Source organism: Enterobacter sp. 22452 (genome assembly GCF_052045065.1).
GTDB classification, from domain to species: Bacteria; Pseudomonadota; Gammaproteobacteria; order Enterobacterales; family Enterobacteriaceae; genus Enterobacter; species Enterobacter mori.
On sequence record NZ_JBQEOB010000004.1, the window covers coordinates 369055 to 426725 of the forward strand.

The following is a 57671-nucleotide window of genomic DNA, read 5'->3' on the forward strand; positions in this document are numbered from 1 at the left end:
CTGTAACTTCCAACGGCAAAAGCGCTAGCGCAAAAAGCCTGTTCAAACTGCAGACTCTGGGCCTGACTCAGGGCACCGTGGTCACCATCTCTGCGGAAGGTGAAGACGAGCAGAAAGCAGTTGAGCATCTGGTTAAACTGATGGCTGAGCTCGAGTAAGTTTACGGGTTCTTTTCAATATCAGTCACAAGTAAGGTAGGGTTATGATTTCAGGCATTTTAGCATCCCCGGGTATCGCTTTCGGCAAAGCACTGCTGCTGAAAGAAGACGAAATCGTCATTGACCGGAAAAAAATTTCTGCCGACAAGGTTGATCAGGAAGTTGAACGTTTTCTGAGCGGTCGTGCCAAGGCATCTGCGCAACTGGAAGCGATCAAAACTAAAGCTGGCGAAACTTTCGGTGAAGAAAAAGAAGCCATCTTCGAAGGGCACATCATGCTGCTCGAAGATGAGGAGCTGGAGCAGGAAATCATAGCCCTGATTAAAGATAAAGGCATGACGGCCGACGCGGCTGCGCATGAAGTTATCGAAGGTCAGGCAACTGCCCTGGAAGAACTGGATGATGAATACCTGAAAGAGCGTGCGGCTGACGTACGTGACATCGGTAAGCGCCTGCTGCGCAACATCCTGGGTCTGGCCATTATCGATCTGAGCGCGATTCAGGACGAAGTTATCCTGGTTGCCGCCGACCTGACCCCGTCCGAAACCGCACAGCTGAACCTGAACAAGGTGCTGGGTTTCATCACTGATGCAGGTGGCCGTACCTCCCACACCTCTATCATGGCGCGTTCTCTGGAACTGCCTGCCATCGTGGGTACCGGTAGCGTCACTGCTCAGGTGAAAAACGACGACTATCTGATTCTGGATGCCGTAAACAACCAGGTTTACGTCAACCCAACTAACGAAGAGATCGAGCAGCTGCGCGCCGTTCAGGAGCAGGTTGCAACCGAGAAAGCGGAACTCGCTAAACTGAAAGACCTGCCAGCCATTACCCTGGACGGCCATCAGGTAGAAGTGTGCGCGAACATCGGTACCGTACGCGACGTTGAAGGCGCTGAGCGCAACGGTGCGGAAGGTGTAGGTCTGTATCGTACTGAATTCCTGTTCATGGACCGTGACGCGCTGCCAACCGAAGAAGAACAGTTCGCTGCGTACAAAGCCGTGGCTGAAGCCTGTGGCTCTCAGGCGGTTATCGTCCGTACTATGGACATCGGTGGCGACAAAGAGCTGCCGTACATGAACTTCCCGAAAGAAGAGAACCCGTTCCTGGGCTGGCGCGCAGTGCGTATCGCCATGGATCGCAAAGAGATCCTGCGTGACCAGGTTCGCGCGATTCTGCGTGCCTCCGCTTTCGGTAAACTGCGCATCATGTTCCCGATGATCATCTCTGTTGAAGAAGTGCGTGCACTGAAGAAAGAGATCGAAATCTACAAACAGGAACTGCGTGACGAAGGTAAAGCGTTTGACGAATCAATCGAAGTGGGTGTGATGGTGGAAACACCAGCAGCCGCGACTATTGCGCGTCATTTAGCCAAAGAAGTTGATTTCTTTAGTATCGGTACCAATGATTTAACGCAGTACACCCTGGCAGTTGACCGTGGTAATGATATGATTTCACATCTCTACCAGCCAATGTCACCGTCCGTACTGACGCTTATTAAGCAAGTAATTGATGCTTCTCATGCAGAAGGTAAATGGACTGGCATGTGTGGTGAGCTTGCAGGCGACGAACGTGCTACACTTCTGTTGCTGGGTATGGGTCTGGACGAATTCTCTATGAGCGCCATTTCCATCCCGCGCATTAAGAAGATTATCCGTAACACGAACTTCGAAGATGCGAAGGTGTTAGCAGAGCAGGCTCTTGCTCAACCGACAACGGACGAGTTAATGACGCTGGTTAACAAGTTCATTGAAGAAAAAACAATCTGCTAATCCACGAGATGCGGCCCAATTTACTGCTTAGGAGAAGATCATGGGTTTGTTCGATAAACTGAAATCTCTGGTTTCTGATGATAAGAAAGACTCCGGAACTATTGAGATTGTTGCTCCGCTCTCCGGCGAGATCGTCAACATCGAAGACGTGCCGGATGTAGTGTTTGCTGAGAAAATCGTTGGTGATGGCATTGCTATCAAACCAACTGGCAACAAAATGGTTGCTCCAGTTGACGGCACCATCGGTAAAATTTTTGAAACCAACCATGCGTTCTCTATCGAATCTGATAGCGGTATCGAACTGTTCGTTCACTTCGGTATCGACACCGTTGAACTGAAAGGCGAAGGCTTCAAGCGTATCGCAGAAGAAGGCCAGCGCGTTAAAGTTGGCGACCCGGTAATTGAATTCGATCTGCCACTGCTGGAAGAAAAAGCGAAGTCTACCCTGACTCCGGTTGTTATCTCCAACATGGACGAAATCAAAGAACTGATCAAACTGTCCGGCAGCGTGACCGTGGGCGAAACCCCGGTTATCCGCATCAAGAAGTAATTCTTGCCGCACAAAGAAATGGCGCCTTCGGGCGCCATTTTTGTTTATGCGGGGAGAATAAGCTCGTCGTAACCTTTCGACTGGGTATAAACCATCACGTCCGTCACCCGATCCCCTGCTTTGCGAATCGCCTCAGCAATGGTTTTGCCTTCGACAATTCCGCTGACCAGCTCCGAACAGAACAGATCGCCCGTCCCTTTCAGATCGGTTTCGACACGAGGGTGCGCGCTCACGGTCACGCTTTCTTTACTCACCAGCACCACGTGGATATTTTCCGGGTCATCGGCCACCGGCGCACTGGTGATCGCAACCCATTTCAACGTATCTGAGAGCAACCCCTGCGCGGCGACAATCGCGCTTTCAGGAGTACGGCACGGTTTGCCGCTTAACACTTCCAGCTCAAAGACGTTCGGCGTAATCCCCTGCGCCAGCGGCAGCAGATGCTCGCGATACGCTTCAGGGATATCCGGTTTCACGTACATCCCGCTGTCGATATCGCCGATAACCGGGTCGACCAGCACCAGCAGATCGGGATGCTGCACTTTGATGGTCTTGAGCCACTGGGCCAACAGTTTTATCTGGCTGGCACTGCCCATATAGCCGGTGGTGACCGCCTTAAGCTCGCGCAGGATCTCGCGCTCGTTCAGGGCCTTAAGATAGCCGCTAAACCACTCGTCGGGGATCACCCCACCGTAGAAGGTGTCGTAGTGCGGCGTGTTGCTGAACAGCACCGTCGGCACGGCAGTCACGTTCAGCCGATGGGTCCGAATATTTGGCACAGCGATACTGTTGCCCACGCTGCCGTAAACCACCTGCGACTGCACCGCAACAATATCGGTTTGCTGCGCCCGGGTTTTATCCCGGAATAAAATCATCTCCATGACGCTTAAATCCCCGCCCCCTGCGAATAACTCTCTTCACCAAAGACGCCGGTAGAGAGGTAACGATCGCCGCGATCGCAAATAATTGCCACCACTACGGCACCCGGGTTTGCCTTTGCCACCCGAATCGCACCCGCTACCGCGCCGCCCGAGCTGACGCCGCAGAAGATACCTTCGCGCACGGCCAGCTCACGCATGGTATTTTCCGCCTCGCGCTGGTGAAGATCCAGCACCTGATCCACAAGCTGCGCATTAAAGATGCCCGGCATGTATTCCGCCGGCCAGCGGCGAATGCCCGGAATGCTGCTCCCCTCTTCCGGCTGCAGGCCAACAATGGTGACGGCTTTTTCCTGCTCGCGCAGAAAACGCGATACGCCGGTAATGGTGCCGGTGGTTCCCATGCTGGAGACAAAGTGGGTGATGCGCCCGTCCGTTTGTTGCCAGATTTCCGGGCCAGTAGTGGTGTAGTGCGCGTACGGGTTGTCCGGATTGTTGAACTGATCGAGCAGTTTACCTTCGCCGCGCTCGGCCATTTCTAACGCTAAGTCGCGTGCGCCTTCCATACCCTGCTCTTTGGTCACCAGAATCAGCTCGGCCCCGTAGGCACGCATCGCGGCGCGGCGCTCCTGGCTCATGTTGTCCGGCATCAGCAGCTTCATGCGGTAGCCTTTCAGCGCGGCGATCATCGCCAGCGCGATACCGGTGTTGCCGCTGGTGGCCTCAATAAGCACGTCGCCCGGCTTGATTTCACCGCGTTTTTCGGCCTGAACAATCATCGACAGTGCGGCACGGTCTTTCACCGACCCCGCCGGGTTATTGCCTTCGAGTTTGACCCAGATTTCGCTGCCGTTGTCTGGCCCCATGCGCTGAAGTTTGACCAGAGGGGTGTTGCCGATGGTGTGTTCGAGTGTATTCACGTTTTTTACTCAATAAAAAAGCCGGGCGCGCGCAGCGATCCCGGCCTACAAGACGCAGTGATAACTGTAGGCCCGGTAAGCGCAGCGCCACCGGGCGATAAACATCCTAATAACCTATCAGGCTGTCTCTGCCAGAGCAATATCCTCGCGCGTCTCGATGCGCTCCTTCCCGTGATAAATACGCGCATGCTGCAGCCCGACAAACAGGCGCTCACCCCGGTGCGGCGGCTCTTCGTCGCGCATCACCACGGTCAGCGGCTCGGTATACCAGCCCAGCGGCTGTACCACCAATTGGGTGTAGTGACCTTTAGGGCTAGCTTCCAGCACCTGTACCGGCAGCGGTGAATCCAGGCTGGTGCGACGGCTGACGTCCACTTCCCACGGACGCAGGAACAGATCGACCGGCCCCTGATGCGCGGAGGTATAGCCCAGCGGCCAGCGGTGTGCGCCCACGTGGAACTGTCCGCCGCGAATGGTGCCCTGCAGACGGTTCACCTCGCCCATAAACTCCAGGACAAAACGGGTCGCCGGTTCACGCCAGAGCTGCTCCGGCTCGTCAACCTGCTCAATATTGCCCTGGCTCATGACCACGACACGGTCCGCGACTTCCATCGCTTCTTCCTGATCGTGGGTCACAAAGACACTGGTAAACTTCAGCTCTTCATGGAGCTGACGCAGCCAGCGGCGCAGTTCTTTACGCACCTGTGCGTCCAGCGCGCCGAAGGGTTCATCCAGCAGCAGGATTTGCGGCTCAACGGCTAACGCGCGCGCCAGCGCCACGCGCTGTTTCTGCCCGCCGGACAGCTGGGCAGGGAAACGGTCTGCCAGATGCGCAAGCTGCACCATCTCCAGCAGCTTGGTCACTTTCGCTTTGATAGCTGCCGCATTTGGACGCTCGCGACGCGGCAGCACCGTCAGGCCAAACGCGATGTTGTCGAACACCGTCATATGGCGGAACAGCGCGTAATGCTGGAACACAAAGCCTACTTTACGATCGCGGGCATGCAGGCGGCTCACGTCGGTGCCGTGAAAGCGAATATGTCCGCTGGTCTGATGCTCAAGCCCGGCAATAATACGCAGCAGCGTGGTTTTACCGGAACCTGACGGCCCCAGCAGCGCGACCATTTGTCCGGAAGGGATATCCAGCGAGATATCATTCAGCACCTGGGTGCGACCAAAAGACTTCTTAATATTGGCAATCTCAATGCTCATGATTTCCCTCCTGATGCAGACGTTTTTCCTGATTCTCTAAACGCCACTGCACCACACTCTTCAAAAACAGGGTCAAAATCGCCATCAGCGTTAGCAACGCTGCGGCAGTAAAGGAGCCGATGGTGTTGTAGTCCTGCTGCAGCAGTTCAATCTGTAACGGCAACGACAGCGTTTCACCGCGGATGGAACCGGATACAACAGAAACAGCCCCGAACTCCCCAATCGCGCGTGCGTTGGTCAGCACCACGCCGTAGAGCAGCGCCCAGCGGATGTTCGGCAGCGTCACGCGGCGGAACATCTGCCAGCCGGAAGCGCCCAGCAGTACCGCGGCTTCGTCTTCATTGCTCCCCTGGCTTAGCATCACCGGCACCAGTTCACGCACCACAAACGGACAGGTCACAAAGATAGTCACCAGCACCATGCCCGGCCAGGCGAACATAATCTGCAGGTTATGCTCATCCAGCCAGCCGCCCAGCGGGCCGTTAGAGCCGTAAAAGAGCAGGTAAACCAGACCGGCAACAACTGGCGACACGGCAAACGGAATATCCAACAGGGTCAACAGCATCTGTCGTCCCGGGAAGTTGAAGCGCGTTACCAGCCAGGCCAGCAGCGTACCGAACACCAGGTTGACCGGTACTGTGATCAGCGCAATCAACACGGTCAGCCAGATGGCGTGCAGCATATCCGGGTCCGCCAGATTTTCCAGCGCGGGCATAATCCCTTTACTGAATGCCTGGACAAAGATATAGACCGTTGGCACAACGAGAATAAGTGCGGATACCAGCACGCCCGTCCCAATCAGAAACCATTTTGCCCAGTTGATGCGGGGCGCATCGTAACGCTTCAATTGAGTAACTTCCGCCATCAGTGACCTACCACACGTCGACCAAAGCGACTTTGCAGAGTGTTAATCGAGTACAGCAGCAGCAGCGATGCGGCGAGGATCACCGAAGCAATCGCGCTCGCAGCCGGATAATCAAACTCCTGCAAACGCACAAAAATCATCAGCGAGGTCACTTCCGTTTTCCACGCGATGTTCCCGGCGATGAAGATCACCGCACCAAACTCGCCGAGGCTGCGGGTGAAGGAGAGCGCCACGCCCGCCAGCAGCGCCGGAGAAAGCTCTGGCAGCACAACCTTGCGGAAACTCTGCCAGCGCGTCGCCCCCAGCGTTTCCGCCGCTTCTTCATATTCCGGGCCTAAATCTTCCAGCACCGGCTGTACGGTTCGCACCACAAACGGAATGCTGGTGAAGGCCATCGCTACCGCGATACCGAGCCAGGTATAGGTCACTTTGATATCAAACTTCGCCAGCCACTCGCCGTAAAAACCGTTCACCGAGAACAGCGACGCCAGCGTTAAGCCCGCCACCGCCGTCGGCAGTGCAAACGGCAGATCCATCAACGCATCAAGCAGCGTGCGGCCCGGAAAACGGTAGCGGGTTAAGATCCACGCCATCAGCAGGCCGAACACGCCGTTAAAAATCGACGCCACAAACGCCGACAGCAGCGTCACCTTATAGGCTGCCACCACCTGCGGGTTGGTGATCACGTCCCAGTACTGTGCCCAGCTCATATCAGAGAGCTGCACCACCAGCGCGCTGAGCGGTAACAACAAAATCAGGCAGACGTACAGCAGGCTGGTTCCGAGACTTAAGGTAAAGCCCGGCAGCACGCGTTTTGTCGATACTGCAAACATTACTTACGCCCCGCCGCCAGCAATTTATCTAACTCACCGCCGCTGACAAAATGCGTTTTCATCACTTCAGGCCATGAGCCGAAATGGTCTTCCACGCGGAACAAATCGGTCTGCGGGAATTTATCTTTCAGCTTGTTCATCACGTCCGGGTTATTCACGCGGTAGTAGTAATCGGTAATGATGGTCTGCGCCTGCGGGCTGTACAGGTAATTGAGATAGGCTTTTGCCGCTTTCTCGGTACCGTTTGCCTGCACGTTTTTATCCACCCAGGCCACCGGGAACTCGGCCAGAATGTTAGTTTTCGGGATAACCACTTCGAAGCCCTGCGCTTCGTACTGTTTACGGATATTGTTTACTTCGGACTCGAAGCTGATCAGGACATCGCCAAGACCACGCTCTGCGAAGGTTGTGGTCGCGCCGCGGCCGCCGGTATCAAACACTTCGACGTTTTTCAGGAACTGGGTCATGAACTGCTCGGTCTTCGCTTTATCGTTACCGTCAGCTTTATCCGCCGCGCCCCATGCCGCCAGATAGGTATAACGCGCGTTGCCGGAGGTTTTTGGGTTCGGGAAAATCAGTTTTACGTCGGAACGCACCAGGTCGTTCCAGTCGTGGATGTTCTTCGGGTTGCCCTTGCGCACCAGGAAGCCCATGGTGGAATAGAACGGCGAGCTGTTGTTTGGCAGACGGCTCTGCCAGTCCGCCGGGAGCAGCTTGCCTTTGTCGTGCAGGATCTGCACGTCAGTCACCTGGTTATAGGTCACCACATCGGCCTTCAGTCCCTGCAGGATGGCCAGCGCCTGTTTGGATGAACCGGCATGGGACTGCTTGATGGTCAGCTTATCGCCGTTATTGTCTTTTGCCCACTGCTGTTCAAACGGTGGGTTAAGGGCGGCAAACAGCTCGCGGGAGACATCATACGAACTGTTAAGCAGCTCGGTTGCCTGCGCCTGCGCCACCAGCAGTAAACCTGCCAGTGCCAGCGATCCTTTTTTTAGTACAGTAACGGCCATTGCGCACCCTTATAAATGTGATGACTATCTTATAGTCATAATATTTATAACGAGGTCGAAAGGAGTAACGGTTTTATATACCGTTTGGTGATTTAGAAGCAGAAAAGGGAATAAGGGGTGCGGCCTGATGCCCTCACCCCAGCCCTCTCCCACAGGGAGAGGGAGAAAGGTCATTACAGCGCCAGCAGGCGCTCAACGGACGGCGCAAAGTAGTAGCCGCCGGTCACCGGTTTGGTGAAGCGCAGCATGGCGTCGCGCTTGCCGTCGGTATCGCCAAACATGCTCAGCAGCTGCTGTTCAATGTTATACAGGCGCGCGCAGTAGGCGCAGAAGTAAAGGCCGTGCGTGCCGCTGGCCGTACCGTACGGCAGGCTCTGGCGGACAATCTTCAGCCCTTTTCCGTTTTCTTTGAGGTCAACGCGGGTCAGGTGAGAGGTAACGGGACGGTCATCGCCGTCGATCTCTTCGTTGGCTTCTTTGGTTCGGCCAATCATCATCTCCTGATCGTGCACGCTCATGCGGTTAAGCTGCTTGAGGTTGTGCTCCCAGCGCTGCACGAACACGTAGCTGCCGCCTGCGTCCACACCGTCTTTGATCACCGCCACGTCGCGACGCGTCTCTTCGCCTGCCGGGTTTTCGGTGCCGTCAACGAAGCCGCTCAGATCGCGCTCCTCCACCCAGCGGAAGCCGTGAACCTCTTCCTGCACCTCGATGCTGTCGCCAAAGGCCTCAACAGCAGCCTGGGCTACGGAGAAGTTCACGTCGTGACGCAGGGAAAGAATGTGGATCAGCACGTCGTACTGCGTGGCGGGTGCAAGGCCTTTGCCGTAAGGGATAAAGTCTTTTAACTCTTCCGCCCCTTCGCCACCGCTCAGCTGACGCCAGACGTTATTGCCAAAGGCGACAACGGCACCGAGGTGGGCTTCCGGGAATTTAGCCTGGAAGGTCGCCAGTTTATCAACGAACACTTTACTGGCCGCACGCAGGGCATCCACGTCCCCTTTAACATTGGCTTCAATCCAAATCGCCGCGCGGCAATGTTCTGGCAAAATGCCACTCTGAACCTGAGACATCGCTCCTCCTGAAATAAAGATGCCACGTCAGCGTGGCATTGATGGCGGCTATTATACCCGGATTTCAGCAAGACGGTTTGTTCAGGCGCAAATTACTGCTTCCAGAGTATTTTGCTCACTTTCCAGTTTTTCAGCGTGTCGTCAGATGGCATTAACCCCTCCGGGCCGCTCCACTCTCCGGTGAACAGGTAGCTGATGTGCTGGCTGCCTTCAGCCTTACATTCCACCGCAACCTTGTCGTCAGACGGCACGCTGGTGCAATTGCCGTACGCCTGTTTATAGAGATCGCTAAACGGGGTCCCCACTTTCACACCGGTTGCGGTTGGAATGTCTTCATCCATCACCGCGATACGGTTTACCGTGCCTTTATCACCATTAATCACCAGCGCCAGCGTGTCACCCTTCAGCGCTTCGAAGTAACGCACGATATTGCCATTTTCGGTTTTCATGCCGCTGCGCAGGCGATAATCACTGCTCAGGGCATCCTGAATGGCATCCTGATCCAGCGCCGTTGACGCGGTAATTTTTCCTACGCCCTGCTCGGTCACTTCGGTGGAAGAACCAAACCAGTTCCACGGATACGCAGAAGACCAGTTAATAGAGGAGAGCGTCGAACAGCCGGTCAACGCCAGCGGAAGAGCGCATAAAAGTAAACGCAGCGATTTCATTGAAACGTCCTTTCTAATTAAATCAACGCTTGTTGGAGTGCGACTTCGGCAAAAAGTGCCGAATTAATCATCCTGATGCCTAAAACAGGCGCGAAGGCGTGGATTGGTCAGCAGCCACAGCAGCGCCACGATATCGGCAACGACCAGCGCAATACCGATGCCCGTGAGCGGCTCACCGTACCACCAGAGTACCGGCTGCCAGAAGAGCAGCGCAATTTGGGCAAGGATCAGCAGCCAGCGAAGCGCGCCCCAAAAGCGAGGGATCAGATGCCGCCGTCCGCTGACCAAAAACGCCAGTACGGCCGGAATGCCCGGCAGTAATCCGATCCAGAATGCATCGTGATCGGGATAGAAGAGATTCAGCAGCGTGTCGCCCTGCCCGCGCGACGCTCCGGCCATTACAAACAGCACCCAGGTGCGGGCCTGTAGCAGCAGAACGCACCAGAACAGAAAAGGCAGCCTGACGCGGCCCTGCGCGTCATAGTCAGCCGGATGGATCTCAGTACTCTTCATCTTCTATCAAACGCTTGCCCAGAGTCAGCACGTCAGCGTGCTCGTAGCCCAGACGCTCATACATGCCCAGGACCACGTCGTTATCTTCTCGCACCATAATCTGAATTTTCGGACAGCCGCGGGCGATGAGTTTCTTTTCCAGGCGATTGAGCAGCGCATTGGCAATGCCGCGCGCCCGGTATTCCGGATGCACGCCCAGATAATAGGCCGAACCGCGGTGGCCGTCGTAACCGCCCATCACCGTACCGACAACCTCACCGTTCACTTCCGCGACCAGAAACAAACTGACGTCGTGATTCACCTTACGTTCGATGTCCATTTCCGGGTCGTTCCACGGACGCAGCAGATCGCAGCGCTCCCAAAGGGTAATCACCTCTTCGAAATCTTCCTGGCGAAAAACGCGTATCTCCATGGTATTAACCGCCTTTTTGGGTTTAAAAACAGTGATTATGGCGTGAACCCTGCGTTTAGCCAATAACCGGGGAAAATCTCGCCAAAATTTGGCATAATGTCACTTTGTCACGTATTGAAATGAAAAGTAAAACAATTATCAATAAGGACTGTCGTAACGGTAATCACGATACGATATAACACCAGGATCGCAATTTTTACTATTCAGGCCGCATGAGCACATTCAAACCATTAAAAGCACTCACATCGCGTCGTCAGGTTCTCAAAGCGGGGCTGGCGGCCTTAACGTTAACGGGCATCGCTAAGCAGGCTCAGGCAAAAGACGAGAGCACGCTTAAAACCACCAACGGGCACAGTAAACCCAAAACCAAAAAGCCGGGCGCGAAGCGTCTGGTGATGCTCGATCCGGGCCACGGCGGCATCGATACCGGCGCCATCGGCAAAAACGGGTCGAAAGAAAAACACGTCGTGCTGGCGATTGCAAAAAATGTGCGATCGATTTTACGCAGCAACGGCATTGACGCCCGCCTGACGCGCTCCGGGGACACCTTCATTCCGCTGTACGACCGCGTGGAGATCGCCCACCAGCACGGCGCGGACCTGTTTATGTCGATCCACGCAGACGGCTTTACCAACCCTTCGGCAGCAGGTGCATCGGTGTTTGCGCTTTCCAACCGTGGCGCCAGTAGCGCCATGGCAAAATACCTCTCCGACCGCGAAAACCGGGCGGATGAGGTCGCCGGAAAGAAAGCCACCGATAAAGACCATCTGTTGCAGCAGGTGCTGTTCGACCTCGTGCAGACGGACACCATCAAAAACAGCCTGACGCTCGGCTCGCATATCCTGAAGAAGATTAAGCCGGTGCATCGTCTGCACAGTAAAGGCACCGAGCAGGCAGCTTTTGTGGTGCTGAAATCGCCGTCGATTCCGTCGGTGCTAGTGGAGACTTCCTTTATTACCAACCCGGAAGAAGAGCGACTGCTTGGCACCACGGCGTTTCGCCAGAAGATCGCCAACGCCATCGCCTCCGGCATTATCAGCTACTTCAACTGGTTCGATAACCAAAAAGCGCACTCCAGGAAACGTTGATGAAACCCAATGCACAGCTGGTCAAAAAATTCCTGCTGCAGCTGCAGGATGATATTTGCCGGAAACTGGCCGCCGCAGACGGCGGTGAATTTCAGGAAGATAGCTGGCAGCGCGAAGCGGGCGGCGGCGGGCGCAGCCGGGTGCTGCGTAACGGCGGCATCTTCGAACAGGCGGGCGTCAATTTTTCCCACGTTCACGGCGACGCGATGCCCGCGTCTGCGACGGCGCATCGCCCTGAGCTGGCGGGCCGCAGCTTCGAAGCGATGGGCGTCTCGCTGGTGGTGCACCCGCACAACCCGTTTGTGCCGACCAGCCACGCTAACGTGCGCTTTTTCATTGCGGAAAAACCGGGGGCCGACCCGGTCTGGTGGTTTGGCGGCGGTTTCGACCTCACGCCCTATTACGGCTTCGAAGAGGATGCCGTGCACTGGCACACCACCGCGCGCGATCTCTGTCTGCCGTTTGGCGAAGACATCTACCCGAAATTTAAAAAGTGGTGTGATGACTACTTTTATCTGAAACACCGCGACGAGCAGCGCGGCATCGGCGGGCTGTTCTTTGACGATCTCAACACGCCGGATTTTGATACCGCGTTCAGCTTTATGCGCGCGGTAGGAGAAGGGTATACCGACGCCTATCTGCCCATCGTCGAACGCCGTAAAAACACCGACTACGGCGTGCGCGAGCGTGAGTTCCAGCTTTACCGCCGCGGGCGCTACGTGGAGTTCAACCTGGTGTGGGATCGCGGGACGCTGTTCGGCCTGCAGACCGGCGGGCGCACGGAGTCGATTCTGATGTCGATGCCGCCGCTGGTGCGCTGGGAATACAGCTACGAGCCAAAAGAAGGCAGCCCGGAGGCTGCCTTGCGTGAGTTTATTAAGGTTCGGGATTGGGTTTAACTGCCGGATGGCGCTTCGCTTATCCGGCCTACTCAACCCGTAGGTCGGGTAAGCGAACGCGCCACCCGACAAACATCGCTTACAGCGGCTGCGTCTGCGCCTCAACCACCGCCAGCGCCACCATATTCACGATACGACGCACAGAGGCAATCGGCGTTAACACATGCACCGGTTTCGCCACGCCCATCAGTACCGGTCCTACGGTCACCCCTTCAGAGCTGGAGACGCGCAGCAGGTTATAGCTGATACGCGCCGCTTCCACGTTTGGCATAATCAGTATGTTGGCCGATCCCTTCAGCGGGCTGTCCGGCATGCGTTCGTTACGAATGCTCTCCACCAGCGCGGCATCGCCGTGCATTTCCCCGTCAATCATCAGCTCCGGCGCACGCTCGCGCACCAGCTCCAGCGTCTGACGCATTTTGCAGGCCGCCGCAGATTTAGACGAACCAAAGTTCGAGTGCGACAGCAGCGCCACCTTCGGCTCGATACCAAAGCGGCGCACGGTCTCTGCGGCCATCACGGTGATCTCCGCCAGCTCGTCCGGGGTCGGATCGTCGTTAACGTAGGTGTCAGCAATAAAGGTGTTGCCGCTTGGCAGCAGCAGCGCGTTCATCGCCCCGGCGGTATGGACGCCGTCACGATAGCCGAAGATCTCCTGCACCACGCTAAAGTGCTCGTGGTAATCGCCAATGGTGCCGCAGATCAGCGCATCCGCCTCGCCGCGATGCACCATGATCGCGCCGATCACCGTGGTGTTGCTGATGACCGCTTTCTGCGCCTGCTCCTGGGTGATCCCACGGCGCTTCATGATCGCGTAGTATTCGCTCCAGTACTCTTTGAAGCGCGGATCGGATTCGTTGTTAACGATCTCGAAGTCGACGCCCGGCTTAATCTGCAGGCCGAGCTTTTGAATGCGCATCTCGATGACGCTCGGACGACCAATCAGGATCGGCTTCGCCAGCCCTAAGGTGATCAGCTCCTGCGTCGCGTGCAGCACGCGCGCCTCTTCCCCTTCCGCCAGCACCACGCGCTTCGCGTCGGCACGCGCCTGAGAGAAGATCGGCTTCATAAACAGGTTAGTTTTGTAGACGAACTCGGTGAGCTTATCGACGTAAGCGTCGAAATCCTGAATCGGTCGCGTCGCCACGCCGGAATCCATTGCCGCTTTGGCAACGGCTGGCGCAATTTTGACAATCAGACGCGGATCGAACGGTTTTGGAATGATGTAGTCCGGGCCAAAGCTCAGATCCTGATCGCCGTATGCAGACGCGACCACTTCGCTCTGCTCGGCGTGCGCCAGCTCCGCGATAGCGTGAACGGCGGCAAGCTTCATCTCTTCGTTGATTGCCGTCGCGCCGACGTCCAGCGCACCGCGGAAGATGAACGGGAAGCAGAGCACGTTGTTCACCTGGTTCGGATAGTCCGAGCGACCTGTACAGATAATGGCATCTTCACGCACCGCTTTCGCCAGCGGCGGCAGGATTTCCGGCTCAGGGTTCGCCAGGGCCAGGATCATTGGCGCGCGCGCCATCTTCTTCACCATCTCCTGAGTCAGCACTTTCGGGCCGGAACAGCCGAGGAAGATATCCGCGCCGTCAATGACGTCCTCAAGCGTGCGTTTGCCGTCGTCTTCCACCGCGTACGCCGCCTTGGTTTCCGCCATGTTCGGCTCGCGGTCTTTGTAGATAACGCCCTTAGAGTCACAGACCACAATGTTGTGTTTCTGCATGCCCAGCGCCACCAGCAGGTTCATACAGGCAATCGCCGCCGCGCCCGCGCCGGAGACCACCATGCGCACGTCGGAGAGATTTTTCTCGACCACGCGCAGGCCGTTCAGAATGGCGGCGGTACTGATAATCGCGGTCCCGTGCTGGTCATCATGGAACACGGGAATGTTCATACGCTCGCGCAGCTTCTGCTCGATATAGAAACATTCCGGCGCTTTGATGTCTTCCAGGTTGATCCCGCCGAAGGTCGGCTCCAGCGCGGCCACCACGTTGATGAATTTATCGGGATCGAGTTCGTCCACCTCGATATCGAACACATCGATACCGGCGAATTTCTTGAACAGAACGCCCTTCCCTTCCATCACCGGCTTACCGGCCAGCGCGCCAATGTTGCCTAGCCCCAGCACCGCCGTACCGTTAGAAATAACGGCGACAAGGTTGCCGCGCGCGGTGTATTTGTAGGCTGCCAGCGGGTCTTTTTCGATTTCCAGACACGGCGCAGCGACGCCTGGCGAATAGGCCAGCGCCAGATCGCGCTGGGTCGCCAGCGGCTTGGTAGGGGAAACCTGGATTTTGCCCGGGACAGGAAACTCGTGAAAATCGAGGGCACTCTGTTTTAACTGATCGTCCATCTTGTTATTCCTTTTACGTATCGGTCAGATAGTATCGCCGCAGGACAGCGCATAAACTTTGAAGGCTGCCAAACTCTCACTATCACACATTAAAAATTGTTATCAATTTATAACAGCCATGTTACCCGTCTCAAAAGCAATGCCTCCCCCGTCTGCTATGCTTTTTTGTTAAGTCCATCATGATTTTCTCAGAAGTGTGAACTAACGCACTCATCTAACTCTTTTATTTCCAAGGAGTAATGATTTATGAACCAGCTAGACGGCATCAAACAATTCACCACCGTGGTGGCAGACAGCGGCGATATCGAGTCGATTCGCCACTATCAGCCGGAAGATGCGACCACCAACCCTTCGCTGCTGCTCAAAGCGGCAGGGCTTGCTCATTTTAGTCATCTGATTGATGACGCCATTGCCTACGGTAAGCAGCGCGGGAAGACGCAGGAGCAGCAGGTCGCCGAAGCCAGCGACAAGCTGGCGGTTAATTTTGGTGCAGAAATTCTGAAAAGCATTCCGGGGCGCGTGTCGACCGAAGTGGACGCCCGCCTCTCGTTTGATAAAGAAAAAAGCATTAACAAAGCCCGCCGCCTGGTGGAACTCTACCAGGAGCAGGGGATCGATAAATCACGCATTCTGATTAAGCTCGCGTCGACGTGGGAAGGCATTCGCGCCGCAGAGGTGCTGGAAAAAGAGGGTATCCACTGCAACCTGACGCTGCTGTTCTCCTTTGCCCAGGCGCGCGCCTGCGCCGAAGCGGGCGTGTTCCTCGTTTCGCCGTTTGTCGGGCGCATCTACGACTGGTATCAGGCGAAACAGCCGATGGACCCGTACGTGGTGGATGAGGATCCGGGCGTGAAATCGGTCCGTAATATCTACGACTACTACAAACAGCACCGCTACGAAACCATTGTGATGGGGGCCAGCTTCCGCCGTACCGAGCAGATCCTCGCCCTGGCAGGCTGCGACCGTCTGACCATCTCCCCTAACCTGCTCCAGGAGCTTCAGGACAAAGAAGAGACGGTGATCCGTAAGCTGGTGCCGACCTCCACCGTTTTGCCAAAACCAAAAGCCATGACCGAAGCGGAGTTCCGCTGGGAACACAATCAGGACGCAATGGCCGTCGATAAGCTCGCGGATGGCATCCGCCAGTTCGCCGTCGACCAGCGCAAACTCGAAGATCTTCTTGCCGCCAAACTTTAACCTTGCCACGGAGTGAACTATGTCCCGTAAAGAGCTCGCCAATGCCATTCGCGCCCTCAGCATGGATGCCGTGCAGAAAGCCAATTCCGGCCATCCCGGCGCACCGATGGGCATGGCCGATATTGCCGAAGTGTTGTGGAACGACTTCCTGAAGCACAACCCGAATGACCCCACCTGGTACGATCGCGACCGTTTTATTCTTTCCAACGGTCACGCATCCATGCTGCTCTACAGCCTGCTGCATCTTTCCGGCTACGACCTGCCGCTTGAGGAGCTAAAAAACTTCCGCCAGTTGCACTCCAAAACGCCGGGCCACCCGGAGATCGGCTATACGCCGGGCGTGGAAACGACAACCGGGCCGCTCGGTCAGGGGTTAGCCAATGCGGTCGGGCTGGCGATTGCCGAACGCACGCTGGCGGCGCAGTTTAACCGGCCGGACCACGAGATTGTCGACCACTACACCTACGTGTTTATGGGTGACGGCTGCCTGATGGAGGGGATCTCGCACGAGGTCTGCTCGCTGGCGGGCACGCTGGGACTCGGCAAGCTGATCGGGTTTTACGATCACAACGGCATCTCCATTGACGGGGAAACCGAAGGCTGGTTTACCGACGACACGGCAAAACGCTTCGAAGCCTACCACTGGCACGTGGTGCATGAGATTGACGGTCACGACCCTGAGGCCGTGAAAAAAGCGATTCAGGAAGCGCAGAGCGTGAAGGACAAACCGTCTCTGATTATCTGCCGCACGGTCATCGGCTTCGGCTCGCCGAACAAGGCGGGCAAAGAGGAGGCCCACGGCGCGGCGTTGGGTGACGAAGAAGTGGCGCTGACCCGGCAGAAGCTGGGCTGGAAATACCCACCATTTGAGATCCCGAAAGAGATCTACAGAGCCTGGGATGCCCGCGAAGACGGTGAGAAAGCCCAGCACGCCTGGAACGAAAAATTTGCCGCCTACAAAAAAGCGCATCCGGAGCTGGCGGCCGAGTTTTCTCGCCGCATGAGCGGCGGCCTGCCGGAAGACTGGGACGATAAAACCCAGGCGCTGATTGAAAACCTGCAGTCCAACCCGGCGAAAATTGCCACCCGTAAGGCGTCGCAAAACACCCTGAATGCGATTGGCCCGATCCTGCCTGAACTGCTGGGCGGCTCGGCGGATCTGGCGCCGAGTAACCTGACCATCTGGTCCGGCTCAAAATCGTTGAAAGAGGACATTGCCGGGAACTACATCCACTACGGCGTGCGCGAATTCGGGATGACGGCCATTGCCAATGGCATCGCCCATCACGGCGGCTTTGTGCCCTACACGGCCACCTTCCTGATGTTCGTCGAGTACGCCCGTAACGCGGCGCGCATGGCGGCGCTGATGAAGGCGCGGCAAATCATGGTGTATACCCACGACTCCATCGGGCTGGGGGAAGATGGGCCCACGCACCAGGCGGTTGAACAGCTGGCGAGCCTGCGCCTGACGCCGAACTTCAGCACCTGGCGTCCGTGCGACCAGGTCGAAGCGGCGGTGGGCTGGAAGCTGGCGGTGGAACGCCACAATGGCCCAACGGCATTAATTCTGTCGCGCCAGAACCTGGCGCAGATTGAGCGAACCCCGGAGCAGGTGAAAAACATCGCCCGCGGCGGCTACATCCTGAAAGACAGCGGCGGCAAGCCGGACGTGATTCTGATTGCCACCGGTTCCGAGGTGGAAATTACGGTGAAAGCGGCGGAAAAACTGACCGCCGAAGGACACGCGGTGCGTGTGGTATCTCTGCCTTCCACGGATATTTTTGATGCACAGGATGAGGCGTACCGGGAATCGGTCCTGCCGTCCAGCGTCGCGGCGCGCGTAGCGGTGGAGGCCGGTATTGCCGACTACTGGTACAAGTATGTCGGGCTTAAGGGGGCGATTGTCGGCATGCGGGGTTACGGTGAGTCCGCCCCTGCCGATAAGCTGTTCCCGTACTTCGGCTTTACCGTTGAGAACGTGGTGGAGAAGGCGCTGAGCGTGATCTAGTGCGGCCTGCGTGCCCGGTGGCGCTACGCTTACCGGGCCTACGGTTCGAAGTATCGTCGGCCGGGTAAGGTGCAGCCGCCACCCGGCACATTGTCACATACCGCTGGATTCGTAGGCCGGGTAAGGCGAAGCCGCCACCCGGCACATTGTCACATACCGCAGGATTCGTAGGCCGGGTAAGGCGAAGCCGCCACCCGGCACATTGTCACATACCGCAGGATTCGTAGGCCGGGTAAGGCGCAGCCGCCACCCGGCAAAAAGCTACCGCGTAATCCACAGCGTGGGCCACGCATCTGGCCCGTTCCAGTTATCACAGCTGGGCTCTTCAGCATAGCGGACCAGGCGGAAGCGCTGGCCGTCAAAACGCCAGCGCGTCTGGATCCCGCAATCCCCAATGCCCCGCCCTAACGCCAGCGTGGTCAGCTCACGCGTTTTCTCATCGAAGCTGGCATTCATCAGCTCCATCTCACTGCTGTTGCTTGAAGGGGTAAATGGCAGACGCAACCTGATGCTACGAGCAGAAAACGGCTTTTTGCGCGAAACCTGCCATGCCAAATCGACGGTGTTATACGCCCCGGCTTCACAGCTGACGATCAGCAGCGCTTTGTCATCGGTTAACGCGGTAACGCGGACTTCACGGCGGTTCGGATCAAGCGAGCATTGACTGTTATTCATCCGCCAGGTGCCATAATCCAGCAGGTCGTTCAACTCTTCATGGGTCAGCGGCGTCGGTGTCGGGTTGACGACCGCCACCTCTTTTAATGCGGGTGCGGGCGGCACGCTCAGCGGCGGACTGTTCCCTTTTTTTATCCAGGCTGTTTTGCTGCCGACGCGTTTTTGCTGGGCATCGATAAACAGCAGCGCCGCTTTCAGGCCATCCAGTGAGATAACCTGCTTACCACCCTGCAACGTCAGGGCGTGCCCTTCCTGAATGTTTTTCAAAAAAGCGGTGATGGTGGCGGCATCGTCAGTCTTCAGATGCCAGGGCGTTAATTGCCAGTGCTGAGGCGAAAGCTTAAGCGGTACATCATCCAGCAGCAGTCGCGGCGCGATATCAGGCTCTTTCACGGCGGGGTCAGAAAGCCCACCGAGATCGATCCGCAGCGTGGCGTCCGTTTTCGCGCCCGCGCTGCGGCTGAGCGTCATGACCAGACCGCGATGTTCACCGGTATTTCGCGCAACGCAAAAATTCTGGTTATTGCAGGTGACCTGCCAGTCAGAGAAGGACTGCTGGGCGGGAGCAGCCCACACCAATGGCGCGGGTAGCACGCAAAACAGGAAGAGAATAAAAACGCAGTAGCGCATGGATGGCACAATCCCGGAAACGAAAACGTCAAACTGGGCAGTATCTTCGTGTCCGAACCGGGCTTGCTCAATCGGATTTATCGGATAGATTTATCTGAAATGTAATCTATCACCGTTCGAAAGAGGGGCTCATGATCCCGGTCGTTTGTAGGTACTGCAACAATATTACGGCTTTACCGTCCCTGATCTCTCCGCTTCTCACCATTGCCAGTGCCTGAGAAAACGGCATTTCCAGCACCTCAATATCCTCGTCCTCAACGCCACCGCCCCGGTGAGTGCGCTGCGCATCGTTGTATTCCGCAATGAAGAAGTGGACAATTTCCGTCACGCCGCCTGGTGACATGAACAGTTCAAACACCTTTTTCACCTCACCGACCTCGAAGCCCGTTTCTTCAACGGCCTCTTTGCGGATACAAACCTCAGGCTCATCATCGTCAAGCAGGCCTGCACAGGTTTCAATTAATCGTCCGTCAGGATTGCCATTCACCCATGTTGCCACCCGGAACTGGCGAATCAATACCACGCTCTGTTTTTCACGGTTGTAGAGCAAAATGGTTGCGCCATTGCCACGGTCGTAGACCTCGCGCTTGTGGCGGATCACTTCACCATTCTTACGCGTTAAATCATAGGTGATGTTACGCAGGACAAAGTAATTTTCGGACAGGATTTTGTCTTTAATAACGTCAATTTTGAGGGTCATACGGGCTCCACGACATAATGAGTGCCGTTATACTACGCCGTGGAGCGCGCTTTGTCGCCGGTCGGATTTAGTGCGCCGTTGGCGCTGTTATCTCAAGCCAGTCGAGAATACCCTGCGCAGCATGGCGCCCCTCAGCCATCGCAGTGACCACTAAATCGGCACCGCGCACAGCGTCACCTCCGGCAAAAATTTGCGGGTTGCTGGTCTGGTAACGATAGCGCCCTTCGACAGAGGCAATGATGCGCCCCCAGTCATCCGTTTCCACGCCCTGGGCCTGCAGCCAGGGCATCGCGTGCGGGTTAAAGCCAAACGCCATGATCACCGCATCAGCAGGCAGGACGAACTCACTGCCTGCAACCGGAACGGGACGCCGACGCCCCTGCGCATCCGGTTCGCCTAGTTCGGTGCGCAGCATCCGGATACCGTTGACCTTCCCGTCCGAAGCAAGCGTCAGCTCGACGGGCTGGACGTTAAATTCAAACGCTGCTCCCTCCTCTTTCGCGTTCTTCACCTCTTTTTTCGACCCCGGCATGTTGGCCTCGTCCCGGCGATAGGCACAGGTCACTTTGGCGGCCCCCTGTCGCAGCGCGGTTCGCACGCAATCCATCGCCGTATCCCCTCCGCCGAGTACCACCACATTCAGCCCCTGCGTGTCGATAAACGGCTCAGAGGCGCTCGACTCAAGCCCCATCACATGGCGGGTATTCGCCACCAGGAACGGCAGCGCGTCATAGACACCCGGTGCATCTTCATGAGGAATACCGGCCTTCATGGAGCGGTAGGTTCCTACGCCAATAAACAGGGCATCATAATCACGCTGCAGCTGTGTCAGAGAGACATCGCGTCCCACTTCGCAGTTGAGTTCGAACCGGATCCCCATCGCGGTAAATATCTCTCTGCGCCGCGCGAGCAGGGATTTATCCAGCTTGAAGGCGGGAATGCCAAACGTCAGCAGTCCGCCGATTTCCGGATGGCGGTCATACACCGTCACGCTCACGCCGCTGCGCACCAGCACGTCGGCGCATGCCAGCCCTGCCGGGCCTGCGCCAATAATGGCCACCCGCTTGTCCACCGGGAGGACGTCGCTCATGTCCGGCGTCCAGCCCATCGCCAGCGCCTGGTCTGAGATGTAGCGCTCGATATTACCAATGGTCACGGAACCAGACTCATCGCGCAGCGTGCAGGCACCTTCGCATAAGCGGTCCTGCGGGCAAACGCGGCCAGTAATTTCCGGTAAGCAGTTGGTTTGATGGGAGAGTTCTGCCGCACCAGTGATATCCCCCGCGTTGACGCGCGCAATCCACTGCGGAATGTGGTTGTGCAGCGGGCAGGTCCACTCGCAGATGCTGTGCTCCCCGCAGGTCAGGCAGCGGGACGCCTCACGCCTGGCCTGTTCAGCCCGAAACGGCAGATAGATTTCGTTGAAATGGCAGGCGCGTTCTTGCGCCGGCAGCTTGTCTGGCTCGCCCCGTTTAGCAGTATTGTGCATCTGCTGTAGTTTGGTTTGCGGCTGAACCTGTTGCACCGCCTCGCCGTGCCACGGCTGCGCTTCCAGTCGCGCGGTGCGCGTGCGCCGCGCTTTCGACAGGTTATCCAGCACGGCGGGGGTGGCAAGCGTGAGCACGTCAGCCGGGCAGTTTTCAATACAGGCAGGCCCCTGAGACCGCGCCAGGCAGAGATCGCATTTGTGCGCCGACGCCTTCACGCTCGCGTTATCCAGCGGCGTAACGATGATGTCCATCGTGCCGAACGGGCAGGCTACCACGCAGGCCTTGCAACCAATGCATTTGTGTTGATTCACCTGTACGCTGTCGCTGTGCTTGCTGATAGCCCCGTTCGGGCAGCTGTGCGCGCAGGGGGCATTTTCGCAGTGGTGGCAGGTAACGGGACTGTTCTTCCCCTCTGATTTGAGGACCGTAATGCGGGGATGAAAATGGCGCTCACTCAGAACATGTTGCTCATCGTTGTGCGCCATCACACACGCGACCTCACAGGCACGACACCCTATGCATTGCTGGCTGTTGGCCATAATAAAACGATTCATAACGACACCTGTTTTTGGTTCAATAACCTTATTCTTTCTATATGTACTGTATTTAGCCACGGTGACGTGTTCAGGCAATGTTCAAATGCCCAGAAAGCCGAACTATCTCCAGTGAACCTGTGGCAGATCAATTTATTCAGGAAGCTGATTTGTGACCGTTAAACGCCCTGTTTCCGGAAGCCTGGCTCGGGCTTTCTTTTCGATGATTGTGTTATCCGTTATGACCAGCGCCATCGCGCTGATGACACTCGCCAGCAGCCAGCGAGACGCGGAGGCGATTAACATTGCGGGTTCGCTACGTATGCAGAGCTACCGCCTGGGCTACGAGATGCAGCGCGCCAGCCCGTCACTGATGGAACACCGTGAAGCCTGGCAGCAGACGCTGAGCGCCCCTGCGCTGCAGACGTTGAACCGCTGGTATGTGCCGGACGATGTTAAACAGCGCTACCACCAGCTGCATCTTGCCTGGCAGGAGATGAGCCAGCGCATCGCCAGCGGCGACACCGCATGGTATCAGGCCCACATTGAGGATTTCGTCGGCCGTATTGATGCCTTTGTGCTGGCGCTTCAGCACTACACCGAACATAAAATTCAGCTGGTGATCCTGACGTCGCTGGCGGGTGGACTGAGCATTCTGCTGCTGGCGCTGGCGACGCTGCGGCGGATCCGCCGTCAGGTGGTACTGCCGCTGAACAATCTGGTCGCGGCCAGCGAGCGTATCGAACAGGGACAATTTGATACGCCCGCACCGGATACCGCCCTGCCCAACGAGCTGGGTCAGCTTTCCCGCGCGTTTAACCATATGTCAGCGGAACTGCATTCGCTTTATCGCTCGCTGGAGCAATCCGTGGCGGAAAAGACGCAGCACCTGAATGAGGCGCACCAGCAGCTCGAAATGCTGTTCAAATGTTCTCAGGCGCTAAATACCGGACAGATAGACAGCCATTGTTTCAGGCATATTTTGCAGATCGTGCATGAATACACGCAGATAAATTATCTGGCGCTACGGACCAGTGACGACTGGCAACTGTTCGAAGGGAGTGAAGCCGAAGGCGCGGAACTGCACAGTTTGCCTGTTCTGATGCAGGACACCCTGTATGGCGAACTGCGCTGGCAGAGCGAGACCGGGGGCGTGTCACTCCCGCTGATGAAGAGCGTGGCGACGATGCTGGGGCGCGGGCTTTACTTCAACCAGGCGCAAAAACACTATCAACAGCTGCTGCTGATGGAAGAGCGCGCCACCATCGCCCGCGAACTGCACGATTCGCTGGCGCAGGTGTTGTCCTATCTGCGCATTCAGCTTGCGCTGCTCAAACGCGCCGTCCCGGATGAGAATGCCCAGGCGCAGACCATCATCACGGACTTCTCGCGCGAGCTTAACAACGCCTGGCACCAGCTGCGTGAACTGCTCACCACCTTCCGCCTGACGCTCAACCACGCAAACCTGCCCGCCGCGCTGCAGGAGTCTCTCGAGGGATTGCAAACCCAGACGAAGGCGAAGCTGGTTCTCGATTGTCGACTCTCATCCCTGGCCCTGGATGCGCAAAAACAGGTGCATTTGCTGCAGATTGTGCGTGAAGCGGTGCTGAACGCCATTAAACATGCCGACGCGAGCGAGATCGTCGTCAGCTGCATTACCGCCGCTGACGGTACGCACAGCGTGGCTGTACGCGATAACGGAATTGGCATTGGCGAGGCGAACGAACCGCCGGGCCATTACGGGCTGAACATCATGCGCGAACGTGCGGAACGGCTCGGCGGAACGCTGCGCTTTTCACAGCCGAAAAACGGCGGAACGGAGGTCACCGTCACCTTCCGTACGCCCGCAGCGCTGGCGGGTAAATAACGGTAAAGGGGAACGCGCAGGGAAAAGCGCATGATAATTTACATTATCTCCTTTATTTCTCCACGTTTGACCTGGGCCTAACCGCTAAAGTTATGCGGGCAATAAACAATAATGACGTGCAGCAAAACGAGGTCACACTTTCATGGCGAATTTCTTCATCGATCGCCCCATTTTTGCCTGGGTACTTGCCATTCTGTTATGTCTGACGGGTGTTCTGGCGATTACTTCACTTCCTGTTGAGCAATACCCCGATCTGGCGCCGCCAAATGTGCGCGTCACGGCAAACTATCCTGGCGCATCAGCCCAGACGCTGGAAAATACCGTCACCCAGGTGATCGAGCAGAACATGACGGGTCTCGATAACCTGATGTACATGTCCTCACAGAGCAGCGCCACCGGTCAGGCTACGGTGACACTGAGTTTTACGGCGGGAACCGACCCGGATGAGGCGGTGCAGAAGGTGCAAAACCAGCTGCAGTCGGCCCTGCGTAAGCTACCGCAGGCGGTGCAGAACCAGGGCGTGACCGTACGTAAAACCGGTGACACCAATATTTTAACCATCGCGTTTGTCTCCACCGATGGTTCGATGGATAAGCAGGATATCGCTGACTACGTGGCGAGTAATATCCAGGATCCGCTCAGCCGTATTAACGGCGTGGGGGATATCGACGCCTACGGCTCGCAGTATTCCATGCGCATCTGGCTGGATCCCAACAAGCTGAACAGCGTGCAGATGACGGCCAAAGACGTGACTGACGCCATCGAATCGCAGAACGCTCAGATCGCCGTCGGTCAGTTGGGCGGTACCCCCTCTGTCGATAACCAGGCGCTGAACGCGACCATTAACTCTCAGTCCCTGCTCCAGACGCCCGATCAGTTCCGTAATATCACCCTGCGGGTCAATCAGGACGGCTCTGAAGTGCGACTGGGCGATGTCGCGACCGTGGAAATGGGCGCGGAAAAGTATGACTACCTGAGCCGCTTTAACGGCAACCAGGCATCCGGCTTAGGGGTCAAACTGGCTTCCGGTGCCAACGAAATGGCTACCGCGCAGCTGGTATTAGATCGACTGGACGAACTGTCTCACTATTTCCCGCACGGGCTGGAATACAAAGTCGCCTACGAAACCACTTCCTTCGTTAAAGCCTCCATTGAAGACGTGGTGAAAACCCTGCTGGAAGCGATCGGGCTGGTATTCCTGGTCATGTACCTGTTCCTGCAAAACTTCCGCGCCACGCTGATTCCCACCATCGCCGTTCCGGTGGTGCTGCTCGGCACCTTCGCCGTGCTGTATGCCTTTGGTTACAGTATCAATACCTTAACCATGTTCGCGATGGTGCTGGCGATTGGCCTGCTGGTGGATGACGCCATCGTGGTGGTGGAAAACGTCGAACGCATCATGAGCGAAGAAGGACTCTCGCCGCGCGAAGCCACGCGAAAATCGATGGGGCAAATTCAGGGCGCACTGGTCGGTATTGCGATGGTGCTCTCAGCGGTGTTTATCCCGATGGCGTTCTTTGGCGGCACCACCGGTGCGATTTACCGCCAGTTTTCCATCACGATTGTCTCCGCGATGGTGCTCTCGGTGCTGGTGGCGATGATCCTCACCCCTGCCCTCTGCGCCACCCTCCTCAAGCCGTTACATAAAGGCGAGCATCACGGGCAAAAAGGCTTTTTCGGCTGGTTTAACCGCATGTTCAACCGCAACGCGGCGCGCTATGAGGCGGGCGTGGGTAAGATCCTGCATCGCAGCGTGCGCTGGATGGCGATTTATGTCCTGCTGTTAGGCGCAATGGTGTTCCTGTTCCTGCGTCTGCCAACCTCCTTCCTGCCGCTGGAAGATCGCGGCATGTTTATCACCTCCGTTCAGCTGCCAAGCGGTTCTACGCAGCAACAAACGTTGAAGGTGGTGCAGAAGGTTGAGAACTATTTCCACACCAAAGAGAAAGATAACGTTGTTTCCGTCTTCTCCACCGTCGGCTCGGGCCCGGGCGGGAACGGGCAGAACGTCGCACGCATGTTCGTGCGCCTGAAAGACTGGGATCAGCGCGACAGCGACACAGGCTCCTCGTTCGCCATTATTGAACGCGCGACGAAAGCCTTCAGCCATATCAAAGAAGCGCGCGTATTTGCCAGCAGCCCTCCGGCCATAAGCGGTCTGGGGAGTTCGGCCGGGTTTGATATGGAACTGCAGGATCACGCGGGAGCCGGACATGACGCGTTAATGGCTGCGCGCGATAAATTGCTCGATCTGGCCAGCAAGGATCCACAGCTGACCCGCGTGCGTCACAACGGCCTGGATGACAGCCCGCAGCTCCAGGTCGATATCGACCAGCGTAAAGCTCAGGCGCTCGGCGTATCCATTGATGACATCAACGACACGCTGCAAACGGCCTGGGGCTCAAGCTACGTCAACGACTTTATGGATCGCGGCCGCGTGAAAAAGGTCTACGTTCAGTCTGCCGCCAAATACCGTATGCTGCCGGACGATATTAACCGCTGGTATGTGCGTAATAACGCAGGGGGCATGGTGCCGTTCTCCGCCTTCGCCACGTCGCGTTGGGAAACCGGCTCACCGCGCCTGGAACGCTATAACGGCTACTCGGCGCTGGAGATCGTAGGTGAAGCCGCGCCGGGCGTCAGTACCGGTACCGCGATGGATATTATGGAAAAACTGGTGCAGCAGTTGCCAGCCGGGTTTGGCCTGGAGTGGACGGCGATGTCGTATCAGGAACGGCTCTCCGGTGCACAGGCCCCTGCGCTGTACGCCCTGTCGCTGCTGGTGGTCTTCCTCTGCCTTGCGGCACTGTATGAGAGCTGGTCAGTACCGTTCTCGGTGATGCTGGTGGTGCCGTTAGGCGTCATCGGTGCGCTGCTGGCAACCTGGATGCGCGGCCTCGAGAACGATGTTTACTTCCAGGTGGGGCTGCTGACCGTTATTGGCCTGTCGGCCAAAAACGCCATTCTGATCGTGGAATTTGCCAATGAGATGAATGCGAAAGGCCAGGACCTGCTAGCCGCAACGCTGTACGCTTGCCGCCAGCGTTTACGCCCGATTCTGATGACCTCTCTGGCGTTTGTCTTCGGGGTACTGCCGATGGCGACCAGTTCGGGTGCCGGTTCCAGCAGCCAGCATGCGGTCGGTACCGGGGTGATGGGAGGGATGATTTCAGCCACGATTCTGGCTATTTATTTCGTGCCGCTGTTCTTTGTGCTGGTGCGACGTCGCTTCCCGCTGAAGGAAAAGCCTGAGTAACCAATGAAATAAAAAAGGCGGCTTTCGTAGCCGCCTTTTTATTGTGTGATTCATTCACACTATGGTTATTTTACTTATTTAAGTGCGCTTGCAATTCTTACTGAATGTCATTTACGAAGCATGCCTTCGATAAAATCTTTCCAGTTCCCCAGTTCACGTTCAATCATAACAACCTCTCTTATTATTATGCGCATTCTACGGAAACGTATCATCATTGTGAAGACTATTTAACCAATTGCAGTGATTATACCCCGCTATCCCCGGTGGATTTATGATAAATATGAACGCACACCCTTAAATTTTGTGTGACCGCCAGCAATATTTTGAAATAACCCTACGAGCAGATGAGAAGATATTTACTCACTGACTTTATTAGAGATTTAAACCTGATAGACATCTATGCTTAAATAATGAAAGAATATTCAGCTTACAGGTGTGAGGTGAATTAAGGAGAATTGTAAATCAAGAGAATTCCTGAATGTGTTATATTCCACTTAAGGATATATCTTCGAATTTATTGAACATTCTTTCTGCATAAGAACAAAAGGATTCACTATGGTTGTGATGTACGGCATTAAAAATTGCGACACTATCAAAAAGGCCCGCCGCTGGCTTGAAGCAAACAACGTTGAGTACCGCTTTCACGATTACCGTGGCGACGGTCTGGATGCAGAATTTCTGCATACCGCAATCGGTGAACTGGGCTGGGAAGCGCTGCTCAATACCCGGGGCACCACCTGGCGTAAACTGGATGAATCCGTCCGCGCCGGTATCACCGATGCGGACAGCGCGGCAGAACTGATGCTTGAAATGCCAGCAATCATCAAACGCCCATTGCTCTGCAAGCCAGGTCAGCCTATGCTGCTGGGTTTCAGTGAAACCCTTTATTCTGACTTTTTTCGTTGAGGTGTAGTCTATGTCATGCCCGGTCATTGAGCTGACTCAGCAGCTTATCCGCCGTCCTTCCCTTAGCCCGGACGATGCAGGTTGTCAGGCATTAATGATTGAGCGTCTGCGTGCCATCGGTTTTACCGTTGAGCGCATGGATTTTGGCGATACGCAGAACTTCTGGGCCTGGCGCGGCCAGGGGGAAACGCTGGCGTTTGCCGGGCATACGGATGTGGTTCCTGCGGGTGATGCAGACCGCTGGATCAATCCCCCGTTCGAACCCACTATCCGCGACGGTATGCTGTTTGGCCGCGGTGCGGCAGACATGAAAGGCTCACTGGCGGCCATGGTCGTGGCCGCAGAGCGTTTCGTTGCCCAGCATCCTAATCATAAAAATCGTCTCGCGTTTTTGATCACCTCCGACGAAGAAGCCAGCGCGCATAACGGTACCGTGAAAGTCGTTGACGCGCTGATGGCGCGTAACGAACGTCTGGACTACTGCCTGGTGGGCGAGCCATCCAGCACCGAAGTGGTGGGCGATGTCGTGAAAAACGGTCGTCGCGGGTCCATGACCTGTAATCTGACCATTCACGGTGTGCAGGGGCACGTGGCCTATCCTCACCTGGCCGACAACCCGGTGCACCGTGCCGCGCCGATGCTGAACGAACTGGTGGAGATAGAGTGGGACAAAGGCAACGAATTCTTCCCGCCAACCAGCATGCAGATTGCCAACGTCAAGGCCGGAACCGGCAGCAACAACGTCATCCCTGGCGATTGCTTTGTTCAGTTCAACTTCCGCTTCAGCACGGAACTGACCGACGAGATGATCAAAGCCCGCGTGATCGCACTGCTGGAAAAACACCAGCTTCGCTATACCGTGGAGTGGTGGGTGTCCGGCCAACCGTTCCTGACGCAGCGTGGAAAGCTGGTCGATGCGGTAGTGAACGCCATCGCACACTATAATGAAATTAAGCCACAGCTGCTGACGACTGGCGGCACCTCTGACGGACGCTTTATCGCCCGTATGGGTGCACAGGTTGTCGAACTGGGTCCAGTAAACGCGACCATTCACAAAATCAATGAATGCGTCAACGCGGCTGATTTACAACTGCTGGCCCGTATGTATCAACGTATTATGGAGCAGCTCGTCGCCTGACGACTGCTTAGAGGATTAGCGAATGGACTGGCTTTCAAAGTACTGGTGGATTCTGGTGTTGGTGTTTCTGGTAGGCGTGCTGCTGAACGTGATTAAAGATCTGAAGCGCGTTGACCATAAGAAGTTCCTCGCCAACAAACCGGATCTTCCGCCACATCGTGATTTTAACGACAAGTGGGACGATGAAGACGACTGGCCGAAAAAGGACCAGAAGAAGTAATCGATCTGTTTCCCCCTCTCCCTGGGAGGGGGGAAACCTCACATAAACTCTACAATATCATCATCATTCGGCTTACCGCCGCTGAGCGCTTCGTCGAAGTAGTGCTTCGGCACGGTATAACGCAAACGATCGAGCGCAAACTGCATGCTGCGGTCGTCAATCGCGTGCCCCAGATCGTCAACGATATCCAGCGTGACGTCCCCGCCAGCGCGGATAAGCGATTCCTGCGCGGCAACCGCATGCGAAAGCTCAATCACCCGATCTTCACCACCGTGGATCAAATGAATGGTGGTCTGCGTCGTCACGCTGCCGGGCAGAGTGGCGAAACGACCGTTAAAGGCAATCACGCGGGATACCAGCCCCGGCTGCGCTTTCACGCTCTCCAGCGACATAATTGACCCCTGTGAAAAACCAATCAGCGCCGTTGCGTCAGCGCCCACGCCGCTCTGCTGCTGCCAGTAGCGTACGGTATCGATGAAGGTCGGCATGATGGCATCGATGCGCGCCTGACGGTTCTCTTCCGTCACACCCTGCACCGAAAACCACTGGCGACCTTCAGGGCCGCAAGGCTCTACGCCGCCGATGCTGACAATCAGCGCATCCGGGAAAACCGGCGCAAACCAGCTGCCAATCTGCCCCATATTGACGGCGTTATCGCCAACGCCATGAAACAGCAGCAGTAACTGTTTAGCCGGTTTTTCAGGGCTTTGAACAACAAAATGGTCGTGTTTCATGGCGATCTCCTTAAGTGATGAGAAGGATTCTACGCCTCTGTGGGGTAATGACCATGCCACTTTACTGATGAAGTCATTGAAAAAATTGCCATTGCAAAATGTCGTCTTTCAACTGCTGGCAGCGCGTTTCATCAAGACTTTCAAGCGCTTGTACTGTTTCTTTGCGCAGGTTCGCCAGCAAGCATTTTCGCCCGGCGTTATCCGTTTCCCCCGCCAATTTACCGCGCAAAAGCGGGAGCGGCATGTCCACGTTTAACAGCAAGCGGGTTAACGCGGCAACGGAGGTCGAGAACGCCCGATGCGCAAAGGCAAACCCCGCCAGCTCCTGCCAGTCGTCATTATTAAGGGTAGCTTCCCAGCCGTCTGAAACCGGGATCTTTTCGCCATTCCAGGCCGAGAGCACCCGGGCGTCACGCCGCAGACGCTGATGTGCCTGCGCGCACAGCTGATGCCCCGCCTCGCTGAGCGGCAGCAACGCCATTGCGGTGAAGCAGCCGCTGCTCGCTTCGCGGTGGCTGCCTATCCGCACCAGCACAAAGCCGCACTGCTGCCAGAAGCGCCACAGCTCGTCAGTATAGCCAAAACTCACGGAGAGATAATCCTCCCCGCTGGCGCTACGGATAAGCCGACGACCAATGCCTTCCCGTTGACGATGGGGATGAACGGCAATACGCGTGATCCGTCGGCCCTTAAGCGTCGCAGCCAGAGGCGAGCCGCCGTGGGCAGCCAGAGACTGCGCCACCAGATTCCCTCTAGGCCGGCGAAATCCCGCCCACACCGCGCGACTAAGCTCTGGGGATAAGCCGCCCTCCTCCACCAGCCAGAGAGCACCGGCGAGGGTTGAGTCGGTTTCAGCAACGGTAAAATGCTGTCCCTGCGCGTCCATCATCCGGCGTAAATCAAGCGGAGACGTGCGGTAATGCGCGGCACATAACAGCTCATAAACGCCCGCCACACGCGCCGGATTGCTTTCCCACATCTGCGGCTCCAGCGACGTTAAACGCACGTCACCTTCCGGTTTCTGGTCGATAAGCGCATCGTCAAACAGCAGAATCTCTGACACCACACGCTCGAGGGGGCACCCGGCAGCCCAGCGAACCGGCGTTGATAAGGTGAAAGACTGCAACCCGCTGAACCGGGCGCAAAACTTCAGCAGAAAACCCCGGCCTGTTCCTTCATAACCCTGAACCGTGGTGGTCAACAGAGCGCGGGGAAAACGCTCAACCAGCTTTTCAAGAAGCGGTCCCGGAATGGCGGCCGCCTCATCGACAATCAGCCAGTCGGCCTGCAGCGTCGACGCGAGCAGCGCATCCGGCGCCATAAAGTGAAAATGCTCTCCCGCAAAACGGGCGAGGACATCCGTTGCCCCTTTCGCAGGTGCAGTCACTACCGCAGTGCCCTGAATACGCTTTAGCAACATTCCTGCAAGCGCTGACTTTCCGCGTCCACGAGGTGCCGTGACCGCCACGACGCCAGTATTCATGGCCAGGAGTGTGCACAGGATGTCAGCCTGCTCACGCTGCGGGTCGCCGCTGGCTGGCTGCCAGTCAGGGCTATCAGGAAAGGGAGGAAGCGCTAGCGGTTGGCTTTGACACCACAGGATGGTGTCAGGGTCAGCGGCGATGGTGCGCTGGAAATGGTGCACAAAATGCGGCGTGGCGATAGGCTCGGCGCTGTCGCTCCAGCGAACGGAGTCGCTGTCCGGTGTTTCCGCCCAGACGGAGAAAGGCGGAACCAGCAGCACCAGCAGACTCCCGGCGCGCAGCGTCCCGCTGAGGGCAGCAAAGGCCGAAACGTCGAACCCCGCGCGAGCATCAAAAACCGCGTGCTGAAACTCGCGCCCTAGCAGCCCGCTGATAGCTTTCGACGGGTGTTCATCCAGCCACAGCCAGTCTCCGGGCTGGGCATCGCGCAGGGCCACCGCCTGCGTCAATGTCCAATGCGCATCGCCGCTGAGTACAACCAAACGACGATGACCTTTACGCCTGAGCTGGCTAATCAGATGTTCGAACGGCAACATTACATCGCTTTGCCGAAGGTATTACATTGCGCAGGGTCACCACTGTCGAAGCCGCGTTTAAACCAGCTGTAACGCTGTTCTGATGTACCGTGAGTGAAACTGTCTGGCACCACTCTCCCCTGGCTTTGCTGCTGGAGACGGTCATCGCCGATGGCCTGCGCGGCGTTCAGCGCCTCTTCAAGGTCGCCCGTTTCCAGAACGCCCTGCTGTTTCATGCTATTGCCCCAGACGCCGGCGAAGCAGTCCGCCTGCAGCTCCATTTTGACAGAAAGACGGTTCACTTCAGCCTGAGACGCATTCTGCTGAAGCTGACGCACTTTAGGCTCGATGCCGAGCAATTTTTGCACGTGGTGGCCGACCTCATGCGCGATCACATAGCCCTGGGCAAAATCGCCGTCGGCACCCAGTTTGCTTTTCATGTCATCATAAAATGAGAGATCGATATAGACAGTGCTGTCCGCCGGGCAGTAGAACGGCCCCATCACGGACTGTCCGGTACCGCATCCGGTGCGCGTCGCACCGCGGTACATCACCAGCTTCGGCTGCTGATAGGTACGCCCCATTTTCTCGAACTGCTGCCCCCAGGTTTCTTCTGTGGTCGCGAGAATAACGGAGGTAAATTTGGCCGCTTCATCTTCGTTCGGGCTGATGGAGCGCTGCGAGTACTGCTGTTGCTGGAGCGGCTCCCCGGTCATCAAACCGGTGAGATCCACACCGTAATACCCCGCGACCAGCACCACAATCAGCAGGATGATACCGCCCTTTCCACTGGGCAACCGGAAGCCGGGACCGCCCATTGAAGGGCCGCCACCACCACTGCTGCGCCTGTCTTCTACATTGTCACTTTCACGACGCCCTTGCCAGCGCATAACCACCTCGAACTATTCCATTAATAATAGCTATGATCGTAGGCGGTTAACGGCAAGATTACCATAGTAAACAAGGGTAAGACGCCAAAGGATATGAATATCCTTTGGCAATTGAGGAGATTAGTCGAGCTTAACGCCTAAACGGTGAGCAACCGCTTCGTACGCTTCAATCAGGCCACCCAGGCTCTGACGGAAACGGTCTTTGTCCATTTTATCCAGGGTTTCTTTATCCCACAGGCGGCTGCCGTCCGGGGAGAACTCATCGCCCAGCACCACTTCGCCTTTGAACAGACCGAACTCCAGCTTGAAGTCGACGAGGATCAGCCCTGCGTCATCAAACAGTTTTTTCAGCACGTCGTTCGCTTTGTAGGTCAGCTCCTGCATACGCGCCAGATTCTCTTTGCTCACCCAGCCGAAGGTTTCGCAGTAAGACTCGTTGACCATCGGGTCGTGCATGGCGTCGTTTTTCAGGAACAGGTCAAACAGCGGTGGATTCAGTTCGATACCTTCTTCAATGCCGAGACGCTTCACCAGGGAGCCAGCGGCACGGTTACGAATGACGCACTCAACCGGAACCATGTCCAGTTTTTTCACCAGACATTCCGTATCGGACAATAACGCTTCCATCTGGGTCGGGATACCCGCTTCGGCCAGTTTGCTCATAATGAAGTGGTTGAACTTGTTGTTCACCATGCCTTTACGATCGAACTGTTCAATGCGTGCGCCATCCCCTGCTGACGTATCATTGCGGAACTCGAGCACCAACAGATCCGGGTTTTCCGTGCTGTATACGGTCTTCGCTTTGCCACGATACAACTCAGCTTGCTTCTGCATCTTCATTACTCCTGGTGTGATGATTTGTGTTCAAAACTGGGGATATTATGCCACGCACACGTTTGCGTGGCACGAAAATAAAAAGGGCTGGATTCACCAGCCCTTGTATTTATTTGCTGAATGCCGCCTGGAAGACGGCGACCAGCGCATCATTCTGCGACTGGGTCAGCGTGTGACCTTTCGGATCGATAAACTGCAGGCTACTGCGGTTATCGAGGTCACCTACCTGAATTTTGTAGTCACCGGAGGCAAGCTGAGGATCTTTCGCGCCCAGTTCCTGCCATGCGCTGTCAGACAGCGGCTTGTAGGTTGCAGTCATGCTACCGGTTGAACGCGTGCTGTCGGTCACTTTCATGCCCACTTTTTCCAGCGTCGCTGGCAGACGCTGCCAGGTCTGGTTAAACGGTGCACGAACCACCAGCATTGGCAGACCGGTATCATCCGCCGCGCTCTGCACGTCGAAGGAAGAACCACTGCGGTTCTGCGCTGCGTTAGCGGCGTCAGTCGCGTTCTTATCCAGACCCGCTGCAATGACGTTCAGCATTTCGGTGCTGTAACGCTGCATGGATGCAGCATCAGCAACCGGTTTACCCGCCTGCTCCAGGTTTAACAGCTTAACGGTAACCGCCTGCTGATAACCCTGCGGTTTAACGGAGACTTGATAACGACCACGGTACTGCTGATCTTCATCCAGGCGGTTCCACTCGATCCAGTCCGTTGTTAACGTCTGGCTGGCATCATCGCGTTTATCAATCGTGTAGTTCTTAGACTGAATAACGCTGACAACCTGCGGCCACAGCGTGCTGTTGCGGCTGTTTTCAACCATCAGGGATGCCGTATCACCGGTAAACTGGGTACGCGCACCGCTCACCAGCGCCAGAGGCTGAGCAGGTGGACGAATATCAAGCGCTTTACCGACAAGACCACTGCCGTTAGTGACGGGGATATTATAATCGCCGTTTTGAATCGGCAGGATCATACCAGCCGGTGCATGAAGTTCAGCAAGCGGCGCCGCATCCAGATAGGATTCATCACCGCTCACCTGGCGCTTGTAGCGCGAGTCCGAACTACAGGCAGCGAGCAGCATAACAAGCGAAACACTCGCAACCTTCGCCAGGCGCGACTTCTGTACTGAATAAGCCATCAAATCTCCCTAAACTTTACAGCAAACCGGCATGCTTCAGCGCGCCAGCGACAATTTCACGACCGTGGTCGGTAATCGGTGTCATTGGCAGACGCAGCGTGTCGGATGCTACAAGTCCCAATTCCTTACACGCCCATTTCACTGGGATCGGATTGGGTTCGACAAATAATTTATTGTGCAATGGCATCAGACGCTGATTAATCACGCGAGCTTCATCAAAATGACCGGCCGCAGCCAGTTTGCACATTTCCGCCATATCGCGGGCCGCAACGTTAGCCGTTACGGAGATCACGCCATGACCACCGAGCTGCATAAAGTCCAGCGCGGTCGCATCGTCGCCGCTCAACAGGATAAAGTCATCTGAAACCAGCTCTTTGATCTGATGAACGCGGCTTAAGTTCCCTGTCGCCTCTTTAATCCCGATAATATTTTTTACTTTCGAGAGACGGCCAACGGTTTCCGGCAGCATATCGCAACCGGTACGGGACGGCACATTATACAGAATTTGTGGCAAGTCAGTATGTTCTGCGATGGCTTTGAAATGCTGGAACAAACCTTCCTGAGTTGGACGGTTGTAGTAAGGCGTGACGGTCAGACAGCCAACAATGCCGCTGTCGTTAAAACGTTGAGTCAGGCTGATAGCTTCTGCGGTTGCGTTAGCCCCTGTTCCTGCGATGACCGGGATACGTCCGTCAGCCAGCTCCAGGGTCAGCATAACCACATCGCCGTGCTCGTCGTGGCTCAGCGTGGCAGATTCACCGGTAGTCCCTACCGAAACGATCGCCGAGGTTCCATTGGCGACATGGTAATCAATGAGCTTCTTCATGCTTGACCGGCAGACATTACCTTTTTCATCCATCGGTGTAACAAGCGCGACAATACTTCCCGTGAACATGAGCCATCCTCTGTGCGAACAAGAGCCTCAATGTTACGTTTGGAACTGTAATAAAAGCAAGCGACCTGAGGCGCTCAGGCGGTTGTATGCATGTTTTTTTTATGCTTTCCTTAGGAAGACTTAACCAAGCAAAGGAAGAACAGGTTTGACAACCTCATCACAACATTACCTGGTTATCACTGCGCTGGGTGCTGACAGGCCGGGTATCGTGAACACCATCACCCGCCACGTAAGCAGCTGCGGCTGTAATATCGAAGACAGCCGTCTCGCTATGCTTGGCGATGAGTTCACGTTTATTATGCTGCTTTCCGGCACATGGAACGCCATTACGTTGATTGAATCAACCCTGCCGCTGAAGGGTGCCGAGCTGGATTTGCTGATAGTGATGAAGCGCACCACCGCGCGTCCGCGTCCGGCACTGCCTTCCACCGTCTGGGTGCAGGTTGAAGTGCCTGATTCACCGCATTTGATTGAGCGTTTTACGGCGCTTTTTGACAGTCATCAGATGAACATTGCCGAACTGGTTTCCCGTACGCAGCCAAGCGATGACCATGCTCTTCCGGTGCTGTTTATTCAAATTACCGCGCACAGCCCTGCATCACAGGATGCGTCAAATATCGAGCAAGCGTTCAAAGCCCTCTGTACAGAATTAAACGCGCAGGGCAGTATAAGCGTCGTAAATTATTCGCAGCACGAACAGGATGGAGTTGAGTAATGAATCCACTGAAAGCCGGTGACATCGCACCGAAATTTAGCTTGCCGGATCAAGACGGCGAGCAAGTAAATTTGACCGACTTCCAGGGACAGCGTGTTCTGGTCTATTTCTACCCGAAAGCCATGACGCCGGGCTGTACCGTACAGGCCTGCGGCTTGCGCGACAACATGGATGAGTTGAAAAAAGTCGGTGTAGAAGTGTTGGGCATCAGCACTGACAAGCCAGAAAAGCTGTCACGATTTGCGGAAAAAGAGATCCTGAACTTCACGCTACTTTCCGATGAAGATCACCAGGTTTGCGAGCAGTTTGGCGTCTGGGGTGAGAAAACGTTTATGGGTAAAACCTACGACGGCATCCACCGCATCAGCTTCCTGATTGACGCTGACGGTAAAGTTGAGCATGTGTTTGACGACTTCAAAACCAGCAACCACCACGACGTGGTGTTGAACTGGCTGAAACAAAGTGCCTGAAAGTGAGTGTCGGGTGGCGCCTTCGCCTTACCCGACCTACAAGATAAATGCAAAACGGCAACCTGGTTGCCGTTTTTAGTGTTTTCCCCCTCTCCCCGTGGGAGAGGGCATCAGGCCACACAAAAACTACTTCTCCTCTACCGCCGGCACATCCGGCCACGCGTGCACGACCGCTTTAATCAGCGTCGCCAGCGGAATGGCAAAGAACACGCCCCAGAATCCCCACAGCCCGCCGAAAATCACCACTGACAGAATAATCACCAGTGGATGCAGGTTTACTGCTTCCGAGAACAGCACCGGCACCAGCAGGTTACCGTCCAGTCCCTGAATAATCAGGTACACCGCGAAGCAGCTCCAGAACTCCGTACCCAGACCAAACTGGAACAGCGCGACGCCCACCACCGGGATGGTCACCACGAAGGCACCGATATACGGGATCAGCACTGACAGCCCCACCAGCACCGCCAGCAGCAGCGAGTAGTTCAGGCCGAAAATCAGGAAGCCAATCCAGGTCGCGACACCCACCACAATCATCTCCAGCACCTTGCCGCGAATGTAGTTGGTGATTTGCTGATTCATCTCCTGCCAGACCTGCCCTGCCAGACCACGGTTACGCGGCAGTATGCGCCTGACGGCGTTCAGCATCTGTTCTTTATCTTTTACCAGGAAGAAGACCATTAACGGCACGAGCACAAGGTAAACCGCCAGCGTCAGCAGGCCGACCAGCGAGGCCAAAGAGTATTTCACCACCGAGTCGCCCATCGTCATGATGCGGGCGCGCATGTTTTCGGCCATCGCGTCAATAATCCCGGCATCCATCAGCGCGGGATAACGACGCGGCAGCGTGGCGGCGAAATCAGAGAGCTTATTCAACATGCCGGGCATATCACGGATCAGGTAGATCCCCTGCTGCCAGGCAACCGGCATGACCACAAATGCCATCAGTAACAATATGCCGACAAACAGTACCAGCACGATGCTGGTCGCCCAGCGGCGGGAACAGCCGATATTTTCCAGACGCGCCGTTGGCCACTCCAGCAGATATGCCAGCACAATCGCCACCAGCAGCGGCGCAAGCAGGCCGCTAAAGAAGAACAGAATACCGAACCCGGCAACCAGAATAACCAGCAAAGCAATGGCTTCCGGGTCGCTAAACCGACGCCGATACCACTGCATTAACATTTCGAGCATACAACCCTTCCCTGAATCGAATGGCGGGAGTGAGAGGCTGAATTGTATCTAACTGTCACAAAAAAGACTTTCGCTTTTTGTATCACTGTAACGATTCGCAAAAGCCTGATGAATGGGATTTTCTTCATGTCGCAACACGGCTACACTCGCAGGTCAGTGGAGATGAACGATATGCCGGTTCATCGGTCAAATTGACACATCCAAAATACAGGACAGTGGTTATGTTCAGGCAGTTGAGAAAAACACTGGTTGCGACACTTATCGCCGCACTGACTGTCGGTCAGGCTGCACCCGCCTTCGCTGATTCGGCCGACTCGTTGCCGGACATGGGTACCACAGCAGGAAGCACGCTCTCCATCGGTCAGGAGATGCAGATGGGTGATTACTACGTTCGCCAGCTGCGCGGCAGCGCGCCGCTGATCAATGACCCGCTGTTGGTGCAGTACATCAATGGTCTGGGCATGCGGCTGGTCGCGCACGCCGACTCGGTAAAAACCCCTTTCCACTTCTATTTAATTAATAACGACGAAATCAACGCCTTCGCTTTTTTTGGCGGCAACGTGGTGCTGCATTCGGCGTTGTTCCGCTATTCCGATAACGAAAGCCAGCTGGCATCCGTCATGGCGCACGAAATTTCGCACGTTACCCAGCGTCATCTGGCGCGTGCGATGGAAGACCAGAAACGTAACGCCCCGCTGACCTGGGTTGGTGCGCTGGGCTCTATTCTACTGGCGATGGCCAGCCCGCAGGCCGGGATGGCGGCACTGACCGGGACGCTGGCGGGCACCCGCCAGGGGATGATCAGCTTTACCCAGCAAAACGAACAGGAAGCGGACCGCATCGGGATTCAGGTGCTGCAGCGTTCAGGCTTTGACCCGCAGGCTATGCCGAGCTTCCTTGAAAAACTGCTCGATCAGGCGCGTTACTCCTCACGCCCACCGGAAATCCTGCTGACGCACCCGTTACCTGAAAGCCGACTGTCGGACGCCCGTAACCGAGCTAACCAGATGCGTCCGGTTGTCGTGCAGTCTTCACAAGATTTCTACATGGCAAAGGTGAGAACCCTGGGGATGTACAATTCCGGGCGTAACCAGCTCACCAGCGATCTGCTGGACGCGCTCTCCAAAGGCAACGTGCGGGAGAAAAACGCGGCTCAATATGGTCAGGCGCTGCAGGCGATGGAGGCCAGTAAATATGACGAGGCGCGTAAAGCGTTGCAGCCGCTGCTGGCCGCCGAGCCAAACAACCCGTGGTATCTCGACCTCTCAACCGATATCGATCTGGGACAGAAAAAAGCCACCGACGCCATCAACCGCCTGAAAGGGGCAAAAGACGTTCGCACCAACCCGGTGTTGCAGCTTAACCTGGCGAACGCTTACTTACAGGGCGGTCAGCCTGCCGAAGCGGCGACCATTTTGAACCGCTACACCTTTAACAATAAAGACGATCAAAACGGTTGGGATCTGCTCGCGCAGGTTGAAGCCCAGCTCGGTAACCGCGATCAGGAGCTGGCGGCACGTGCCGAAGGCTTTGCGCTGGTCGGTCGTCTCGATCAAGCCATTTCTATGCTGAGCAGCGCCAGCTCGCAGGTCAAACTCGGCAGCCTGCAACAGGCCCGCTACGATGCGCGCATCGATCAGCTGCGCGCTCTGCAGCAGCGCTTCAAGCCGTACGAAAAGATGTAATAAGGAAGAAAAAACATGACAGACGCGGTAAAAATCTACCACAACCCTCGCTGCTCCAAGAGCCGGGATACTCTCAGCCTGTTGAAATCTAACGGTGTTGAACCAGAGGTGGTGCTGTATCTCGAAACGCCGCCGGATGCACAAATCCTTCATCAGCTGCTGCACATGCTGGGAATGGGCAGCGCCAGAGAGCTGATGCGCCAGAAAGAAGATCTGTATAAGTCCCTCAATCTGGACGACTCACGTTTGTCAGAGGACCAGCTGGTGCAGGCAATGGTTGAGAATCCAAAGCTAATTGAACGCCCGATTGTGGTGGCGAACGGCAAGGCGCGCATTGGACGTCCGCCGGAAGACGTGCTCGAGATCCTCTAGCCCTTATGCCGCAGCGCTTCCAGAAAGGCCTGCGGCGTACTTTCCCCCAGCTTTTTCTGCGTTTTTCCCCGGTTGTAAAACTCGCACAGCGCGATCAGCACCGCGCCTGCGGGTTCATCATTCACGCGTGGAATAATCTCGCGTAGCGGCACCGCCACCTGAAGCGCATTGTGTTTATGTGGATGCGTTTTCACAGCCACGTTCTGCGCCGTTAGCGTCACCTCAAAGCCAAAAGTCTCAATAGATTGTATATCAGCCGGACAGGTATCAAGCAGCGCCTGCGTCCAGGTGTTAAAGAGCTGAGGCGAGAGTCCCGCATAAAGCCGGGCATAGCACCAGCCGCTCACCGGTTCACGCGCCCAGAGCAGGTGTTGCTCCCCGCCATCGTCCATGTGAAGCGACAAAGGCAGATGATGCAGCGTCAGCGCGTGCGGCATAATACCTGCCTTTAGCGCCTTTTTCCCCTGCAACGGTGCCCCTTTTTGTTTCGCAGAGGCCGGTTTGAGATAGCGATTCAATGTCGCCCGGGAAACGGGGATCCCCAGCATGCCGTTGACCATCTGCAGCAGTTCATCTAACGGCGCGCCCGAGACGTCACGCAGGGCATTCACCAGTGCGACCTGCTCTTGTCTCATCGCTTTGTGTATCACTTTCGGTGTCGTCTGGTTATCCGAAACCTGCTCGCGGTTACGCCAGCGCCTGACGGTCGTGACCGAGATCCCAAGCTCAACGGCCAGCTCTCTGTCGCTTTTATCTGACTGCTGAAGATAGCGACGGATGCGCGGCGTGGTGGTGGCATTAGCGTGCAGTTTAATTTCCATCCCGATAATTCCATTAACCAATCATATGAGATTTATATAACACCAGCGAACGCTTTGTGACCGATTTCACCTTTCGCTCGCCGCGCTTCACTGATAATCCACAGACATAACATAAACAACGCCACTCAATCTTGTACGGAGTTCACAATGAACAATGTTCTGGGATTTCTTGAAGCAAAACTGATGCCGCTGGCGGCCAAAACGGCCCAGCAGCGCCATCTCGGGGCCATTCGCGGCGCCTACGTGTCATTCATGCCGTTTATCATCGTCGGCTCTATTCTGCTGGTGATATCCTCTTTCCCGAATCAAACCTATCAGCAGTTTATGTCTCAGGCCTTTGGTGAGAGCTGGAGCGCCATTATTGAAATCCCGTTCAACGCGGTGTTCTCCACCATGTCGCTGTTCATCAGCTTCCTGGTGGCGTTCCGCCTGGCGGAGCATTACGGGGAAGATCGCATCTCCTGCGGCATTCTTTCGCTGGTCGCCTTTCTGATCCTCACGCCGTTTATTAAGGTGGCGGAAAACGGCGGTATTACCGTCATTCCGGTGGAGTGGATTGGCAGCAAAGGGCTGTTCGTGGCGATGATTGGTTCCCTGCTCTGGACGGAGCTGTTCTGCTGGCTGAAGCGCAAAAAACTGGTGATTAAAATGCCGGACGGCGTACCTCCGGCGGTACAGGAGTCGTTCGCCGCGCTGATCCCGGCCCTGCTGGTGATGATTCTGGTGCTGGGTATCCGCATCGTCTTTGAAAACACCCACTACAACACCATCCACCAGTTTATTTACGACGTGGTTGCCACGCCGGTGCGCCACTATGGCACCTCATACTTTGGCGCGCTGATGACGGTATTCAGCATCACCATTCTGTGGTCCGTAGGCATTAACTCCGGCTCAATGATTAACGGCATTATTCGTCCGCTGTGGATGGAGAACCAGACCGACAACATCGCGGCGATTCAGGCAGGCACAACGCCGCCGCACATTATCACCGAACAGTTTTTTGACATGATCTGGATGGGCGGTGCGGGGGCCACGCTGTCGCTGGTGATTGCGATGCTGATTTTCGCCCGCAGTAAAAACATGCGCGAAGTGGCGCGCCTCGGCGCGGGCGCGTCGGTGTTCAACATCAACGAACCGATTCTGTTTGGCCTGCCGGTGATTATGAACCCGATCATGCTTATCCCCTTCAACCTGGTGCCGCTGGTGCTGGTTACCGTTCAGTATGCGGCGATGAAAATGGGTGCCGTCGCCGTCACCACCGGGGTGTTTATTCCCTGGACGCTGCCGCCGGTGATCAGCGGCTTTATCGTCACCGGGCACCTGAGCGGCAGCATCATGCAGCTTCTCAACCTGCTGATTGGCGCCATGCTGTACCTGCCTTTCATGCGTATCCTGGATAAACAGTACCGCGCGGCGGAAATGGCCAGCGTTACGCAAACCGACACCACCCTTGCAAAACAGGAGTAAAGCATGTGGGGAATTATCGCCACCTGGCGAATGGCGCTTGAAGGCGTCACGGAGTCTGCATCTGCGCTGGCTGCGGGCAAACCTGTCGCGCCGGCGGTGGTGGATGCCGTCGCCGCCGTCGAGGACTTTCCGTTTTATAAATCCGTCGGTTACGGCGGACTACCCACCGAAAACGGCGAGGTGGAGCTGGACGCCGCCTATATGGACGGCGACACGCTGGCCTTTGGCGCCGTGGGCAATCTGGTGGATATCGCCAACCCGGTGCGCGTGGCGCACGCGCTCAGCCGCCAGCGCTACAACAGCCTGCTGGTCGGCCAGGGCGCGCGGGAATGGGCGCTGAGCCAGGGCTTTGCCGATAAAACCATGCTCACTGACCGCGCCATGCAGCACTACCGCAAACGCTGCCGCGAGACGCTGGATAAAGGCTTAAGCCCTTACGACGGACATGACACCGTCGGCATTATCGGCCTCGATAAGCAGGGCTCGATGAGCGTCGCCACCTCCACAAGCGGCCTGTTTATGAAAAAGCGCGGCCGCATTGGTGATTCGCCCATTATTGGCTCCGGCTTTTACTGCGACAGCGAAACCGGTGCCGCCACCGCCACGGGCGTCGGTGAAGATCTGATGAAAGGCTGCACCAGCTACGAAATCGTCCGCAGGATGGCGCAGGGTATGACGCCGCAGCAGGCGGCAGATTCCGTGGTGTTCGAACTGGAGGACAAGCTGATGTCGCGCTTCGGCCGCGTGGGCGATCTCTCCGTGGTGTGCATGAACAACAGGGGCGAGTTCGGCGCGGCAACCAACATCAAAACCTTCTCGTTCGTGGTCGCAACGGCCCGCCAGCCGCTTACCGTTTTCCGCACCGAGCGCCAGCATGAGAAGACGCATTATCAGGCGGTAGACGATGAATGGATGCAGGCTTACGCTGCGCGGATCCGCGCGCCGATTGAGGAGTCATGATGATTACGTATCAGTTTATCACCGCGCTTTCTGACGCAAAGCCGCAGAGCCACTTGATTGCCCGCGCGAGCAGTCACCTTCTGCCGCAAAATGCACTTGTCGCAGAAATGCGCGAGTCAGACGGCATCGCAGATACCCGCTTTGGCTGTGCCCCGTTTGCCCGAATCACCCTGCTACCGGATGCGCTCTGGCAGGACAGCCTGACCGAAGGATTACTGACGGCGCTGCGCCCGCTGCTGGCCTCGCCCGTCAGCCCCGAGCTGATACTGGACGTTACGGATATCGACGATGTGGTGCTTGCGCAGGTGCTGCGCTTTCTGTTTAACCAGGCGCACAGGCTGAGTGATTTGCAGTTGAAGAAAACCAGTGACAAGGTTCGTCTTGAACATATCACCGCGCTCTGCTTACCCGAACAGCAGGACCGACTGGCGGTTATTTTCCGCCAGCAGCAGGCCATCGCCCACGGCATGGTCGCGGCGCGACGTCTGGCCGATACGCCGTCGGATCGCTGCACGCCGCAGTTTGTGGTGGAAGAGGCGCAAAAACGGTGTGCCGCCTTCCCTGCCCTGCGGTGTGAAGCGCTGGATGAAAAGCAAATCGTTGAGCAAGGTCTGGGGCTGCTGCACGCCGTCGGCAAAGGGGCGACCTGTCCGCCGCGCCTGCTGGCTATCCACTATGACGGCGTTTCTGACGGCCCGGTGCGTTGCTATGTCGGCAAAGGCATTACCTTTGATACCGGCGGCCTGTGGCTGAAGGACGGCGCGGGCATGTACACCATGAAATACGACATGTGCGGTGCGGCCAACGTGCTGGGGCTGATGCTGGCCGTTGCCGAGCTGGCGCTGCCCGTACGCATCATGGGCGTGCTGGCGCTGGCGGAAAATGCCATCGGTCCGGACGCCATGCAGCCCGGCACGGTGGCGACCGCCTGCAACGGCACCACGGTGGAAATCAACAACACCGATGCCGAAGGCCGACTGGTGCTGGCGGACGCCATCGCCTGGGCCAGCCAGCGCCATCCGCAGGCGCGCTATATCATTGATATGGCGACCTTAACCGGCGCCGTCGTCAAAGCGCTGGGCTATGAATTGAGCGGATTAATGACGCAGGATGAACCGCTGCGCGCGGCGCTGACGCTGGCGGGTAAGCGGAGTGGCGACGAAGTGTGGTCCCTGCCGCTGGACGCCCGGCTGAAAAAACAGACCGACAGCGCCATCGCCGATCTGTGCAACACGCCGACCAACAATGCGGCAATCAGCGCCTCGGCGGCGTGGCTGCTGCATCACTTCTGCCCGCCGACCATTCCGTGGGCCCATCTGGACATCAGCGGTACGGCGCTGTGGCGAGAAAACGGACGGAGCGTGGCGTCGGGAAGACCGATTCCGCTGCTGGTGGAGCATCTGATGGGAGATATCTAGCCCGGTGGCGGCTACGCCTTACCGGGCCTACAGGATCTGGCAGAATTTCGTAGGCCGGGTAAGGCGCAGCCGCCACCCGGCAAAAAACTCATAGCTTGAGAATATCTTTCACAAACGGAATGGTCAGCTTGCGCTGGGCGGTAATAGAGGCGCGATCGAGCTGATCGAGCGTGTCAAACAGCGTGCGCATTTCGCGATCAAGCCGTTTAAGCAGGAAGCGTCCCACGTCTTCCGGCAGCTCAAATCCTCGCTGCTTAGCGCGCAGCTGAAGCGCCTGCAGCTTATCTTCATCCGACAGCGGCTGGAGCTTATAGATTTGCCCCCAGTCCAGACGAGAGGCCAGGTCCGGCAGCCCCAGATTCAGCTGACGCGGTGGACGATCGCCGGTGATCAGCAGCCGGGTTTTACCCGATTCCAGAATGCGGTTGTAGAGGTTAAAGATCGCCATTTCCCACGGCTCATCCCCCGCCACGCATTCGATATTATCGATGCAGACCAGTGAGAGATGTTCCATTCCCTCCAGCACGTCAGGCACAAACCAGGTACGTTTATCCAGCGGCACATAGCCTACCGCATCACCGCGCGCGGAAAGCTCCGCACAGGCGGCATGCAACAGGTGGCTGCGCCCCGCGCCTTCGCGTGACCAGATATAGATGTATCCGCTGTGATCCTGGCGCAGCACGTTTTGCAGTGCAGCCAGTAAAGAGGGGTTATCACCCGGCCAGAAACTCGCGAAAGTTTCGTCGTCAGGGAGATAGAGTGGCAGAGAGAGCTGTGCCGGTCCGTTCAGAAGTACCTCAACCAGATCTTACATAAAATCGGAACGGAGTTTAACACGGAACCTGCAAGGAGAGAACCGGGCGATCCTTCGCCCGGCTAATACGATCAGTGTGACGCTTTTTCGCTGTCGTCAGCGTCCAGTATCTCTTCTTCCGGGCGGATCACAGAGATCAGCTTGAAGATAAGGCTCAGGCCCACGCCCACGATGGTCGCCAGCGCCATGCCTTTCAGCTCGGCCGCGCCGATGTGTACCTTCGCACCGCTCACGCCGATGATCAGGATAACGGAGGTCAGGATCAGGTTCTGCGCCTTGCTGTAATCCACTTTGGATTCAATCAGCACGCGAATACCGGACGCGCCGATCACCCCGTACAGCAGCAGAGAGACGCCGCCCATTACCGGTACCGGAATGATCTGGATAGCGGCCGCCAGCTTACCGACGCAGGAGAGCAGAATGGCGATGATTGCCGCCCCGCCGATAACCCAGGTACTGTAGACGCGGGTAATGGCCATCACGCCGATGTTCTCACCGTAGGTGGTGTTTGGCGTGGAACCGAAGAAACCGGAGATAATGGTCGAGAAGCCGTTCGCAAACATGGAGCGGTGCAGGCCCGGATCGCGGATTAAATCGCGCTTAACGATGTTCGCCGTCACCACCAGGTGGCCGACGTGCTCCGCAATCACCACCAGCGCGGCTGGCAAAATGGTGAAAATAGCGAACCACTCAAAGCGCGGGGTGTAGAAGGTTGGCAGCGCGAACCAGTGCGCCTGAGCAATCGGGGTCGTATCCACTACGCCCATTGCGAAGGAGAGCGCATAGCCCGCCAGCACGCCGATCAGGATCGGGATAATCGCCATGAAGCCGCGGAACAGCACGGAGCCAAACACCGTCACGCCCAGCGTCACCAGCGAGATGATAATGGTTTTGGAATCCGGTGACTGGCCGTCAGCAGGCAGCAGACCGGCCATGTTCGCCGCAACGCCCGCCAGCTCCAGGCCGATGACAGCAACGATTGCGCCCATCGCCGCTGGGGGGAACATCACGTCCAGCCAGCCGGTACCCGCTTTCTTCACGATGAAGGAGACCAGGCAGAAGAGCACGCCACACATGATAAAGCCGCCGAGCGCGACCTCATAACCCAGCGGCAGCAATAATAGCACCGGCGAAATAAAGGCAAAGCTCGACCCCAGATACGCCGGGATTTTGCCTTTACAGATAAAGAGGTACAGCAGCGTCCCAACGCCGTTGAACAGCAGCACGGTAGCCGGGTTAATGTGGAACAGGATTGGCACCAGCACGGTTGCGCCAAACATGGCAAACAGGTGCTGCAAACTAAGCGGGATAGTCTGTAAAAGCGGCGGTCTTTCACTCACCCCGATAGCACGGCGCGTCATAGTGTTTTCCTCTGTGTAGTATTGTTGGTGTTTTATTCAAAAAAAAGCCGACTATCAAAGTCGGCTTATTTATCGTTATTCGATTATTTCGTACCAAAGATCTTATCGCCGGCATCGCCGAGGCCCGGGATGATGTAACCGTGCTCGTTCAGTCCCTGATCGACAGAGGCGGTATACAGCTCAACGTCCGGGTGCGCTTTCTCCAGCGCCGCGATCCCTTCCGGCGCCGCGACCAGCACCAGCACCTTAATGCTGTTACAGCCCGCATTTTTCAGCAGGTCGATGGTGGCAATCATAGAACCGCCGGTTGCCAGCATTGGGTCAACCACCAGCGCCATACGCTCGTCGATGTTAGACACCAGCTTCTGGAAGTAAGGAACCGGCTCAAGGGTTTCTTCGTTACGGTAGATCCCCACCACGCTGATACGCGCGCTTGGCACGTGCTCCAGCACGCCTTCCATCATGCCGAGACCGGCACGCAGGATTGGCACTACGGTAATTTTCTTACCTTTGATCTGCTCAACCTGTACCGGGCCGTTCCAGCCTTCGATGGTCACTTTTTCCGTTTCCAGATCGGAGGTCGCTTCGTAGGTCAGCAGGCTGCCCACTTCAGAAGCCAGTTCGCGAAAACGCTTCGTGCTGATGTCATGCTCACGCATCAGGCCCAACTTGTGTTTAACGAGTGGGTGTTTCACTTCCACAATCTTCATTCTCTTTCTCCTCTGAGGTGGCATCCGCAAAAAAATCGCGGGATTATACCGCTTTTTTCGGATTGCGCCATACCCATCTTGCTTGACGTATATCAAGCAAAGTGATTTAGAGACAAAAAAACCGGAGGCGAAACTCCGGCTTGGGTGCGGGGTTCTGCCGGGTGGCGCTAACGCTTACCCGGCCTACACGTCCCGTAGGCCCGGTAAGCGCAGCGCCACCGGGCAATTATAGCTGCTCGCCGTTACTCGCGATCACCTGCTTATACCAGTCGAACGACTTCTTCTTGCTGCGGTTCAGCGTGCCGTTCCCTTCGTTATCTTTATCGACAAAGATAAAGCCGTAGCGCTTTTTCATTTCGCCCGTGCCGGCAGACACCAGGTCGATGCAGCCCCACGGGGTGTAGCCCATCAGATCCACGCCGTCTTCCACCACCGCTTTTTTCATCTCGCTGATATGCGCGGCGAGGTAATCAATACGGTACTGATCGTCCACCGTGCCGTCGCTCTCCTGCACGTCGATCGCGCCAAAGCCGTTTTCAACGATAAACAGCGGCAGCTGGTAGTGATCCCAGAACCAGTTCAGGGAGTAGCGCAGCCCTACCGGGTCAATCTGCCAGCCCCAGTCGGATTTCTGCACGTACGGGTTAGAGACCAGGCTCTTGCTCTCGTCGTAGTCCAGCTGCGGGTTGTCCGCCGTCGCTTTGGTAGCGAAAGACATGTAGTAGCTGAACCCGATGTAGTCCACGCAGCCCTGCGTCAGCGCCGCTTTATCTTCTTCGGTGATATCCAGCGCGAAGCCGCGACGCTCGAAGTAGTTGAGCAGGTGCTGCGGGTACCTGCCGCGCACGTGCACGTCGGTGAACCAGTAGCGGCGGTGCATGGCGTTCATCGCCATCATCATGTCGTCCGGCGCGCAGGTCAGCGGATAAATAGGACACATGGCAATCATGCAGCCGATCTGCAGCGACGGGTTAATCTCGCGTCCCGCCTTCACCGCCAGGGCGCTGGCCACCAGCTCATAGTGCGCGGCCTGGAACATCACCGGCTCGCGGTCTTCACCCGGCTCATACTTCAGCCCGGAGTTGGTGAACGGCGCAAAGTCTTCGTGGAAGTTAGCCTGGTTGTTGATCTCGTTAAAGGTCATCCAGTACTTCACCTTATGCTGGTAGCGCTGGAACACCACTTTTGCGAAGCGCACGAAGAAGTCGATCAGCTTTCGGTTGCGCCAGCCGCCGTATTCGGTGACCAGGTGGAATGGCATCTCGAAGTGGGAAAGCGTGATAACCGGTTCGATGCCGTATTTCAGACATTCGTCGAACAGATCGTCATAGAATTTCAGGCCTGCCTCGTTAGGCTCAAGCTCGTCGCCTTTCGGGAAGATACGCGTCCAGGCAATAGAGGTACGGAAACATTTGAAGCCCATCTCAGCAAAGAGTTTGATGTCTTCTTTATAGCGATGGTAGAAATCGATGGCTTCGTGGTTCGGGTAGTTTTTCCCTGGCAGCACGCCATTGGTGATTTCACGCGGCACGCCGTGCGCGCCGGCGGTCATGACGTCGGCGACGCTCACGCCTTTGCCGCCCTCTTTCCAGCCGCCTTCGAGCTGATGTGCCGCTACGGCCCCACCCCACAGAAAACCTGCTTTAAATCCTGACATACTCTTTCCCTCATTCGATGTTGCGGATTACTGACGGATACTGCTGTCTGAAATGGTGAACCGCGCCAATTAAGCCAGCGCGATTGCCGTGGCTGACAACGTCGGCAATATCCGCGATGCCAAACCACGTGAGATGGGTGCGAAGCAAAGCCATAAACCCGGGCCGCTCCGCAATTCCGCCGCCAATGAAAATGGTCTGCGGATCGAAAACATTCGCCAGGTTGTAGAGGCCTGTCGCAATGCCGTTAAGAAAATCATCCACCAGGCGGCGGCATGCGGCGTCGCCTGCGTCATAACCGTCAAAAATGGCTTCGCCGGTGACGTCATCAAGCGCCAGCCCGTTAAAATCGGCGTAACGCTTGCGAAGGGTGCGTAAGGTGCAGTTTTCATTCATGGAGTGGCGGGCAACGCGGCGTGAGTCCGCCCTTTCCGTGAGCATGTAGCCGAATTCCCCGGCGCGGAAACGCGCCCCGTGAACCAGCCTGCCGTTGCAGAAAATCGCCCCGCCGACCCCGGTGCCGATGGTCAACACCAGAAAGTTGTCGATATCCTTCCCCTTGCCCTGCCAGCGTTCCGCCAGCAGCACGCAGTTGGCGTCATTCTCGACAGTGACCGGTAACCCCGTCTGCGCCTCAAGCCAGGCTTTCATTGCGAACTGGTCGAAGCGGCGAATCGCCCCGCCCATGTCGATAAACCCGGTATGCGGATTCACATACCCCGGCGCGCTGACGGCGATCCCTTCAATCCCGGGATGCGCCGCCACCCAGCTCAGCATCTGTGAAAGGATGGCCTCACCGTCGCTGTTCTTAATGACGGCCTTATCTCTGCGCAGCAACTCTCCCTGCGCTGTCACGATACCCATTTTTAGTGCGGTGCCACCAATATCAAATGCGGCGATGTTCATGACTTCATCCCTCCTGAATGAAACTGAAACCGGTTTCAGCTCATGATGTTCATTCCGTAAATTGCTTGCAAGCAGATCGCCGAAACCGGTTTCATTTTCGTGAACGGTATCAAGTTTGCATCCCCTCAGAGCCGCAGCAGAAAAAAAGATCCTCTTGCCGAGAATAGGCTCGCAAACGTTTGCCTGGACTGTTAGAATTGCGCCGATTTTTCTTACTAGCTATGCAATCGCGTGGGGATTTAAGCCGTGACCAACAAAACTTCTCTCAGCTACAAAGATGCCGGTGTTGATATTGACGCAGGTAATGCGCTGGTTGACCGAATCAAAGGTGTGGTGAAGAAAACCCGCCGCCCGGAAGTGATGGGTGGCCTGGGTGGCTTCGGCGCGCTGTGCGCACTGCCGCAAAAATATCGTGAACCTGTTCTGGTCTCGGGTACTGACGGTGTAGGCACCAAACTGCGCCTGGCGATGGATTTAAAACGTCACGACACGATCGGTATCGATCTGGTCGCGATGTGCGTGAACGATCTGGTGGTACAGGGCGCAGAGCCGCTGTTCTTCCTCGATTACTACGCGACCGGCAAACTGGATGTGGATACCGCAGCCAGCGTGATTAGCGGTATCGCCGAAGGCTGCCTGCAGTCCGGCTGTGCGCTGGTCGGCGGCGAAACCGCGGAAATGCCGGGCATGTACCACGGTGAAGATTATGACGTCGCAGGCTTCTGCGTCGGCGTAGTAGAAAAATCAGAAATTATCGACGGCAGCAAAGTGGCCGACGGCGATGTGCTGATCGCGCTGGCCTCCAGCGGTCCGCACTCAAACGGTTATTCCCTGGTACGTAAAATCCTCGAAGTGAGCGGCTGCGACCCGCTGACCACCGAGCTGGACGGTAAACCGCTGGCAGACCACCTGCTGGCACCGACCCGCATCTATGTGAAAAACGTGCTGGAACTGATCGAGAGCGTCGACGTTCACGCCATTGCTCACCTGACCGGCGGCGGCTTCTGGGAAAACATCCCGCGCGTTCTGCCGGATAACACCCAGGCGGTGATCGACGAATCCTCATGGCAGTGGCCAGCCGTCTTCAACTGGCTGCAGACCGCAGGCAACGTGAGCTCTCACGAAATGTACCGCACCTTTAACTGTGGCGTGGGTATGGTTATCGCCCTGCCGGCAAGCGAAGCGGATAAAGCCGTTAATCTGCTGACTGAAAAAGGTGAAAACGCGTGGAAAATCGGTACGATTAAAGCTTCCGATTCCGAACAGCGTGTGGTCATTGAATGAAAAACATCGTGGTGCTCATTTCCGGCAACGGAAGCAATTTGCAGGCAATCATAGACGCCTGTAAACAGAAGAAAATCAATGGCACCATTCGGGCAGTCTTCAGCAACAAGGCCGACGCGTTCGGCCTTGAGCGCGCGCGGGAAGCGAACATTCCCGCGCACGCGCTGGAAGCCAGCCAGTTCGCCGGGCGTGAAGCCTTTGACCGAGAGCTGGTGCAGGAGATCGATGCCTACGCGCCGGACGTGGTGGTGCTGGCGGGTTACATGCGTATCCTGAGCCCGGCATTTGTCGAACACTTCGCCGGACGTCTGCTGAATATTCACCCTTCTCTTCTGCCGAAATATCCCGGCCTGCACACCCATCGTCAGGTGCTGGAAAACGGTGACGAGGAGCACGGCACCTCTGTCCATTTCGTGACCGACGAACTGGACGGCGGCCCGGTGATCCTGCAGGCCAAAGTGTCGGTCTTTGACGGCGACAACGAAGACGACGTGACCGAACGCGTACAGACCCAGGAACACGCCATTTACCCGCTGGTGGTCAGCTGGTTTGTTGAGGGGCGTCTGGAAATGCGTGACGGCGCAGCCTGGCTGGACGGCGTGAAGTTACCCCCGCAGGGTTATGCGGCCGAAGAGTAGTTTGTTATGTCGGGTGGCGCTGCTGCGCTTACCCGACCTGTACATTGCATTACCCGATATTCCCTTCTCCAACCCTCTAAATTCCCCAACAAAAAAAATAACTGTCATACTTTTCTGGCACTGTTGGACATATCGTGGAAATGCTCGCCATAATAAGGACGAGACGGATTTACCACGTCCTGTGATTGAACTGGAGTGTGAGCTGTAATGGGTCAGGAAAAGTTATATATCGAGAAAGAGCTAAGCTGGTTAGCATTCAACGAGCGTGTACTCCAGGAAGCGGCAGACAAAAGTAACCCGCTGATCGAGCGTATGCGTTTTTTGGGCATTTATTCCAACAACCTGGATGAGTTCTACAAGGTTCGCTTTGCCGAACTGAAGCGGCGGATCATCATCAGCGAAGAGCAGGGGTTAAATTCGCACTCGCGCCATCTGCTTGGAAAAATCCAGTCTCGTGTCATGAAAGCCGATCAGGAATTTGATGGCCTCTACAACGAGTTGCTGCTGGAAATGGCGCGCAACCAAATCTTTCTGATTAACGAACGCCAGCTCTCCGCCAACCAACAGACCTGGCTGCGCCACTACTTTAAACACTATCTGCGCCAGCACATCACCCCTATTCTGATTAACCGCGAAACCGATCTGGTCCAGTTTCTGAAGGACGATTACACCTATCTGGCGGTCGAAATTATTCGCGGTGAGAATATCAGCTACGCGCTGCTGGAGATCCCGTCCGATAAGGTTCCGCGCTTTGTGAACCTGCCGCCGGAAACCCCGCGCCGTCGCAAACCGATGATCCTGCTGGATAACATTCTGCGCTACTGCCTGGACGATATCTTTAAAGGCTTCTTCGATTACGATGCGTTAAATGCCTATTCGATGAAGATGACCCGCGACGCCGAATATGACCTGGTGCACGAGATGGAAGCCAGCCTGATGGAGCTGATGTCCTCGAGCCTCAAGCAACGTCTGACGGCCGAGCCGGTCCGCTTCGTCTATCAGCGCGATATGCCGGACGCGATGGTCGAAATGCTGCGCGAGAAGCTGACCATCTCCCGCTACGACTCGATCATTCCCGGCGGGCGCTACCACAACTTTAAAGACTTTATTGGCTTCCCGAACGTCGGCAAAGCCAATCTGGTGAACAAACCACTGCCGCGCCTGCGCCATCTTTGGTTCGATAAATTCCGTAACGGATTCGACGCCATCCGCGAGCGCGATGTCCTGCTTTACTATCCGTACCACACCTTTGAACACGTGCTGGAACTGCTGCGTCAGGCGTCGTTCGACCCGAACGTGCTGGCGATCAAAATCAACATTTACCGCGTAGCAAAAGATTCCCGCATCATCGACGCGATGATCCACGCGGCGCACAACGGCAAGAAAGTGACGGTCGTGGTCGAGCTGCAGGCACGATTTGACGAAGAGGCGAACATTCACTGGGCGCGTCGTCTGACGGAAGCGGGCGTGCACGTTATCTTCTCCGCGCCAGGGCTGAAAATTCACGCCAAGCTGTTCCTGATCTCCCGTAAAGAGGGTGACGATGTGGTGCGTTACGCCCACATCGGTACCGGGAACTTTAACGAGAAAACCGCGCGTATTTATACCGACTACTCGCTCTTAACCGCCGATGCGCGCATCACCAACGAAGTGCGTCGGGTATTCAACTTTATCGAGAACCCGTATCGTCCGGTCAACTTCGACTACCTGCTGGTGTCACCGCAGAACTCGCGCCGCCTGCTGTACGATATGATCGACAAAGAGATCGCCAACGCGCAGAACGGCCTGTCGTCGGGCATCACGCTGAAGCTCAACAACCTCGTTGATAAAGGACTGGTGGACAGGCTGTATGCGGCATCCAGCTCCGGCGTTCCGGTTAATCTGTTGATTCGTGGTATGTGTTCGTTGATCCCGGAACTGGAAGGCATCAGCGACAATATTCGCGTGATCAGCATCGTTGACCGCTATCTGGAACATGACCGGATCTACATTTTCGATAATGCAGGCGACAAGCGGGTTTATCTTTCTTCTGCAGACTGGATGACGCGCAATATTGATTACAGAATTGAAGTAGCGGCTCCGCTGTTGGACCCGCGCCTGAAACAGCAGATCCTCGATATTATCGAGATTTTGTTTAGCGATACGGTGAAAGCACGTTATATCGACAAAGAACTCAGTAATCGCTACGTACCGCGCGGCAATCGCCGAAAAGTGCGGTCGCAGCTGGCGATTTACGATTACATCAAATCACTCGAGCAACCCGATTAACCTATGCCGATAAATGATAATACGCCACGACCGCAGGAGTTCGCCGCGGTCGATCTTGGTTCAAACAGTTTCCACATGGTCATCGCCCGTGAGGTAGATGGTGCGTTACAGATCATCGGTCGTCTGAAGCAGCGCGTGCATCTGGCCGATGGCCTGGACGCGCGCAGCATGCTTAGCGAAGAGGCGATGGAGCGCGGCTTAAACTGCCTGTCGCTGTTTGCGGAACGCCTGCAGGGTTTTTCCCCCTCCAGCGTTTGCATCGTGGGAACGCATACGCTGCGTCAGGCGCTGAATGCGCCGGAGTTTCTCAAGCGCGCAGAGAAGGTTATCCCCTACCCGATTGAGATTATTTCCGGTAACGAAGAAGCGCGCCTGATTTTTATGGGCGTGGAGCATACGCAGCCGGAGAAAGGCCGCAAGCTGGTGATCGACATCGGCGGCGGCTCAACGGAGCTGGTGATTGGTGAAGACTTCGAGCCGCGTCTGGTGGAAAGCCGACGCATGGGCTGCGTCAGCTTCGCGCAGATGTATTTCCCGGGCGGCACCATAACCCGCGAAAACTTCCAGCGCGCGCGCATGGCCGCCATCCAGAAGCTGGAAAACCTGGCGTGGCAGTATCGCATTCAGGGCTGGAACGTGGCGCTGGGTGCATCCGGCTCGATTAAAGCCGCCCATGAAGTGCTGCTCGCAATGGGTGAAAAAGACGGAATTATTACCCCTGAGCGTCTGGTTCTGCTCACCGAAGAAGTGCTGAAGCATAAAAGCTTCGACGCCCTGAGCCTGCCGGGCCTGTCCGATGAGCGGAAATCGGTCTTCGTACCGGGGCTTGCGATCCTGTGCGGCGTGTTTGATGCGCTGGCGATTAAGGAGTTGCGTCTTTCTGACGGCGCGCTGCGTGAAGGCGTGCTGTACGAGATGGAGGGCCGCTTCCGCCATCAGGACATTCGCAGCCGCACCGCGCAGAGCCTGGCGAACCAGTACAACATCGACCGCGAGCAGGCGAAGCGCGTACTGGAAACCACGGAGCAGATTTACGATCAGTGGCAGGAGCAGAATCCGAAGCTGGCGCATCCGCAGCTTGCCGCCCTGCTGAAATGGGCCGCGATGCTGCACGAAGTGGGGCTGAACATCAATCACAGCGGGATGCATCGCCATTCGGCCTATATTCTGCAAAACAGCGATCTGCCCGGCTTCAACCAGGAGCAGCAGACCATGATGGCCACCCTGGTTCGCTACCACCGTAAAGCCATCAAGCTCGACGATCTGCCGCGCTTCACGCTGTTCAAGAAAAAGCAGTTCCTGCCGCTTATTCAGCTGCTGCGGCTGGGCGTACTGCTGAATAACCAGCGTCAGGCGACGACGACGCCCCCAACGTTAAAACTGAAAACAGACGACCACCACTGGACGCTGAGCTTCCCGCACGACTGGTTTAGCCAGAACGCGCTGGTACTGCTGGATCTGGAAAAAGAGCAGCAATACTGGGAAGCGGTCACCGGCTGGCTGCTCAAAATTGAAGAAGAGAGCGCCGACGTCGCGGCGTAATGTCTCAGGCGTCTGCCTGAGACGCCTCTTCTTCAGGCAAGGATTCAAGTGCTACCGGCTTGCCGATCAGATAGCCCTGTACATAATCGATACCTAGCGCGTGCACCGCGCTACGTATCTCTTCAGTTTCTACATACTCCGCCACCACCAGCATGTTCTTCATTCGCGCCAGATGGCAAATCGACGCCACTATCTGATAATCCAGACTGTTGTTGACGATGTTGCGAATGAAGCTGCCGTCGATTTTGAGAATGTCGGCGTCCACGCTTTTCAGCCGCGCATAGCTTGCGTAGCCGGTACCAAAATCATCAATTGCAATGCGCACCCCCATTTTTTGCAGCTGTCTGAGGGTCTGTTCCGCCTGCTGCGCGCTGCCGAAAGTGCTGCACTCTGTCACTTCAACGATCAGTTGCCACGCCTCCACGGCGTATTGTGTCAGCAGGCGGCTCACCTCGAGCGGAAACTGCGCCCTGCACACGGTTGGAGGGGCCAGATTAATGGCAAAGCGTTGAGCGGGCAGCCTGTCACGATGCTCTGCCAGGAAGCGTAGCGTATGTTCCAGTACCCACAGGTCGACGCGTGATGACAGCCCAAACTCCTGCGCGACGGGCAGGAACCGATCGGGAGAAATTAATTCCCCGTTCTCGTCTGGCATCCTGAGCAGCACTTCATGATAGCAATCGCCGCGCAGGCCGCGAACGGGCTGAACCATCAGAGTGAACGCGTTTTTATCGAGCGCACTTTGCAGGCGGCTCATCATCGCGACTTTATCTTTCAGGCTGCGCTGTAAATGTACGGCACCACGCTGCTGGAGATTCTCAGGGTGGTTGGTCGAGAGCGACAGATCGGCGACAACGCCCAATTCCCCCAGAACCAGATAAAGATGGTTAACCGGAGAGCGGACATAGCAGTAGCTGACGCCCACCTGAGGCTGCAAGGGCATGCCGTCCCAGAGAAAGCGGAACTGCTTGATATGTTCATCCAGAGTATCAATACGCTGCTGATGCGACTCGGCGTTGAGCCTCACCGCCAGGTCGCAACCGGTCAGATGATAGACCCGCTCAT

Annotated in this window: 52 protein-coding genes (2 of these 52 only partly in view); 23 read left to right on the forward strand and 29 right to left on the reverse strand. The window is 56.4% G+C overall.

Annotated elements, in window-relative coordinates:
* The 3 genes in view from ptsH to crr are tightly spaced (at most 44 nt apart) and all read left to right on the forward strand, a layout consistent with a single transcriptional unit that may run on beyond the window.
* Positions 1 to 158, forward strand: partial view of a phosphocarrier protein Hpr gene (gene ptsH / locus ACTJJA_RS14320; protein WP_000487600.1) — the 3' portion only. The gene continues 100 nt to the left of window position 1, outside the view; only the last 158 of its 258 coding nucleotides appear in the window; its start codon lies off the left edge, out of view; its stop codon occupies positions 156 to 158.
* A gap of 44 nt (positions 159 to 202) precedes the next feature.
* Positions 203 to 1930, forward strand: a complete 1728-nt coding sequence (gene ptsI, locus ACTJJA_RS14325) for a phosphoenolpyruvate-protein phosphotransferase PtsI (RefSeq protein WP_010433760.1) — start codon at positions 203 to 205, stop codon at positions 1928 to 1930.
* A 40-nt stretch (positions 1931 to 1970) separates the two neighbouring features.
* Positions 1971 to 2480, forward strand: coding sequence for a PTS glucose transporter subunit IIA (gene crr / locus ACTJJA_RS14330; protein WP_003861316.1), 510 nt, complete (start codon positions 1971 to 1973; stop codon positions 2478 to 2480).
* Between the two features lie 44 nt (positions 2481 to 2524).
* On the opposite strand, the gene pdxK is transcribed toward crr, so the two are convergent.
* From pdxK to ACTJJA_RS14380, 10 genes are all read right to left on the reverse strand, one after another.
* Positions 2525 to 3361, reverse strand: a complete 837-nt coding sequence (pdxK, locus tag ACTJJA_RS14335; protein WP_042716109.1) for a pyridoxine/pyridoxal/pyridoxamine kinase — start codon at positions 3359 to 3361, stop codon at positions 2525 to 2527.
* Between the two features lie 5 nt (positions 3362 to 3366).
* Positions 3367 to 4278, reverse strand: a complete 912-nt coding sequence (gene cysM, locus ACTJJA_RS14340) for a cysteine synthase CysM (protein WP_089597871.1) — start codon at positions 4276 to 4278, stop codon at positions 3367 to 3369.
* 117 nt (positions 4279 to 4395) lie between these two features.
* On the reverse strand, positions 4396 to 5490 hold the full coding sequence (cysA, locus tag ACTJJA_RS14345; RefSeq protein ID WP_296229278.1) for a sulfate/thiosulfate ABC transporter ATP-binding protein CysA: 1095 nt from the start codon (positions 5488 to 5490) through the stop codon (positions 4396 to 4398).
* Entirely contained in the window at positions 5480 to 6355 is an 876-nt protein-coding gene (gene cysW / locus ACTJJA_RS14350; RefSeq protein ID WP_010433766.1) for a sulfate/thiosulfate ABC transporter permease CysW, read from the reverse strand. The genes cysA and cysW overlap by 11 nt, the downstream gene beginning before the upstream one ends.
* Entirely contained in the window at positions 6355 to 7188 is an 834-nt protein-coding gene (gene cysT / locus ACTJJA_RS14355) for a sulfate/thiosulfate ABC transporter permease CysT (protein ID WP_100165791.1), read from the reverse strand. Before cysT ends, cysW begins: the two co-directional genes overlap by 1 nt.
* Positions 7188 to 8201, reverse strand: coding sequence for a thiosulfate/sulfate ABC transporter substrate-binding protein CysP (gene cysP / locus ACTJJA_RS14360; protein WP_010433770.1), 1014 nt, complete (start codon positions 8199 to 8201; stop codon positions 7188 to 7190). Before cysP ends, cysT begins: the two co-directional genes overlap by 1 nt.
* Positions 8202 to 8374: 173 nt before the next feature.
* A complete protein-coding gene (locus ACTJJA_RS14365) occupies positions 8375 to 9274 on the reverse strand; it encodes a Dyp-type peroxidase (protein ID WP_440668501.1) in 900 nt (299 codons plus the stop codon).
* A gap of 92 nt (positions 9275 to 9366) precedes the next feature.
* Positions 9367 to 9942, reverse strand: coding sequence for an RpoE-regulated lipoprotein (locus tag ACTJJA_RS14370; protein ID WP_440668502.1), 576 nt, complete (start codon positions 9940 to 9942; stop codon positions 9367 to 9369).
* A gap of 63 nt (positions 9943 to 10005) precedes the next feature.
* Positions 10006 to 10455, reverse strand: coding sequence for a DUF2919 domain-containing protein (locus ACTJJA_RS14375; protein ID WP_045325900.1), 450 nt, complete (start codon positions 10453 to 10455; stop codon positions 10006 to 10008).
* Entirely contained in the window at positions 10442 to 10867 is a 426-nt protein-coding gene (locus ACTJJA_RS14380; protein WP_003861292.1) for a GNAT family acetyltransferase, read from the reverse strand. The genes ACTJJA_RS14375 and ACTJJA_RS14380 overlap by 14 nt, the downstream gene beginning before the upstream one ends.
* 212 nt (positions 10868 to 11079) lie before the next feature.
* Here ACTJJA_RS14380 and amiA point away from each other — a divergent pair, with 212 nt between their 5' ends.
* Both amiA and hemF read left to right on the forward strand, forming a co-directional pair.
* Positions 11080 to 11955 (forward strand): N-acetylmuramoyl-L-alanine amidase AmiA, encoded by an 876-nt coding sequence (gene amiA, locus ACTJJA_RS14385; protein WP_421510817.1) that lies wholly within the window; start codon positions 11080 to 11082, stop codon positions 11953 to 11955.
* Positions 11955 to 12854: an oxygen-dependent coproporphyrinogen oxidase gene (gene hemF / locus ACTJJA_RS14390; RefSeq protein ID WP_440668503.1), complete on the forward strand. Its 900-nt coding sequence runs from the start codon at positions 11955 to 11957 to the stop codon at positions 12852 to 12854. Before amiA ends, hemF begins: the two co-directional genes overlap by 1 nt.
* Before the next feature lie 79 nt (positions 12855 to 12933).
* Here hemF and maeB read toward each other — a convergent pair whose 3' ends face one another.
* Positions 12934 to 15213 (reverse strand): NADP-dependent oxaloacetate-decarboxylating malate dehydrogenase, encoded by a 2280-nt coding sequence (gene maeB, locus ACTJJA_RS14395; RefSeq protein WP_010433785.1) that lies wholly within the window; start codon positions 15211 to 15213, stop codon positions 12934 to 12936.
* 246 nt (positions 15214 to 15459) lie between these two features.
* Between maeB and tal the strand changes: the two genes are divergently transcribed.
* A complete protein-coding gene (gene tal / locus ACTJJA_RS14400; protein ID WP_010433786.1) occupies positions 15460 to 16410 on the forward strand; it encodes a transaldolase in 951 nt (316 codons plus the stop codon).
* 19 nt (positions 16411 to 16429) lie between these two features.
* Positions 16430 to 18418: a transketolase gene (gene tkt, locus ACTJJA_RS14405; protein WP_420984535.1), complete on the forward strand. Its 1989-nt coding sequence runs from the start codon at positions 16430 to 16432 to the stop codon at positions 18416 to 18418.
* A gap of 261 nt (positions 18419 to 18679) precedes the next feature.
* Here tkt and ACTJJA_RS14410 read toward each other — a convergent pair whose 3' ends face one another.
* The 3 genes from ACTJJA_RS14410 to aegA all read right to left on the reverse strand — a co-directional run bounded on the left by ACTJJA_RS14410 (position 18680) and on the right by aegA (position 22467).
* Entirely contained in the window at positions 18680 to 19723 is a 1044-nt protein-coding gene (locus tag ACTJJA_RS14410) for a DUF1176 domain-containing protein (RefSeq protein ID WP_126816138.1), read from the reverse strand.
* 109 nt (positions 19724 to 19832) lie between these two features.
* Positions 19833 to 20423: a GDP-mannose pyrophosphatase NudK gene (gene nudK, locus ACTJJA_RS14415; RefSeq protein WP_148400479.1), complete on the reverse strand. Its 591-nt coding sequence runs from the start codon at positions 20421 to 20423 to the stop codon at positions 19833 to 19835.
* A gap of 67 nt (positions 20424 to 20490) precedes the next feature.
* Positions 20491 to 22467 carry a formate-dependent uric acid utilization protein AegA gene (aegA, locus tag ACTJJA_RS14420; protein WP_440668504.1) on the reverse strand — a complete coding sequence of 659 codons (1977 nt, stop codon included), beginning with the start codon at positions 22465 to 22467 and terminating at the stop codon, positions 20491 to 20493.
* Between the two features lie 151 nt (positions 22468 to 22618).
* On the opposite strand from aegA, the gene narQ reads away from it, so the two are divergent.
* Together narQ and acrD are read left to right on the forward strand one after the other, a co-directional pair.
* Positions 22619 to 24313, forward strand: coding sequence for a nitrate/nitrite two-component system sensor histidine kinase NarQ (narQ, locus tag ACTJJA_RS14425; RefSeq protein WP_440668505.1), 1695 nt, complete (start codon positions 22619 to 22621; stop codon positions 24311 to 24313).
* A gap of 142 nt (positions 24314 to 24455) precedes the next feature.
* Positions 24456 to 27569 carry a multidrug efflux RND transporter permease AcrD gene (gene acrD, locus ACTJJA_RS14430; protein WP_440668506.1) on the forward strand — a complete coding sequence of 1038 codons (3114 nt, stop codon included), beginning with the start codon at positions 24456 to 24458 and terminating at the stop codon, positions 27567 to 27569.
* A 107-nt stretch (positions 27570 to 27676) separates the two neighbouring features.
* On the opposite strand, the gene ypfM is transcribed toward acrD, so the two are convergent.
* The gene (gene ypfM, locus ACTJJA_RS14435; RefSeq protein ID WP_015572204.1) at positions 27677 to 27736 is read right to left on the reverse strand and encodes a protein YpfM; all 60 of its coding nucleotides are present in this window, start codon (positions 27734 to 27736) and stop codon (positions 27677 to 27679) included.
* Between the two features lie 388 nt (positions 27737 to 28124).
* Between ypfM and ACTJJA_RS14440 the strand changes: the two genes are divergently transcribed.
* Genes ACTJJA_RS14440 through ACTJJA_RS14450 form a run of 3 tightly spaced genes read left to right on the forward strand, consistent with a single transcriptional unit; the run spans position 28125 to position 29833 of the window.
* On the forward strand, positions 28125 to 28475 hold the full coding sequence (locus ACTJJA_RS14440; protein ID WP_440668507.1) for an ArsC family reductase: 351 nt from the start codon (positions 28125 to 28127) through the stop codon (positions 28473 to 28475).
* 10 nt (positions 28476 to 28485) lie between these two features.
* Positions 28486 to 29613: a succinyl-diaminopimelate desuccinylase gene (dapE, locus tag ACTJJA_RS14445; protein WP_253179601.1), complete on the forward strand. Its 1128-nt coding sequence runs from the start codon at positions 28486 to 28488 to the stop codon at positions 29611 to 29613.
* Positions 29614 to 29635: 22 nt separating this feature from the next.
* Positions 29636 to 29833: a YpfN family protein gene (locus tag ACTJJA_RS14450; RefSeq protein ID WP_000383991.1), complete on the forward strand. Its 198-nt coding sequence runs from the start codon at positions 29636 to 29638 to the stop codon at positions 29831 to 29833.
* A 38-nt stretch (positions 29834 to 29871) separates the two neighbouring features.
* Here the strand turns inward: ACTJJA_RS14450 and ypfH are convergent, their stop codons facing one another.
* The 6 genes from ypfH to dapA form a co-directional block, all read right to left on the reverse strand.
* Positions 29872 to 30567, reverse strand: coding sequence for an esterase (gene ypfH, locus ACTJJA_RS14455; protein ID WP_010433816.1), 696 nt, complete (start codon positions 30565 to 30567; stop codon positions 29872 to 29874).
* 73 nt (positions 30568 to 30640) lie between these two features.
* Positions 30641 to 32587, reverse strand: coding sequence for a tRNA(Met) cytidine acetyltransferase TmcA (locus ACTJJA_RS14460; RefSeq protein ID WP_440668508.1), 1947 nt, complete (start codon positions 32585 to 32587; stop codon positions 30641 to 30643).
* Positions 32587 to 33456, reverse strand: a complete 870-nt coding sequence (ypfJ, locus tag ACTJJA_RS14465; protein WP_029485160.1) for a KPN_02809 family neutral zinc metallopeptidase — start codon at positions 33454 to 33456, stop codon at positions 32587 to 32589. The genes ACTJJA_RS14460 and ypfJ overlap by 1 nt, the downstream gene beginning before the upstream one ends.
* A gap of 120 nt (positions 33457 to 33576) precedes the next feature.
* Entirely contained in the window at positions 33577 to 34290 is a 714-nt protein-coding gene (gene purC, locus ACTJJA_RS14470; protein ID WP_010433825.1) for a phosphoribosylaminoimidazolesuccinocarboxamide synthase, read from the reverse strand.
* A gap of 109 nt (positions 34291 to 34399) precedes the next feature.
* Positions 34400 to 35434: an outer membrane protein assembly factor BamC gene (gene bamC, locus ACTJJA_RS14475; RefSeq protein WP_010433828.1), complete on the reverse strand. Its 1035-nt coding sequence runs from the start codon at positions 35432 to 35434 to the stop codon at positions 34400 to 34402.
* Between the two features lie 16 nt (positions 35435 to 35450).
* Positions 35451 to 36329, reverse strand: coding sequence for a 4-hydroxy-tetrahydrodipicolinate synthase (gene dapA, locus ACTJJA_RS14480; protein WP_089597856.1), 879 nt, complete (start codon positions 36327 to 36329; stop codon positions 35451 to 35453).
* A gap of 145 nt (positions 36330 to 36474) precedes the next feature.
* On the opposite strand from dapA, the gene ACTJJA_RS14485 reads away from it, so the two are divergent.
* Positions 36475 to 37044, forward strand: coding sequence for a glycine cleavage system transcriptional repressor (locus tag ACTJJA_RS14485; protein WP_042715787.1), 570 nt, complete (start codon positions 36475 to 36477; stop codon positions 37042 to 37044).
* Positions 37044 to 37514 carry a thioredoxin-dependent thiol peroxidase gene (gene bcp / locus ACTJJA_RS14490; protein ID WP_010433836.1) on the forward strand — a complete coding sequence of 157 codons (471 nt, stop codon included), beginning with the start codon at positions 37044 to 37046 and terminating at the stop codon, positions 37512 to 37514. Before ACTJJA_RS14485 ends, bcp begins: the two co-directional genes overlap by 1 nt.
* 126 nt (positions 37515 to 37640) lie before the next feature.
* Here the strand turns inward: bcp and ACTJJA_RS14495 are convergent, their stop codons facing one another.
* Complete coding sequence (locus ACTJJA_RS14495) at positions 37641 to 38705, reverse strand: AI-2E family transporter (protein WP_010433838.1); 1065 nt, start codon at positions 38703 to 38705, stop codon at positions 37641 to 37643.
* Positions 38706 to 38926: 221 nt separating this feature from the next.
* Between ACTJJA_RS14495 and bepA the strand changes: the two genes are divergently transcribed.
* Both bepA and arsC read left to right on the forward strand, forming a co-directional pair.
* Positions 38927 to 40390 carry a beta-barrel assembly-enhancing protease gene (gene bepA / locus ACTJJA_RS14500; protein ID WP_010433840.1) on the forward strand — a complete coding sequence of 488 codons (1464 nt, stop codon included), beginning with the start codon at positions 38927 to 38929 and terminating at the stop codon, positions 40388 to 40390.
* A gap of 15 nt (positions 40391 to 40405) precedes the next feature.
* A complete protein-coding gene (arsC, locus tag ACTJJA_RS14505) occupies positions 40406 to 40762 on the forward strand; it encodes an arsenate reductase (glutaredoxin) (RefSeq protein ID WP_440668509.1) in 357 nt (118 codons plus the stop codon).
* On the opposite strand, the gene ACTJJA_RS14510 is transcribed toward arsC, so the two are convergent.
* Positions 40759 to 41583 carry an XRE family transcriptional regulator gene (locus tag ACTJJA_RS14510; protein ID WP_440668510.1) on the reverse strand — a complete coding sequence of 275 codons (825 nt, stop codon included), beginning with the start codon at positions 41581 to 41583 and terminating at the stop codon, positions 40759 to 40761. The genes arsC and ACTJJA_RS14510 overlap by 4 nt on opposite strands.
* A 147-nt stretch (positions 41584 to 41730) precedes the next feature.
* On the opposite strand from ACTJJA_RS14510, the gene celB reads away from it, so the two are divergent.
* The 3 genes from celB to ACTJJA_RS14525 are packed head-to-tail and all read left to right on the forward strand — an operon-like array spanning position 41731 to position 45428.
* Positions 41731 to 43050 carry a PTS cellobiose transporter subunit IIC gene (gene celB, locus ACTJJA_RS14515; protein ID WP_440668511.1) on the forward strand — a complete coding sequence of 440 codons (1320 nt, stop codon included), beginning with the start codon at positions 41731 to 41733 and terminating at the stop codon, positions 43048 to 43050.
* Positions 43051 to 43053: 3 nt separating this feature from the next.
* A complete protein-coding gene (locus ACTJJA_RS14520) occupies positions 43054 to 44010 on the forward strand; it encodes a N(4)-(beta-N-acetylglucosaminyl)-L-asparaginase (protein WP_440668512.1) in 957 nt (318 codons plus the stop codon).
* Entirely contained in the window at positions 44010 to 45428 is a 1419-nt protein-coding gene (locus ACTJJA_RS14525; protein WP_440668569.1) for a leucyl aminopeptidase family protein, read from the forward strand. The genes ACTJJA_RS14520 and ACTJJA_RS14525 overlap by 1 nt, the downstream gene beginning before the upstream one ends.
* An 88-nt stretch (positions 45429 to 45516) precedes the next feature.
* Here ACTJJA_RS14525 and ACTJJA_RS14530 read toward each other — a convergent pair whose 3' ends face one another.
* The 5 genes from ACTJJA_RS14530 to bglK all read right to left on the reverse strand — a co-directional run bounded on the left by ACTJJA_RS14530 (position 45517) and on the right by bglK (position 50874).
* Complete coding sequence (locus ACTJJA_RS14530) at positions 45517 to 46218, reverse strand: DnaA inactivator Hda (RefSeq protein WP_216821201.1); 702 nt, start codon at positions 46216 to 46218, stop codon at positions 45517 to 45519.
* Between the two features lie 95 nt (positions 46219 to 46313).
* A complete protein-coding gene (uraA, locus tag ACTJJA_RS14535; protein ID WP_440668513.1) occupies positions 46314 to 47603 on the reverse strand; it encodes a uracil permease in 1290 nt (429 codons plus the stop codon).
* Positions 47604 to 47686: 83 nt separating this feature from the next.
* Positions 47687 to 48313, reverse strand: coding sequence for a uracil phosphoribosyltransferase (upp, locus tag ACTJJA_RS14540; protein ID WP_010433852.1), 627 nt, complete (start codon positions 48311 to 48313; stop codon positions 47687 to 47689).
* Positions 48314 to 48539: 226 nt separating this feature from the next.
* Positions 48540 to 49970, reverse strand: coding sequence for a 6-phospho-beta-glucosidase (locus ACTJJA_RS14545; RefSeq protein WP_440668514.1), 1431 nt, complete (start codon positions 49968 to 49970; stop codon positions 48540 to 48542).
* Positions 49971 to 49980: 10 nt separating this feature from the next.
* On the reverse strand, positions 49981 to 50874 hold the full coding sequence (gene bglK / locus ACTJJA_RS14550) for a beta-glucoside kinase BglK (protein ID WP_440668515.1): 894 nt from the start codon (positions 50872 to 50874) through the stop codon (positions 49981 to 49983).
* A gap of 246 nt (positions 50875 to 51120) precedes the next feature.
* On the opposite strand from bglK, the gene purM reads away from it, so the two are divergent.
* From purM to ppx, 4 genes are all read left to right on the forward strand, one after another.
* Positions 51121 to 52158, forward strand: a complete 1038-nt coding sequence (purM, locus tag ACTJJA_RS14555; RefSeq protein WP_089597846.1) for a phosphoribosylformylglycinamidine cyclo-ligase — start codon at positions 51121 to 51123, stop codon at positions 52156 to 52158.
* Complete coding sequence (purN, locus tag ACTJJA_RS14560; protein ID WP_440668516.1) at positions 52155 to 52796, forward strand: phosphoribosylglycinamide formyltransferase; 642 nt, start codon at positions 52155 to 52157, stop codon at positions 52794 to 52796. Before purM ends, purN begins: the two co-directional genes overlap by 4 nt.
* Before the next feature lie 207 nt (positions 52797 to 53003).
* Complete coding sequence (gene ppk1 / locus ACTJJA_RS14565; protein WP_010433862.1) at positions 53004 to 55064, forward strand: polyphosphate kinase 1; 2061 nt, start codon at positions 53004 to 53006, stop codon at positions 55062 to 55064.
* 3 nt (positions 55065 to 55067) lie between these two features.
* On the forward strand, positions 55068 to 56606 hold the full coding sequence (ppx, locus tag ACTJJA_RS14570) for an exopolyphosphatase (protein ID WP_089597845.1): 1539 nt from the start codon (positions 55068 to 55070) through the stop codon (positions 56604 to 56606).
* A gap of 4 nt (positions 56607 to 56610) precedes the next feature.
* Here ppx and ACTJJA_RS14575 read toward each other — a convergent pair whose 3' ends face one another.
* Positions 56611 to 57671 carry the end of an EAL domain-containing protein gene (locus tag ACTJJA_RS14575; RefSeq protein WP_440668517.1) on the reverse strand. The gene runs 1180 nt beyond the window's last position, so 1061 of the gene's 2241 nt are visible here — the last part of the coding sequence; its start codon lies beyond the right edge, outside the window — the gene reads right to left on this strand; its stop codon occupies positions 56611 to 56613.

Coding starts and splice junctions, on each gene's coding strand:
- celB (WP_440668511.1), top strand. CDS start 41,731: ATGAACAATGTTCTGGGATTTCTTGAAGCAAAACTGATGCCGCTGGCG.
- purC (WP_010433825.1), bottom strand. CDS start 34,290: ATGCAGAAGCAAGCTGAGTTGTATCGTGGCAAAGCGAAGACCGTATAC.
- ACTJJA_RS14375 (WP_045325900.1), bottom strand. CDS start 10,455: ATGAAGAGTACTGAGATCCATCCGGCTGACTATGACGCGCAGGGCCGC.
- ACTJJA_RS14380 (WP_003861292.1), bottom strand. CDS start 10,867: ATGGAGATACGCGTTTTTCGCCAGGAAGATTTCGAAGAGGTGATTACC.
- ACTJJA_RS14495 (WP_010433838.1), bottom strand. CDS start 38,705: ATGCTCGAAATGTTAATGCAGTGGTATCGGCGTCGGTTTAGCGACCCG.
- maeB (WP_010433785.1), bottom strand. CDS start 15,213: ATGGACGATCAGTTAAAACAGAGTGCCCTCGATTTTCACGAGTTTCCT.
- dapA (WP_089597856.1), bottom strand. CDS start 36,329: ATGTTCACGGGAAGTATTGTCGCGCTTGTTACACCGATGGATGAAAAA.
- cysA (WP_296229278.1), bottom strand. CDS start 5,490: ATGAGCATTGAGATTGCCAATATTAAGAAGTCTTTTGGTCGCACCCAG.
- ACTJJA_RS14525 (WP_440668569.1), top strand. CDS start 44,010: ATGATTACGTATCAGTTTATCACCGCGCTTTCTGACGCAAAGCCGCAG.
- ACTJJA_RS14370 (WP_440668502.1), bottom strand. CDS start 9,942: ATGAAATCGCTGCGTTTACTTTTATGCGCTCTTCCGCTGGCGTTGACC.
- ypfJ (WP_029485160.1), bottom strand. CDS start 33,456: ATGCGCTGGCAAGGGCGTCGTGAAAGTGACAATGTAGAAGACAGGCGC.
- hemF (WP_440668503.1), top strand. CDS start 11,955: ATGAAACCCAATGCACAGCTGGTCAAAAAATTCCTGCTGCAGCTGCAG.
- ppk1 (WP_010433862.1), top strand. CDS start 53,004: ATGGGTCAGGAAAAGTTATATATCGAGAAAGAGCTAAGCTGGTTAGCA.
- ppx (WP_089597845.1), top strand. CDS start 55,068: ATGCCGATAAATGATAATACGCCACGACCGCAGGAGTTCGCCGCGGTC.
- cysP (WP_010433770.1), bottom strand. CDS start 8,201: ATGGCCGTTACTGTACTAAAAAAAGGATCGCTGGCACTGGCAGGTTTA.
- crr (WP_003861316.1), top strand. CDS start 1,971: ATGGGTTTGTTCGATAAACTGAAATCTCTGGTTTCTGATGATAAGAAA.
- ptsI (WP_010433760.1), top strand. CDS start 203: ATGATTTCAGGCATTTTAGCATCCCCGGGTATCGCTTTCGGCAAAGCA.
- pdxK (WP_042716109.1), bottom strand. CDS start 3,361: ATGGAGATGATTTTATTCCGGGATAAAACCCGGGCGCAGCAAACCGAT.
- ACTJJA_RS14460 (WP_440668508.1), bottom strand. CDS start 32,587: ATGTTGCCGTTCGAACATCTGATTAGCCAGCTCAGGCGTAAAGGTCAT.
- ACTJJA_RS14520 (WP_440668512.1), top strand. CDS start 43,054: ATGTGGGGAATTATCGCCACCTGGCGAATGGCGCTTGAAGGCGTCACG.
- tkt (WP_420984535.1), top strand. CDS start 16,430: ATGTCCCGTAAAGAGCTCGCCAATGCCATTCGCGCCCTCAGCATGGAT.
- ACTJJA_RS14450 (WP_000383991.1), top strand. CDS start 29,636: ATGGACTGGCTTTCAAAGTACTGGTGGATTCTGGTGTTGGTGTTTCTG.
- tal (WP_010433786.1), top strand. CDS start 15,460: ATGAACCAGCTAGACGGCATCAAACAATTCACCACCGTGGTGGCAGAC.
- purN (WP_440668516.1), top strand. CDS start 52,155: ATGAAAAACATCGTGGTGCTCATTTCCGGCAACGGAAGCAATTTGCAG.
- ACTJJA_RS14545 (WP_440668514.1), bottom strand. CDS start 49,970: ATGTCAGGATTTAAAGCAGGTTTTCTGTGGGGTGGGGCCGTAGCGGCA.
- uraA (WP_440668513.1), bottom strand. CDS start 47,603: ATGACGCGCCGTGCTATCGGGGTGAGTGAAAGACCGCCGCTTTTACAG.
- bglK (WP_440668515.1), bottom strand. CDS start 50,874: ATGAACATCGCCGCATTTGATATTGGTGGCACCGCACTAAAAATGGGT.
- ACTJJA_RS14365 (WP_440668501.1), bottom strand. CDS start 9,274: ATGTCTCAGGTTCAGAGTGGCATTTTGCCAGAACATTGCCGCGCGGCG.
- dapE (WP_253179601.1), top strand. CDS start 28,486: ATGTCATGCCCGGTCATTGAGCTGACTCAGCAGCTTATCCGCCGTCCT.
- aegA (WP_440668504.1), bottom strand. CDS start 22,467: ATGAATCGTTTTATTATGGCCAACAGCCAGCAATGCATAGGGTGTCGT.
- cysW (WP_010433766.1), bottom strand. CDS start 6,355: ATGGCGGAAGTTACTCAATTGAAGCGTTACGATGCGCCCCGCATCAAC.
- nudK (WP_148400479.1), bottom strand. CDS start 20,423: ATGACCCTCAAAATTGACGTTATTAAAGACAAAATCCTGTCCGAAAAT.
- ypfH (WP_010433816.1), bottom strand. CDS start 30,567: ATGAAACACGACCATTTTGTTGTTCAAAGCCCTGAAAAACCGGCTAAA.
- bepA (WP_010433840.1), top strand. CDS start 38,927: ATGTTCAGGCAGTTGAGAAAAACACTGGTTGCGACACTTATCGCCGCA.
- bamC (WP_010433828.1), bottom strand. CDS start 35,434: ATGGCTTATTCAGTACAGAAGTCGCGCCTGGCGAAGGTTGCGAGTGTT.
- ACTJJA_RS14410 (WP_126816138.1), bottom strand. CDS start 19,723: ATGCGCTACTGCGTTTTTATTCTCTTCCTGTTTTGCGTGCTACCCGCG.
- acrD (WP_440668506.1), top strand. CDS start 24,456: ATGGCGAATTTCTTCATCGATCGCCCCATTTTTGCCTGGGTACTTGCC.
- arsC (WP_440668509.1), top strand. CDS start 40,406: ATGACAGACGCGGTAAAAATCTACCACAACCCTCGCTGCTCCAAGAGC.
- bcp (WP_010433836.1), top strand. CDS start 37,044: ATGAATCCACTGAAAGCCGGTGACATCGCACCGAAATTTAGCTTGCCG.
- amiA (WP_421510817.1), top strand. CDS start 11,080: ATGAGCACATTCAAACCATTAAAAGCACTCACATCGCGTCGTCAGGTT.
- ACTJJA_RS14510 (WP_440668510.1), bottom strand. CDS start 41,583: ATGGAAATTAAACTGCACGCTAATGCCACCACCACGCCGCGCATCCGT.
- cysT (WP_100165791.1), bottom strand. CDS start 7,188: ATGTTTGCAGTATCGACAAAACGCGTGCTGCCGGGCTTTACCTTAAGT.
- upp (WP_010433852.1), bottom strand. CDS start 48,313: ATGAAGATTGTGGAAGTGAAACACCCACTCGTTAAACACAAGTTGGGC.
- ACTJJA_RS14440 (WP_440668507.1), top strand. CDS start 28,125: ATGGTTGTGATGTACGGCATTAAAAATTGCGACACTATCAAAAAGGCC.